At 64.3% G+C, this 56382-nt stretch carries 49 protein-coding genes (1 of these 49 only partly in view); 21 read left to right on the plus strand and 28 right to left on the minus strand.

Annotated elements, in window-relative coordinates; genetic code table 11:
* Nucleotides 1–254: 254 nt before the first annotated feature.
* Nucleotides 255–1160, minus strand: a complete 906-nt coding sequence (locus tag I3253_RS03045) for a DUF7946 domain-containing protein (RefSeq protein WP_197916173.1) — start codon at nucleotides 1158–1160, stop codon at nucleotides 255–257.
* Nucleotides 1161–1229: 69 nt separating this feature from the next.
* Nucleotides 1230–3416 (minus strand): excinuclease ABC subunit UvrB, encoded by a 2187-nt coding sequence (uvrB, locus tag I3253_RS03050; protein ID WP_197916579.1) that lies wholly within the window; start codon nucleotides 3414–3416, stop codon nucleotides 1230–1232.
* Nucleotides 3417–3714: 298 nt separating this feature from the next.
* Here uvrB and I3253_RS03055 point away from each other — a divergent pair, with 298 nt between their 5' ends.
* The 4 genes from I3253_RS03055 to I3253_RS03070 all read left to right on the plus strand — a co-directional run bounded on the left by I3253_RS03055 (nucleotide 3715) and on the right by I3253_RS03070 (nucleotide 7842).
* Nucleotides 3715–5397, plus strand: a complete 1683-nt coding sequence (locus I3253_RS03055) for a calcium-binding protein (protein ID WP_197916174.1) — start codon at nucleotides 3715–3717, stop codon at nucleotides 5395–5397.
* Nucleotides 5398–5965: 568 nt separating this feature from the next.
* The gene (locus I3253_RS03060; protein WP_197916175.1) at nucleotides 5966–6277 is read left to right on the plus strand and encodes an ETC complex I subunit; all 312 of its coding nucleotides are present in this window, start codon (nucleotides 5966–5968) and stop codon (nucleotides 6275–6277) included.
* A 131-nt stretch (nucleotides 6278–6408) separates the two neighbouring features.
* Nucleotides 6409–6897 (plus strand): toxin-activating lysine-acyltransferase, encoded by a 489-nt coding sequence (locus I3253_RS03065; protein WP_197916176.1) that lies wholly within the window; start codon nucleotides 6409–6411, stop codon nucleotides 6895–6897.
* Nucleotides 6898–7842 carry a Hint domain-containing protein gene (locus I3253_RS03070; protein ID WP_197916177.1) on the plus strand — a complete coding sequence of 315 codons (945 nt, stop codon included), beginning with the start codon at nucleotides 6898–6900 and terminating at the stop codon, nucleotides 7840–7842.
* A gap of 112 nt (nucleotides 7843–7954) precedes the next feature.
* Here the strand turns inward: I3253_RS03070 and hutU are convergent, their stop codons facing one another.
* The 4 genes from hutU to hutI are packed head-to-tail and all read right to left on the minus strand — an operon-like array spanning nucleotide 7955 to nucleotide 13141.
* Nucleotides 7955–9625 carry a urocanate hydratase gene (hutU, locus tag I3253_RS03075; RefSeq protein WP_197916178.1) on the minus strand — a complete coding sequence of 557 codons (1671 nt, stop codon included), beginning with the start codon at nucleotides 9623–9625 and terminating at the stop codon, nucleotides 7955–7957.
* Nucleotides 9622–10413 carry an N-formylglutamate deformylase gene (hutG, locus tag I3253_RS03080; RefSeq protein WP_197916179.1) on the minus strand — a complete coding sequence of 264 codons (792 nt, stop codon included), beginning with the start codon at nucleotides 10411–10413 and terminating at the stop codon, nucleotides 9622–9624. The genes hutU and hutG overlap by 4 nt, the downstream gene beginning before the upstream one ends.
* Complete coding sequence (gene hutH, locus I3253_RS03085; RefSeq protein WP_197916180.1) at nucleotides 10413–11942, minus strand: histidine ammonia-lyase; 1530 nt, start codon at nucleotides 11940–11942, stop codon at nucleotides 10413–10415. The genes hutG and hutH overlap by 1 nt, the downstream gene beginning before the upstream one ends.
* Nucleotides 11936–13141 carry an imidazolonepropionase gene (hutI, locus tag I3253_RS03090; protein ID WP_197916181.1) on the minus strand — a complete coding sequence of 402 codons (1206 nt, stop codon included), beginning with the start codon at nucleotides 13139–13141 and terminating at the stop codon, nucleotides 11936–11938. The genes hutH and hutI overlap by 7 nt, the downstream gene beginning before the upstream one ends.
* An 80-nt stretch (nucleotides 13142–13221) precedes the next feature.
* On the opposite strand from hutI, the gene I3253_RS03095 reads away from it, so the two are divergent.
* The 3 genes from I3253_RS03095 to I3253_RS03105 all read left to right on the plus strand — a co-directional run bounded on the left by I3253_RS03095 (nucleotide 13222) and on the right by I3253_RS03105 (nucleotide 16099).
* Nucleotides 13222–14580, plus strand: a complete 1359-nt coding sequence (locus tag I3253_RS03095; RefSeq protein WP_197916182.1) for a formimidoylglutamate deiminase — start codon at nucleotides 13222–13224, stop codon at nucleotides 14578–14580.
* A gap of 55 nt (nucleotides 14581–14635) precedes the next feature.
* Nucleotides 14636–15340 (plus strand): UTRA domain-containing protein, encoded by a 705-nt coding sequence (locus I3253_RS03100; protein WP_197916183.1) that lies wholly within the window; start codon nucleotides 14636–14638, stop codon nucleotides 15338–15340.
* Between the two features lie 63 nt (nucleotides 15341–15403).
* Nucleotides 15404–16099 (plus strand): GntR family transcriptional regulator, encoded by a 696-nt coding sequence (locus I3253_RS03105; RefSeq protein ID WP_197922733.1) that lies wholly within the window; start codon nucleotides 15404–15406, stop codon nucleotides 16097–16099.
* Between the two features lie 12 nt (nucleotides 16100–16111).
* On the opposite strand, the gene I3253_RS03110 is transcribed toward I3253_RS03105, so the two are convergent.
* A complete protein-coding gene (locus I3253_RS03110; protein WP_197916185.1) occupies nucleotides 16112–17140 on the minus strand; it encodes a LacI family DNA-binding transcriptional regulator in 1029 nt (342 codons plus the stop codon).
* A gap of 148 nt (nucleotides 17141–17288) precedes the next feature.
* Between I3253_RS03110 and ltnD the strand changes: the two genes are divergently transcribed.
* From ltnD to I3253_RS03130, 4 genes are read left to right on the plus strand one after another with little or no spacing between them, the layout of a single operon-like run.
* Nucleotides 17289–18188 carry an L-threonate dehydrogenase gene (ltnD, locus tag I3253_RS03115; RefSeq protein WP_197916186.1) on the plus strand — a complete coding sequence of 300 codons (900 nt, stop codon included), beginning with the start codon at nucleotides 17289–17291 and terminating at the stop codon, nucleotides 18186–18188.
* Nucleotides 18185–19456 carry a 3-oxo-tetronate kinase gene (gene otnK, locus I3253_RS03120; RefSeq protein ID WP_197916187.1) on the plus strand — a complete coding sequence of 424 codons (1272 nt, stop codon included), beginning with the start codon at nucleotides 18185–18187 and terminating at the stop codon, nucleotides 19454–19456. Before ltnD ends, otnK begins: the two co-directional genes overlap by 4 nt.
* Nucleotides 19453–20103, plus strand: a complete 651-nt coding sequence (gene otnC, locus I3253_RS03125) for a 3-oxo-tetronate 4-phosphate decarboxylase (RefSeq protein ID WP_197916188.1) — start codon at nucleotides 19453–19455, stop codon at nucleotides 20101–20103. The genes otnK and otnC overlap by 4 nt, the downstream gene beginning before the upstream one ends.
* The gene (locus I3253_RS03130; protein WP_197916189.1) at nucleotides 20100–20870 is read left to right on the plus strand and encodes a hydroxypyruvate isomerase family protein; all 771 of its coding nucleotides are present in this window, start codon (nucleotides 20100–20102) and stop codon (nucleotides 20868–20870) included. Before otnC ends, I3253_RS03130 begins: the two co-directional genes overlap by 4 nt.
* Here I3253_RS03130 and I3253_RS03135 read toward each other — a convergent pair.
* The 4 genes from I3253_RS03135 to xylF all read right to left on the minus strand — a co-directional run bounded on the left by I3253_RS03135 (nucleotide 20854) and on the right by xylF (nucleotide 25011).
* Nucleotides 20854–21780: a glucokinase gene (locus I3253_RS03135; protein WP_197916190.1), complete on the minus strand. Its 927-nt coding sequence runs from the start codon at nucleotides 21778–21780 to the stop codon at nucleotides 20854–20856. The genes I3253_RS03130 and I3253_RS03135 overlap by 17 nt on opposite strands.
* A 22-nt stretch (nucleotides 21781–21802) precedes the next feature.
* Nucleotides 21803–22561, minus strand: a complete 759-nt coding sequence (locus tag I3253_RS03140) for an ATP-binding cassette domain-containing protein (protein WP_197916191.1) — start codon at nucleotides 22559–22561, stop codon at nucleotides 21803–21805.
* Nucleotides 22562–22576: 15 nt separating this feature from the next.
* On the minus strand, nucleotides 22577–23842 hold the full coding sequence (locus I3253_RS03145) for a sugar ABC transporter permease (RefSeq protein ID WP_197916192.1): 1266 nt from the start codon (nucleotides 23840–23842) through the stop codon (nucleotides 22577–22579).
* A gap of 146 nt (nucleotides 23843–23988) precedes the next feature.
* Complete coding sequence (gene xylF / locus I3253_RS03150) at nucleotides 23989–25011, minus strand: D-xylose ABC transporter substrate-binding protein (RefSeq protein WP_197916193.1); 1023 nt, start codon at nucleotides 25009–25011, stop codon at nucleotides 23989–23991.
* Between the two features lie 183 nt (nucleotides 25012–25194).
* Between xylF and I3253_RS03155 the strand changes: the two genes are divergently transcribed.
* Both I3253_RS03155 and I3253_RS03160 read left to right on the plus strand, forming a co-directional pair.
* Nucleotides 25195–26388: an ROK family transcriptional regulator gene (locus tag I3253_RS03155; RefSeq protein ID WP_197916194.1), complete on the plus strand. Its 1194-nt coding sequence runs from the start codon at nucleotides 25195–25197 to the stop codon at nucleotides 26386–26388.
* Nucleotides 26378–27907: a CRTAC1 family protein gene (locus I3253_RS03160; protein ID WP_197916195.1), complete on the plus strand. Its 1530-nt coding sequence runs from the start codon at nucleotides 26378–26380 to the stop codon at nucleotides 27905–27907. Before I3253_RS03155 ends, I3253_RS03160 begins: the two co-directional genes overlap by 11 nt.
* Here the strand turns inward: I3253_RS03160 and I3253_RS03165 are convergent.
* The 4 genes from I3253_RS03165 to xylB are packed head-to-tail and all read right to left on the minus strand — an operon-like array spanning nucleotide 27901 to nucleotide 32942.
* Nucleotides 27901–29214, minus strand: a complete 1314-nt coding sequence (locus tag I3253_RS03165; RefSeq protein WP_197916196.1) for a cytochrome-c peroxidase — start codon at nucleotides 29212–29214, stop codon at nucleotides 27901–27903. The two genes, I3253_RS03160 and I3253_RS03165, sit on opposite strands and share 7 nt — an antisense overlap.
* Nucleotides 29211–30185 carry an aldose epimerase family protein gene (locus I3253_RS03170; RefSeq protein ID WP_197916197.1) on the minus strand — a complete coding sequence of 325 codons (975 nt, stop codon included), beginning with the start codon at nucleotides 30183–30185 and terminating at the stop codon, nucleotides 29211–29213. Before I3253_RS03170 ends, I3253_RS03165 begins: the two co-directional genes overlap by 4 nt.
* Nucleotide 30186: 1 nt before the next feature.
* Nucleotides 30187–31491, minus strand: a complete 1305-nt coding sequence (gene xylA, locus I3253_RS03175) for a xylose isomerase (protein WP_197916198.1) — start codon at nucleotides 31489–31491, stop codon at nucleotides 30187–30189.
* Nucleotides 31488–32942 (minus strand): xylulokinase, encoded by a 1455-nt coding sequence (gene xylB, locus I3253_RS03180; protein WP_197916199.1) that lies wholly within the window; start codon nucleotides 32940–32942, stop codon nucleotides 31488–31490. The genes xylA and xylB overlap by 4 nt, the downstream gene beginning before the upstream one ends.
* 223 nt (nucleotides 32943–33165) lie before the next feature.
* Here xylB and cueR point away from each other — a divergent pair, with 223 nt between their 5' ends.
* The 3 genes from cueR (at nucleotide 33166) to I3253_RS03195 (ending at nucleotide 35656) form a co-directional block, all read left to right on the plus strand.
* Complete coding sequence (cueR, locus tag I3253_RS03185) at nucleotides 33166–33561, plus strand: Cu(I)-responsive transcriptional regulator (RefSeq protein ID WP_197916200.1); 396 nt, start codon at nucleotides 33166–33168, stop codon at nucleotides 33559–33561.
* Between the two features lie 245 nt (nucleotides 33562–33806).
* The gene (locus I3253_RS03190) at nucleotides 33807–34337 is read left to right on the plus strand and encodes a TRAP transporter small permease (RefSeq protein ID WP_332255727.1); all 531 of its coding nucleotides are present in this window, start codon (nucleotides 33807–33809) and stop codon (nucleotides 34335–34337) included.
* Nucleotides 34334–35656 carry a TRAP transporter large permease gene (locus I3253_RS03195; RefSeq protein WP_197916202.1) on the plus strand — a complete coding sequence of 441 codons (1323 nt, stop codon included), beginning with the start codon at nucleotides 34334–34336 and terminating at the stop codon, nucleotides 35654–35656. Before I3253_RS03190 ends, I3253_RS03195 begins: the two co-directional genes overlap by 4 nt.
* Nucleotides 35657–35698: 42 nt before the next feature.
* On the opposite strand, the gene I3253_RS03200 is transcribed toward I3253_RS03195, so the two are convergent.
* Complete coding sequence (locus I3253_RS03200) at nucleotides 35699–36439, minus strand: sulfite exporter TauE/SafE family protein (protein WP_232237200.1); 741 nt, start codon at nucleotides 36437–36439, stop codon at nucleotides 35699–35701.
* 133 nt (nucleotides 36440–36572) lie between these two features.
* Between I3253_RS03200 and I3253_RS03205 the strand changes: the two genes are divergently transcribed.
* Nucleotides 36573–37094 carry an SAM-dependent methyltransferase gene (locus I3253_RS03205; RefSeq protein ID WP_197916204.1) on the plus strand — a complete coding sequence of 174 codons (522 nt, stop codon included), beginning with the start codon at nucleotides 36573–36575 and terminating at the stop codon, nucleotides 37092–37094.
* Between the two features lie 260 nt (nucleotides 37095–37354).
* On the opposite strand, the gene I3253_RS03210 is transcribed toward I3253_RS03205, so the two are convergent.
* Nucleotides 37355–38185: a universal stress protein gene (locus tag I3253_RS03210; RefSeq protein WP_197916205.1), complete on the minus strand. Its 831-nt coding sequence runs from the start codon at nucleotides 38183–38185 to the stop codon at nucleotides 37355–37357.
* A gap of 235 nt (nucleotides 38186–38420) precedes the next feature.
* On the opposite strand from I3253_RS03210, the gene I3253_RS03215 reads away from it, so the two are divergent.
* Entirely contained in the window at nucleotides 38421–39404 is a 984-nt protein-coding gene (locus I3253_RS03215; protein ID WP_197916206.1) for an ATP-grasp fold amidoligase family protein, read from the plus strand.
* On the opposite strand, the gene cysK is transcribed toward I3253_RS03215, so the two are convergent.
* Both cysK and katG read right to left on the minus strand, forming a co-directional pair.
* Nucleotides 39398–40381 carry a cysteine synthase A gene (gene cysK / locus I3253_RS03220; protein ID WP_232237099.1) on the minus strand — a complete coding sequence of 328 codons (984 nt, stop codon included), beginning with the start codon at nucleotides 40379–40381 and terminating at the stop codon, nucleotides 39398–39400. The genes I3253_RS03215 and cysK overlap by 7 nt on opposite strands.
* A gap of 265 nt (nucleotides 40382–40646) precedes the next feature.
* Nucleotides 40647–42863 carry a catalase/peroxidase HPI gene (katG, locus tag I3253_RS03225; RefSeq protein ID WP_197916207.1) on the minus strand — a complete coding sequence of 739 codons (2217 nt, stop codon included), beginning with the start codon at nucleotides 42861–42863 and terminating at the stop codon, nucleotides 40647–40649.
* A gap of 124 nt (nucleotides 42864–42987) precedes the next feature.
* Between katG and I3253_RS03230 the strand changes: the two genes are divergently transcribed.
* A complete protein-coding gene (locus I3253_RS03230) occupies nucleotides 42988–43893 on the plus strand; it encodes a LysR substrate-binding domain-containing protein (protein ID WP_197916208.1) in 906 nt (301 codons plus the stop codon).
* On the opposite strand, the gene eda is transcribed toward I3253_RS03230, so the two are convergent.
* From eda to gap, 4 genes are read right to left on the minus strand one after another with little or no spacing between them, the layout of a single operon-like run.
* On the minus strand, nucleotides 43876–44523 hold the full coding sequence (gene eda / locus I3253_RS03235; protein WP_197916209.1) for a bifunctional 4-hydroxy-2-oxoglutarate aldolase/2-dehydro-3-deoxy-phosphogluconate aldolase: 648 nt from the start codon (nucleotides 44521–44523) through the stop codon (nucleotides 43876–43878). The two genes, I3253_RS03230 and eda, sit on opposite strands and share 18 nt — an antisense overlap.
* A gap of 13 nt (nucleotides 44524–44536) precedes the next feature.
* Nucleotides 44537–46339: a phosphogluconate dehydratase gene (edd, locus tag I3253_RS03240; RefSeq protein WP_197916210.1), complete on the minus strand. Its 1803-nt coding sequence runs from the start codon at nucleotides 46337–46339 to the stop codon at nucleotides 44537–44539.
* A gap of 42 nt (nucleotides 46340–46381) precedes the next feature.
* Nucleotides 46382–47833, minus strand: a complete 1452-nt coding sequence (zwf, locus tag I3253_RS03245; protein ID WP_197916211.1) for a glucose-6-phosphate dehydrogenase — start codon at nucleotides 47831–47833, stop codon at nucleotides 46382–46384.
* Between the two features lie 2 nt (nucleotides 47834–47835).
* Nucleotides 47836–48873 carry a type I glyceraldehyde-3-phosphate dehydrogenase gene (gap, locus tag I3253_RS03250; RefSeq protein WP_197916212.1) on the minus strand — a complete coding sequence of 346 codons (1038 nt, stop codon included), beginning with the start codon at nucleotides 48871–48873 and terminating at the stop codon, nucleotides 47836–47838.
* A 164-nt stretch (nucleotides 48874–49037) separates the two neighbouring features.
* Between gap and I3253_RS03255 the strand changes: the two genes are divergently transcribed.
* Nucleotides 49038–50036, plus strand: a complete 999-nt coding sequence (locus I3253_RS03255; protein ID WP_197916581.1) for a LacI family DNA-binding transcriptional regulator — start codon at nucleotides 49038–49040, stop codon at nucleotides 50034–50036.
* Here I3253_RS03255 and I3253_RS03260 read toward each other — a convergent pair.
* The 5 genes from I3253_RS03260 to I3253_RS03280 form a co-directional block, all read right to left on the minus strand.
* The gene (locus I3253_RS03260) at nucleotides 50033–50749 is read right to left on the minus strand and encodes a sirohydrochlorin chelatase (protein ID WP_197916213.1); all 717 of its coding nucleotides are present in this window, start codon (nucleotides 50747–50749) and stop codon (nucleotides 50033–50035) included. The genes I3253_RS03255 and I3253_RS03260 overlap by 4 nt on opposite strands.
* On the minus strand, nucleotides 50746–51312 hold the full coding sequence (locus tag I3253_RS03265; RefSeq protein ID WP_197916214.1) for a DUF4202 domain-containing protein: 567 nt from the start codon (nucleotides 51310–51312) through the stop codon (nucleotides 50746–50748). Before I3253_RS03265 ends, I3253_RS03260 begins: the two co-directional genes overlap by 4 nt.
* Nucleotides 51313–51428: 116 nt before the next feature.
* Nucleotides 51429–53645 (minus strand): hybrid sensor histidine kinase/response regulator, encoded by a 2217-nt coding sequence (locus I3253_RS03270; protein ID WP_197916215.1) that lies wholly within the window; start codon nucleotides 53643–53645, stop codon nucleotides 51429–51431.
* Nucleotides 53646–53648: 3 nt separating this feature from the next.
* Entirely contained in the window at nucleotides 53649–54836 is a 1188-nt protein-coding gene (locus I3253_RS03275; RefSeq protein ID WP_197916216.1) for an FIST N-terminal domain-containing protein, read from the minus strand.
* 40 nt (nucleotides 54837–54876) lie between these two features.
* Nucleotides 54877–55566, minus strand: coding sequence for a LuxR C-terminal-related transcriptional regulator (locus I3253_RS03280; RefSeq protein WP_197916217.1), 690 nt, complete (start codon nucleotides 55564–55566; stop codon nucleotides 54877–54879).
* Nucleotides 55567–55740: 174 nt separating this feature from the next.
* Between I3253_RS03280 and I3253_RS03285 the strand changes: the two genes are divergently transcribed.
* Nucleotides 55741–56382, plus strand: the 5' portion of a protein-coding gene (locus I3253_RS03285; protein WP_197916218.1) for an META domain-containing protein. The gene runs 99 nt beyond the window's last position; 642 of the gene's 741 nt are visible here — the first part of the coding sequence; it begins with the start codon at nucleotides 55741–55743; its stop codon lies off the right edge, out of view.

Genomic DNA, 56382 nt, shown 5'->3' on the forward strand with positions numbered 1-56382 from the left:
CGTTTCGCCATCTCGTATCCCTCCAAAAAGTTCGGGATACACCTTAGCTAACTGTCCGGATTTCCGGGACCACTTCAGCAGGGCATTTCGCGAGTGGGACGCCCCTGTACCGGGTTTGTGTCGTGAGGTGATCTCTCCATTCTCACCAATGCATGATGCTCTGCATCATGCACGCGCCCGACCCGCCCCCATGGGCGGGCGCGTTCCGCACCCACCCCCGGGTCGGGCGCGTGGATACAACACTTGGCGGAAATTTACGAAAGAAGATCAGCTACGGATACGTCTTTGACAAAAAGACTCTTCAAGCGTCCTGTCGCACTCTCGTTTCTAAATCCTTCAAGAACGACGTCTCCCTCACCTGCGATTTGCCCGGCTCTACGAGCGACCGCGTTGTCTCCGAGGCTTGAAGTCAATATTCTAATCGAACTCACGCTGATTGCCGTATCTGACAATTTGAATGGAATTGTCCTGTTTTCTTGGGGAAGGTACAACCTGCCACCATAGGTGTTGGAGTTGTAGCTTGAAATGTAACCCTGAAACTTGCTCTGGTCATCAGACGTTATTGTTTTGTTCAAATAACTGAATGTATCCGCATTGAAATAACCGTCAAACTGCCCGTTGCGGTCACCGACTTTCCAGTTAATTGCCGCTCTATCAGCAGATTCTGAAAAAGCAATTGGGCGGTGAATGTTCTTAATTCCAGTTTCACATTTCTCGATCACCGCGTCAAATCTGGACTGCGATAGGTCTTTGGCTACGGGTGTCTTGATTTCGCTTTCACGATATTTTTCGATTTGTTTACCAAGGGTTTCATCGAAGTTAGGCGCAAACCCCAATGTCTCCTCAACGACGTATTCCACCGCCGATTTGGCCAACCAGCCAAACATAGTATCTGGCGGTGCTAAGCCGAATGCTCCGACAGTAGAGCCAAGTGCAAGCACAGTCTTCCACTTCCAGCTTCCCGGCTCAGCAGGCGGCACGAGCAGGTAAAAACCTTTTGCGCTGGGAGACTGAGTTATTACTTCGCCATTAAGTAGTAGATGGGTGGTCAGTGAAATTGAGCGTTCCAACCCCCACAAAGCATGCGAAACATCGTAGAATTGAATTAAGTTATCGTCCGTTAGTCTTCCAGAAAAACTTAGTTCGAAAGTGCATTCCATTAGGATCTCCACTTTTTTGGAGAGAAAGTGCACTTTGTAACTGTGCGTGTAAAGCCACTTTTGGAGTGCCTACCGCCCCCTTCTCCTAACATTCCCACCCCTTTGCCCGGCCCGGCCAGCCGTTGAGCGGCCCTTGGACTTGACCGCCTTCTCCGCTGCGGCCTCAACCGCGTACTGACGCGCCATGGGGTCGTCGGCGACGGCCAGATCGACCGCTTCCAGACGTTTGACCTCGTCGCGCAGGCGGGCAGCTTCTTCGAACTCTAAATTCTCGGCGGCCTTGCGCATGTCGCTGCGCAACCCGTCCAGAACGGCCTCCAGATTGCCGCCATGCAGGGGCTTGTCGATCCTGGCGGTGACGCGGGACTGATCCGTGTCGCCTTTGTAAAGCCCGGCCAGCACGTCCTCGACGTTTTTCTTCACGGTCTCGGGCGTGATGCCGTTTTCCTGATTATAGGCGATCTGTTTGGCGCGGCGGCGGTTGGTTTCGCCAAGGGCGCGTTCCATCGAGCCGGTGATGCGGTCGGCATACATGATGACGCGGCCTTCGGCGTTGCGGGCGGCGCGGCCGATGGTTTGCACGAGCGAGGTTTCGGAGCGCAGAAAGCCCTCTTTATCCGCGTCCAGAATAGCGACGAGGCCGCATTCGGGAATATCCAGCCCCTCGCGCAAGAGGTTGATGCCGATCAGCACGTCAAACGCGCCAAGCCGCAGGTCGCGCAGGATTTCGATACGTTCCAGCGTGTCGATGTCGGAATGCATGTAGCGCACCCGGATACCCTGTTCGTGCATGTATTCGGTGAGATCCTCGGCCATGCGTTTGGTGAGCGTGGTGACAAGGGTGCGGAACCCGTCTGCCGAGACCTTGCGCACCTCGTCCAGAAGGTCATCGACCTGCATCTCCACGGGGCGGATTTCGACCTCGGGATCCAGCAGGCCGGTGGGGCGGATCACCTGTTCGGTGAACACGCCGCCGGCCTGATCGATCTCCCAGGAGGCGGGGGTGGCCGAGACAAAGACGGATTGCGGGCGCATGGCGTCCCATTCCTCGAATTTGAGGGGGCGGTTGTCCATGCAGGAGGGCAGGCGAAAGCCGTGTTCGGCCAGGGTGAACTTGCGCCGGTAGTCGCCTTTGTACATGCCGCCGATCTGGGGAACCGAGACATGGGATTCATCGGCAAAGACGATGGCGTTGTCGGGGATGAATTCAAACAGGGTGGGGGGCGGCTCGCCGGGGGCGCGGCCGGTGAGATAGCGGGAATAATTCTCGATACCGTTGCACACGCCGGTGGCCTCGAGCATCTCCAGATCGAAATTGGTGCGCTGTTCAAGGCGCTGCGCCTCGAGCAGCTTGCCGTCGCCGACCAGTTGATCCAGGCGCTGGCGCAGCTCTTTTTTGATGCTGATGATGGCCTGCTGCATGGTGGGTTTGGGCGTGACATAGTGCGAATTGGCGTAGACGCGGATCTGGTCGAACGTGTCGGTCTTTTCGCCGGTCAGGGGATCGAATTCGGTGATGCTTTCCAGTTCCTCGCCAAAGAAAGACAGCCTCCAGGCGCGGTCTTCCAGGTGGGCGGGGAAGATTTCAAGGCTGTCGCCGCGCACCCGGAAGGAACCACGCTGAAACGCCTGGTCGTTGCGTTTGTATTGCTGGGCGACAAGATCGGCCATGACCTTGCGCTGGTCGTAGTCTTCGCCGGTCTTGAGATCGAGCGTCATGGCGCCATAGGTTTCGACCGAGCCGATGCCGTAGATACAGGAGACCGAGGCGACGATGATCACGTCATCGCGTTCCAGAAGCGCGCGGGTGGCCGAATGGCGCATCCGGTCGATCTGTTCGTTGATCTGGGATTCCTTTTCTATGTAGGTATCGCTGCGCGGGACATAGGCCTCGGGCTGGTAGTAGTCATAGAAGCTGACGAAATATTCCACGGCGTTTTCGGGGAAGAAGCCCTTCATCTCGCCGTAAAGCTGTGCCGCCAATGTCTTGTTGGGGGCCAGGATGATGGCGGGGCGCTGGGTTTCCTCGATCACCTTGGCCATGGTGAATGTCTTGCCCGTGCCGGTGGCGCCAAGCAGCACCTGGTTGCGTTCGCCTTCGGTGATCCCTGCGGTCAGTTCGGTGATCGCGGTGGGCTGATCGCCCGCCGGTTGGAAATCGGTGTGCATCACGATGCGCTTGCCGCCTTCCAGCTTGGGGCGGGTTTTCACATCCGGGGCGGGGGTGTTCAGGATCGGGGCGTCGGCGGCGTCCATCATGGGGTTTCCTTTTGCTTGGCCCTAGAGTTGATCACTTTTTGTTCACCTTCAAGAGGCGGGGCGCAAGGAATGCTTGGCAATAGTTACTTCACGTGTATAGCTATTGACCTTGACGCCTGACGATACTGGAATTTTGCTTGAGAAACGCCCAGGCACCTGACGCGTGCCTTGAGTGAAAGATACCGAAAAAGTGAGCGTCAACAGAATGTTCGCGCGGGGCTGTGCGCGATACGTCAGGTATTCGTCGGTAGGGCCGCAGCCGTTTTTCCTTGCCTGACTTGATAAAGGAAAAGCAATGTCGGTCTATACTTCCTCTCCCACAACCTTCGCGTCATCAACGGGTTATTTCATCGAACGGGTCACCAGAATCTTCGGCGATATCGGAGGCGAATACACGTTTGGTGTCAGCAGTGGCACCGCACTCTCCAATGTGAACTTCGTGCATTCGGGGCAAATCTATTCAGCGGCCACGACCGGGATCAAGATGTCGTCTTCCACCGGGACCAGTTCTGGTTCGGCAAACAATACAGTAACCGTGACCCAGGATGGTTTGATCAGCAACTTCGCGACAACCGCGATTAGCTTTCTCGGGTATGGCAACTACCTCAGCAACGCCGGAGAGATCACCGCTGTCACCGATGCCATCGTCTTCACGAGCAGCGGCGCAGGTAGCAACCAAGTTTCCAACACCGGAACGATCAATGCGACAAACGGAGCTGCCCTACAGTTTGTTGGAACGTCGAGTTTGAACACTTACGGTGAACTGTTCAACAGCGGGACGATCACATCCCGCCAGGTCGCGGTTGAGTTCGGCGATCGTGTCTATGCCAACTTCTACAATACCGGCACTATCACCAGCCTGGACAACTGGGCGGTTGTGGCGAACCTTGGATACGGCACCAATAACTACTTTTACAATTCCGGCGAAATCATGGGCCAACGCGGACTCGCCCTTGGTGCCAACAGCACCTATGCCCATGTCGTCAACACCGGAACCATCGCAGTGTGGCGGCCCGCCGACGGATACCAGGCGATCGAAAGTGCATCCGGGTTTGTCAGGCTCACCAATTCCGGCGAGATCATCGGCGACGTCAATCTGAACAGCGCCAGCGATGTCGTGACCAATAGCGGCACGATCCAGGGTATACTTCGCCTTGGCAGCGGCAACGACACCTATGATGGCATCGGCGGTTCGGTCCCGGGCGGGGTTCGTGGCGGCGCCGGTGACGACACATATACGGTGTCCGACTCGTTGACAGAACTGGTCGAAAATGCTGGTGAAGGGACCGATCTCGTGATCGCGCACAGCAACTGGAAGCTTGGGGCGAATTTCGAAAACCTGACACTGGCCGGTGACCAGGATATCCGGGGCATCGGTAATTCGGATGCCAACACCCTGATCGGGAACGAGGGCGACAACCGTCTGGTAGGATGGTCTGGTGATGACGAACTTTACGGGCAAGGGGGCGATGACTTTCTGAAAGGCCAAATCGGCGCCGACACTCTGGACGGCGGATTGGGCAACGACACGTTGTACGGCGGCAAGAATTCGGACAGGCTGTTCGGGGACGATGGAAATGACATTCTGTTTGGCCAGATCGGTTGGGACACCCTAAATGGCATGGACGGAGACGACACCCTGATCGGAGGAAATGGCGCGGATGTAATGAGAGGTGGCAGGGGATCGGATGTGTTCGTGTTTCTTCGTGCGAGCGATAGCCGAATCGGTGCCCAGGCCGACAAGATCGGGGGTTTTGCACCGGGTGACGATCTTGTCGACCTAACAGAAGTCTTCGCGGGAGAGTTGTCCTTCATAGGCAGCTCCGCGTTTGGCGGTGCCGGGCAGGCGGAACTGCGCATCGCCACGGCCGGTCCGAATTCGAACGTTTTCGTGGATATCGACGGAAACGGGACTGCCGATATGCAGATCAAGGTCCTGGGAACGACCGGTCTAACCGAGTTGGATTTCCTGCTCTGACAAAAAGTATCGCGGTGCGGGCGGCGAAAAGCCGCCCGCGTCCTTGGCATGGCACTATTGGTATGGCCGAGCCTGGCCGAAACGATGCCCGGTTCGAAGCAAGCGACTCGGTTGGGGAGGGAGGAAACGCAGGAGTCGTTCCCGCATTTGACCCGCCGATTTCGTATATGCGACATTTCGGCAACATCACACGCCGACGTATGGGGCGGTGCGGACCTAAATTGACGCTGGGTAAGGTCAGTTTGCGCAAAATTGGTCAAGATTTCTGGCAAGTCTTGTACTTTTTGAAAAGAATTGGGTTTCGGCGTGTAATTTATGGCAGGTGGCCTTGCCTCTCCTTTGGGGAAATGGGTAGTCTTGGCCTTGCAAGCAGCGAAACATGATGGCCGGGACAGGCCGCACTTACACCCCTCGCTCCCCGTGGTTTGGCCGACATCATGCGCTGCTTGCAAGCTCTGCCCGAAAACCTGTTCGCCGGATGCCGCCTTGCGGCAATGCGACCCGCAAACTGCCCCTTGCCGGGGCGCGTGGAATCCGGGATAAAGCGCGGGCAGCAAGGAGATTTGCGATGAGAGCGCGTATCTATCAGCCAGCCCGCACCGCCATGTCGTCGGGCACCGCCAAGACCAAAAACTGGGTTCTGGAATATGCGCCCGCCGAGGCGCGCGAGATTGACCCGTTGATGGGCTGGACCGGATCGGGCGATACGCAAAGCCAGGTGCGCATGACATTCGACAGCAAGGATGCCGCGCTGGAATACGCCCGCGAAAAAGGGATTGATGCGCTGGTGGTCGAGCCGCACAAGCGCAAGCCCAATATCCGCGCGGGCGGCTATGGCGAGAATTTTGCCACCAGCCGCAAGGGGCCGTGGACGCACTGAGCCACCGGACGTGTTGCAATCGGGCCTGCCTGGAAGGGCGGGCCTTTTGTCTTTTTGACTTGGGTGCGGGCTTGCCGTAGATTCGGACCATGAGCCCCGGAGCAACCGGGGCCGGCAGGTAGACAGAGCAGATGTCGCACCACGGCGCAGACCAGTCCGTCGGTCCCACCGACGCAGAGCTGCTTTCCATCGGGAAGCTGCATTTTCTGGCGAGCTTTTGCCCGTTGCACCAGCGTATGCCGGAAGCGGCGCTGGCGCGGATTTTCTATCCGGCGCTGAACAACGGCTGTGTGCGGTTTTTCGAGAATGAACAGGGGCGCACGGCGGCGGCGCTGATCTGGGCGCGGCTGAGCGACGAGGTGGCCGGGCGGATGACCCGCGACGGTCGATTGCCCACGCAAGGCGAGTGGACCGGCGGATCGCGGCTGTGGTTTCTGGATTTGCTGGCGCCGTTTGGCCATGGGCGGATCGTGGCGCGTTCGATCGCGCGCAATCCGCCACCCGAGCCATTCTGGTTTGCACGGCTGGATGACAGCGGCGCCCTTCGCAAGGTGGTGCGCGGCGATGCCACGGCGCCTGCCGGGCGGCGGGTGCTGGCGCGGATGGGCGGGGGGCTGTAGATGGGAATTCCCCAGCCCGGCAGTGGATCTGTCACGGAAGATAGTGGCGTTGTCGGTGGCTATCTGAGCACCGGCGGCGATGTGGATTACTGGATTGGCAATGACAGCGGACAATGGACGGCCGAAACCATTGCCGGGGCCTATGGCGGGGCGCTGGTGATCGATGCGGACGGGGTGTGGACCTATACCGCGTTGAACGATCATCCGGCGATTGATGCGCTGGATGACGGGGATACGCTGAACGAAGTGTTCACCGTGACTTCGGCCAATGGCACGACCACGATCACGATCACCATCAACGGCGCAACGGACCCGCCCTGTTTCGTGCGCGGGACGCTGATCGATACCCCGGCCGGGGCGCGGGCGGTGGAAAGCCTGAAGGCGGGGGACTGGGTGTTGACGCGCGATCACGGGCCGCAGCGGATCCGGTGGAGCGGGGCCAGTGCCGTGGATACGCGCGATGCGGCGCGTGCCGCGCAGTTGCGCCCGGTGCGGATCGTTGCGGGCGCGTTCGGGCCGGGTGTGCCCGCGCGGGATTTGCTGGTGTCGCCGCAGCACCGGGTTCTGATCGACGGGCCGGACATGGATTTGCTGTTCGGTCAGGCGGAAGTGCTGGTGGCGGCGCGGCATCTGGTGAACGATTTCAGCATTCTGCAGGAGCCGGGCGGGTTGGTGATCTATTACCATCTGCTGTTTGACGACCATCAGGTGGTGATGGCGCAGGGCTGTGCCAGCGAGAGTTTCTTTCCCGGACATGTGGGGTTGGAGCGGTTTCAGGAGGGGCCGCGCGAGGAGCTTTTTGCGTTGTTCCCGGAATTGCGGGCGATACCGGAAAGTTATGGCCCGCCGGCCCGGCAGGTGTTGCGCGGCTATGAGGCGCGGCTGGTGCGGGACCGGTTGCTGCCCGACCCGTGCGTGACGCCGGAAGGGCGGTTGCGGCGGTAGCACCGAAGCGCGCCCGTGCCGCCCGTGCCGCCCGGCGCGCGCGCGGGAGCCTCCGGCGGGGATATTTGGGGCCAAAAGAAGCCGGGGCGGTGCGCCTGCGCCGCGGGGCGGGTCAGTCGAGGATGGCGGGCAGGTTGAGGCCGTGGCGGCGGGCGCAGTCGCGCGCGCTTTCGTAGCCGGCATCGGCGTGGCGCCAGACACCGGAGGCGGGATCGTTCCAGAGCACGCGTTCGAGCTTTGTGGCCGCCGCGTCGGTGCCGTCGGCGCAGATCACCACCCCGGCATGTTGGGAAAAGCCCATGCCGACGCCGCCGCCATGGTGCAGCGACACCCAGGTGGCGCCCGAGGCGGTGTTGATCAGGGCGTTCAGGAGAGGCCAGTCGCTGACCGCGTCCGAGCCGTCGCGCATGGCTTCGGTTTCGCGGTTTGGCGAGGCGACGGAGCCGGAATCGAGGTGGTCGCGGCCGATCACCACCGGCGCCTTGAGGTCGCCGTTGCGCACCATTTCGTTGAAGGCGAGGCCGAGGCGGTGGCGATCGCCCAGGCCGACCCAGCAGATCCGGGCGGGCAGGCCCTGGAAGGCGATGCGGTCGCGTGCCATGTCGAGCCAGTTGTGCAGGTGGGTGTTGTCGGGCAGCAGTTCCTTGACCTTTGCGTCTGTCTTGTAGATGTCTTCCGGGTCGCCCGAGAGGGCCGCCCAGCGGAAGGGGCCGATGCCCTGGCAGAAGAGCGGGCGGATATAGGCCGGCACGAAGCCGGGGAAGGCAAAGGCGCGCTCCAGCCCTTCTTCGAGCGCCATCTGGCGGATGTTGTTGCCGTAATCCACGGTTGGCACGCCGTCGTCGTGGAAGGCGACCATGGCCGCGACCTGGACTTTCATCGAGGCGCGGGCGGCGCGTTCCACGGCGCCCGGATCGGTCTCGGCGCGGGCGCGCCATTGTGCGACGCTCCAGCCCTGGGGCAGGTAGCCATTGAGCGGGTCATGGGCCGAGGTCTGATCGGTGACGATGTCGGGGCGGATGCCGCGCGCGTGGATCTCGGGGAAGATGTCGGCGGCGTTGCCGATCAGGGCGACGGATTTGGCCTCGCCCGCCCTGGTCCATTTGTCGATCATGGCGAGGGCCTCGTCCAGCGAATGGGTCTTGGCATCGACATAGCGGGTACGCAGGCGGAAATCGGCGCGGGTTTCATCGCATTCGACGGCGAGGCAGCAGGCGCCGGCCATGACGGCGGCGAGCGGCTGGGCGCCGCCCATGCCGCCCAGCCCGCCGGTGAGGATCCAGCGGCCCGCGAGGCTGCCGCCGTAATGCTGGCGCCCGGCTTCCATGAAGGTTTCATAGGTGCCCTGCACGATGCCTTGCGAGCCGATATAGATCCAGGATCCGGCGGTCATCTGGCCGTACATCATCAGGCCCTTGCGATCCAGTTCGTTGAAATGATCCCAGGTGGCCCAGTGCGGCACCAGGTTGGAATTGGCGATCAGGACGCGGGGTGCGTCGGCATGGGTGCGGATCACGGCGACGGGTTTGCCCGACTGCACGATCAGGGTTTCGTCGGTTTCAAGCTGCCGGAGGCTGTCGCAGATCAGATCGAAGTCGCGCCAGGTGCGCGCGGCGCGGCCGATGCCGCCATAGACCACCAGTTCATGCGGGTTTTCGGCCACGTCCGGGTGCAGGTTGTTCATCAGCATCCGCAGCGCGGCTTCGGCCTGCCAGTGTTTGGCGGTCAGCTCGGGGCCAGTGGGCGGGAAGATGTCGCGCTGGTTCTTGCGGGGGTCGGTCATGTCAGGTCTCCGGTGAGGGCGAGGTCGGACAAGGCGTGCAGCATGTCCGAGAGCGTGGTGCGCAGGCGGGCGGCGCGGGTTTGGGCGTAGGTCCAGGGCGGGGATTCCAGCATGTAGGCGGATTGGGCGATCTCCAGCTGGATGGCATGGATGCCGGTGTCCGGCCGGCCATAGTGGCGTGTGGTCCAGCCGCCGCGGAACCGGCCATTGGTGACATGGGTAAAGCCGGAGCCGGCGGCGATACCGGCGATGGCGTGCTCGATGGGCGCGGCGCAGGTGGTGCCCCAGTTGGTGCCGATATTGAGGGTGGGCAGGGTGCCGTCGAAAAGGAACGGGATATGCGCGCGGATCGAGTGGCAATCGAACAGGATGGCAATGCCGTGGCGGGCGCGGGTGCGTTCGAGCGCGGCCTTCAGGGCGGCATGGTAGGGCGCGTGGAACGTCGCGCACCGGTGGTTGATGTCGTGCGGTGTGGGTTGCGTGGTCCAGATCGGCGTGCCGTCGAAATCAGTGAGCGGCACGAGAGAGGTGGTATTCTGGCCGGGATAGAGCGACGCGCCGGAGGGATCGCGATTGGCGTCGATCACGTAGCGGTGGGTCCTGGCGCGCACGGTGGTGGCCTGTGGCAGAAGACCTTCGAACAGACGTGCGATATGCCAGTCGGTGTCGGACAGCGCACGCCCGGTTTCATTGAGATGCGCGCGGATATCCGGGGGCACATATGTGCCGCCATGGGGCTGGCCCAGCACAATGGGGCCGTCGCCGGGAATGGTTTGCACCGGATCCATCAGCCCAGCTCCGGCATGTCGGTCGCGCAGGCCGCGAGCAGGGCGCCGGAGCGCACCAGCGCGCGGGCGGTTTCCAGATCGGGGGCAAGGTAGCGATCCTGGGTCAGCGGGGCGATATCGGCGCGCAGGCGGGCGAGGCCGCGCCGGATCGGGGGGCTGGAGACAAGGGGGGCGCGGAACTCGATCCCCTGGGCGGCACAAAGCAGCTCGACCCCGAGAATGCGTTCGAGATTTTCGATCATGCGCATGAGGCGGCGCGCGCCATGAGCGGCCATGGAAACGTGATCTTCCTGGTTGGCGGAGGTTGGGGTGCTGTCGGTGACGCAGGGATTGGCGAGGTGCTTGTTCTCGCTCATCAGCGCGGCGGTGGTGACTTCGGCGATCATCAGCCCCGAGTTCAGCCCCGGATTGGGGGTGAGGAATGGCGGCAGATCGAAGGACAGGGTGGGATCGACCATCAGGGCAATGCGGCGCTGGGCGATGGCGCCGATCTCGGACGTGGCCAGCGCGATCATGTCGGCGGCAAAGCCGACCGGCTCGGCGTGAAAATTGCCACCCGACACGATCAGGCCGGACCGGGCCAGGACCAGCGGGTTATCCGTGGCGGCGTTGGCCTCGATCAGCAGGGTGTGCGCGGCCTGGCGCAGCACGTCGATGGCGGCGCCCGTCACCTGGGGCTGGCAGCGGATGCAGTATGGGTCCTGGACGCGGGAATCGCCGTCGCGGTGGCTTTCGCGGATTTCGGAGCCGGAGAGGATGGCGCGCATGGCGGCGGCGGCGTCGATCTGGCCGCGATGGCCGCGCAGGGCGTGAATCTCGGGTTGAAGCGGGGCGGTGGAGCCCATGATCGCGTCGGTCGACATGGCCGAGATCACCAGCGTGTTGAGCGCCGCCTGCCAGGCACCGAACAGCCCGGCCAGCGCATAGGCGGTGGAGAATTGCGTGCCGTTGATGCAGGCCAGCCCCTCTTTGGGGCCAAGGGTGATCGGCGCCAGCCCGGCGCGGGACAGGGCCGTGGCGCCGGGCAGGGTTTCACCCTGAAAGCTGGCCTGGCCGGCACCGATCATCACCGCCGTCATATGGGCCAGCGGGGCCAGATCGCCGGAGGCGCCGACAGAGCCCTGGGCCGGGATCACGGGAATCACGCCGCGCGCCAGCATCTGTTCCAGAAGGTCGACCAGTTCCCAGCGCACACCCGAGGCGCCGCGCCCGAAAGACAGCAGTTTGAGTGTCATCATCAGGCGGGTGATGTCGGGTGGGGTGGGCTCGCCCACGCCGCAGCAATGGCTGAGGATCAGGTTGCGTTGCAGGGTGGCGGTATCGGCGGGGGCGATCTTGTGGCTGGCGAGTTTGCCAAAGCCGGTATTGACGCCATAGACAGCCCGGTCCCCGGCGGCGGCCCGGGCCAGCTGGGCGGCGGCGGCTTCGACCGCAGGGCGGCAGGCCGGATCGAGAGCTGCGGGGGATTGCGTGCGGTAGAGGGTTTCAAGCTGGGCCAGGGTGGTGGCGCCGGGCGTGAGTGTCAGCATGGGTGGCCTGCGAATATGCGCTGGTGGAGCGGGTTGAAGCCGATGCGATAGGCAAGTTCGGCCGGATGGGTGACATCCCAGATCGCCAGATCGGCGCGTTGACCGGCGGCAAGGGTGCCGGCATCGGCCAGGCCAAGCGCGCGGGCGGCGTTGGTGGTGGTGGCGTGCAGGGCCTCGGCCGGGGTGAGGCCAAACAGGGTGCAGCCCATGTTCATGGCCAGCAAAAGCGACGTGAGCGGCGAAGAGCCGGGATTGCAATCGGTGGCGAGCGCGATGGGCACATTGTTCTGACGCAGAAGATCGACCGGCGGTTTGCGGGTTTCGTTGAGCGTATAGAAGGCGCCGGGCAACAGCATGGCGACGGTGCCCGCGCGGGCCATGGCCAGGACGCCGGGCGCGTCGAGATATTCGAGGTGATCGGCGGACAGGGCGCCAAAGCCGGCGGCCAGCGCCGCGCCACCAAGATTGGAGAGCTGTTCGGCGTGCAGCTTGACCGGCAGGTTCAGCGCGGCGGCGGTTTCGAAGACGCGGGCGATCTGATCGGGGGAGAAGGCGATGGATTCGCAGAACCCGTCAACCGCGTCGACCAGCCCTTCGGCCCGGGCGGCGCGCAGGGTGGGCAGGCAGATTTCGTCAAGATAGGCGTCGGCGCGGCCGGCATATTCGGGTGGGATGGCGTGGGCGCCAAGATAGGTGGTGCGGATGCGCACCGGGCGTTCGGCCCCGATCCGGCGCGCGGCGCGCAGCATATCGAGTTCGGTCGCGGCCTCCAGCCCGTAGCCGGACTTGATCTCCAGCGTGGTGATGCCCTCGGCCAGAAGCGCGTCAACGCGGGGCAGGGCCTGTGCCACAAGCGCGTCGGGCGTGGCGGCGCGGGTGGCGGTGACGGTCGAGAGGATGCCCCCCCCGGCGCGCGCGATTTCCGCGTAGCTGGCGCCGCCAAGGCGCATTTCGAACTCGCGCGCCCGGTCCCCGGCAAAAACGATATGGGTGTGGGCGTCGATCAGGCCGGGCGTCACCAGCCGGCCGGCCAGATCCCGGACCGGGCCGTCGAAATGCGCGGGCAGTTCGGGGGCGGGGCCGACCCAGGCAATGCGATCGCCCGACAGGACAAGGGCGCCGTTTTCGATCAGGCCATAATCGTCGCCCGTAACCATCGTTGCCAGGCGCGCGCCGGTCAGGATCTTGTGATGTCCCATGGCGAATCTCCGGTCGAGGTTGAATTGACAGATCGTAACGTATACCGGTAAGATTATTAAGTATAGACATAAGGTGCAAGATGCAAATCCATGCGAAGCGGGCGCTGATCGGACATACCTGGCGGGAGGACGTGCGGATCTCGGTGGCCGGGGGCAGGATTTCCCGCGTCATGCCGGGCGCGAACGCGGCGCCGGGGGATGTGGTGGTGGACACGGTTTTGCCCGCGCTTGGCAATGTGCACAGCCACGCCTTTCAGCGCGCCATGGCCGGAATGACCGAGCGGCGCGCGGCGGGGCGGGAAAGCTTCTGGACGTGGCGTGACCTGATGTACCGGTTTCTGGAGCAACTGACGCCCGAGCATGTGCAGGCGATCGCGGCCATGGTGCAGGTCGAGATGCTGGAGGCGGGCTATGCCTCGGTCGGAGAGTTCCACTATCTGCATCATGCGCCCGGCGGCGTGCCGTATGGCGACCCGGCGGAAATGAGTGTGCGGATCATGGCGGCGGCTGAGGAAACCGGGATCGGGCTGTGCCACCTGCCGGTTCTGTACAGCCGGGGCGGGGTGGATGGCAGGGCGCTGGAAGGCGGACAGCGGCGGTTCGGCAATGATCCCGACCGGTTTCTGCGCCTGCTGGACAGTTGCCGCGCGGCGCTGTCTGTCCTGCCGCCGGATGCGCGGCTTGGGGGGGCGCCGCATTCGCTGCGCGCGGTGGACGCGGAAGGGCTGGCGGTGGCTGTATCGGCACAGGACGGCCCGATCCATATCCATATTGCCGAGCAAATGCAGGAGGTTGATGACATTCTGGCCGCCTGCGGCGCGCGGCCTGTCGAGTGGTTGCTGGCGCAGCACGCGGTGGATGCGCGCTGGTGCCTGATCCATGCCACCCATATGAGCGCGACGGAAACGGCGGCGCTTGCGGCCAGCGGCGCGGTGGCGGGGCTATGCCCGATCACCGAGGCCAATCTGGGCGACGGGATATTCAACGCTGCGGCCTATCTGGAGGCTGGCGGGCGGTTTGGCATCGGCTCGGATTCCAACCTGCGGATCGCGCTGGGCGAGGAGCTGCGGCTGCTGGAATACGGGCAGCGGCTGCGCGAGCGGCGGCGCGCGGTGCTGGCGCCCGAGGGGGCTTCGGTCGGGCGCACGCTATATGAAGGGGCGGCGCGGGGCGGCGCGCTGGCGCTGGGGCGTGACGCGGGCGAAATTGCGCCGGGGCGGCTGGCCGATCTGGTGGCGTTGCGCTGCGACGGCCCGGCGCTGTGCGCGCTGGAGGGGGATGCGCTGTTGGACGGGATGGTTTTCGCCGCGCCCGAAACGGTTGTGTCGGATGTCTGGGCCGCGGGGCGGCACGTGGTGCGGGACGGGCGGCATAAGCGCCGAGAGGTGGTTGCGCGGCGCTATTGTGGTGTGATCGCGCAACTGCGGGACAGGTTGTGAGCGGCAGAGCGGCGCGCCGGGTGCCCTGCCCGATATGTACAGGTATAAGAGCGACATGAGCCGACAAAAAGACAACAAGAGCTTTCGCGATATCAAGGCGATCGTGTTGGAGCGCATTCAAAGCGGCACATGGGCGCCGGATGCGATCCTGCCCAGCGAATCCGCGCTTGTCACCGAGTTTGGCAGCACCCGCACCACAGTGAACCGGGCGCTGCGGGAACTGGCCGAGGAAGGCTATCTGGAGCGCAAGCGCAAGGCGGGCACGCGGGTTTTGCGTGCGCCGGTGCGCCATGCCCGGTTCGCGATTCCGTTGACGCGGGTAGAAATCGAGGGCACCGGGGCCAGGTATCGCTATGCGCTGATCGGGGCGGAGATGCGCGACATGCCGGATTGGCTGCGGGCGCGGCTGGACCTGCGAGGCGCGGCCCGCGCGGCGCATGTGCGGGCGCTGCATTATGCGGATGGCAAGCCGTTTCAATATGAGGATCGCTGGATCGTCGAGGCCAGCGTGCCGGAGGTGGCGGAGGCGGATTTCAGCGATACCGGGCCGAATGAATGGCTGATCGAGCGGATCCCGGTGTCCAATGTCGAACTGAGTTTCATGGCGACACGGGCGGATCAGACGGTGGCGGCGCTGATGGATGCGCCGCTGGGTGAACCGATCTTTACCGCCGAGCGGCTGACCTGGCTGCGGGGGCAGCCGGTGACATTTGCGCGGCTGCATTTTGCGCCCGGCTACCGGATGACGACCCGGATCTGAGGACGGCAATTTGGTTTTGATATCTGCGCACGGGTTCCTTATGCAGGGGCAGGCGAAGGCGTGATGATGAACCGAAACAGCGGCAAACCCGAAAATCCGACCAAAGGCACCCTTGTGGATGCGGCCTATCGGCGGCTTAAGGCCGCGATTCTGAGCAACGAACTGTTGCCCGGTTTTCAGGCCACCGAGCCTGAAATGGCCGCGCTGATGGAGATGAGCCGGACTCCCGTGCGCGAGGCGCTGATCCGGCTTCAGGGGGAAGGGCTGGTGGATCTGGTGCCGCGCCGGGGGATGCGGGTGCTGCCGGTGCGGGCCAGCGACATGCGCGAGATTTACGACATCCTGACCGTGCTGGAATCCAGCGCGGCGGAAAATATTGCCCGCATGGCGCCCGGCGACGCCGAGTTGTCGCCGCTGGACGAGGCCACCGCCGAGATGGAAGCGGCGCTTGAGGTCGAAGACCTGGACGCCTGGGCCGCGGCGGATGACCGGTTTCACCGGGCGTTGCTGGAGATCAACGGCAATACACGGTTGATTCGGATTGTGTCGGCGCTGATGGATCAGGCCCACCGGGCGCGGATGGTGACATTGCGTATGCGAGAGAAGCCGGAACGATCGACGCGGGATCATCGCGAGATCCTGATGAGTTTGCGCGCCGGCGATGCCGCGCGTGCCGGGGCGCTATTTCGCGAGCACCGTCGGCGCGCGGCGGAAGAATTGCTGGCGATTCTGGAGAACTACCGGTTGCCGGTGCTGTGATCCGCACCGGTTTCAGGAGCGCGTGCCACCAAGGGGGCGATTGCGCGGAGTCTGGCCGGGAAGGACGATGCGCGGGGTCAGCGAGACGCGCGCCAGGCTGACGGCGGGGGCGGCTGCCGCGATCATCTGTGCCGCGCGGCGTCCGATTTCGTGCCGGGGCGTCACGGTGGTGGCGATGCCGACGGGCAGGCTTTCGACCAGATCGAGGCCGTTGAAACCGGCGATCATCAGCTGCCCCGGCACGTCCAGACCGGCGGACTGGCAGTGGAACAGGCCACCTATCGCCATGTCGTCATTGGAATAGTAGATGCAATCGAGATCGGGGTGGTGTGACAGCAGCGTGGCCGTCAGATCCCGGCCCGAAGCGACGGAAGAGGGTGCGCCGGTAAGGCGGGAGGCCACCAGCGCCGTGCCGGCATCGGCGAGTGCCGCGCGAAACCCGGCGAGGCGTTTGGCGGCGCGGGTGTCATGGGCAAGATGCGCGCCCACATAGCCGATCCGGCGCCGTCCGGCCGCCAGCAGCGCGCGCGCCATGTCCGCCCCGGCCGCGTCATGCGAGATCCCGACACAGCCATCGACCGGGTCTCCGTCGATATCCATGATCTGCACCACCGGCACCCCGGCCTGTCGCAAAAGGGCGCGCGTGGCGTCTGGCTGGTCCAGCCCGGTTACGATCAGCCCGGCGGGGCGCCAGGACAGCATGTCGCGCAAGAGCGCGGCCTCGGTATCGCTGTCATAGCCGGTAATGCCGAACACAGGTTGCAGACCGCTGTCGGCGATGCCGTCCGAAATGCCCGCGAGCACCTGGGCAAAGACGATGTTGGAAAGGCTGGGCACCACAACGCCGATCAGGTTGGTGGTCTTGGCGGACAGCGCGGTGGCGACGCGGTCGCCGACATAGCCCAGCGTTTGCGCCGCCGCCTGAACCTTGTCGCGCGCCGAGGCCGAGACATCGCCCGCGTCGCGCAGCGCGCGCGAGGCGGTCATCTTGCTGACTCCGGCAAGGGCGGCGACCTGGGCAAGCGTGGGTTTGCGGGGCATGGACGTTTCCGGTTGGGTTTGACGGGGCGGGTGTTGGCTTGATGCGTGTCGGGTTGCCGGGTATTGACTGAATGGTACCGATACCGGTATCGATACCAATCATTAGATACATTTGGTGCGGATCACTCAAGAGGGATGTTCGGGCGACATGGAACGAATTGGCGTGATCGGGCTTGGCTCGATGGGATATGGCATGGCGCGGTCGGCCCTGGCGGCGGGGTTCGAGGTGATCGGCGAGGATTTGGACGCGGCGCGGGCGGCGCGGTTCCGCGCAGAGGGCGGCGCGGCGCAAACCCTTTCCGGCGCGGTCGGGAGCCTGGATGCGGTGGTGGTTGTGGTGCTGAACGCGGCGCAGACCGAGGCGGTGCTGTTCGGGCCGGACGGCGTGGTGGCGGGGATGCGCGCGGGCGCGGTGGTGATCGGCTGTGCCACGGTGGCGCCGGATTTCGCGCGCGAGATGGAGGCGCGGTGCCGGGCGCATGGGGTGCTGTATCTTGATGCACCGATTTCCGGCGGTGCGGCCAAAGCGGCGGACGGGCGGCTGACGGTGATGGCGGCGGGAACGCCGGACGCGTTCGCGGCGGCGCGGCCCGTGCTGGAGGCGGTGGCCGAGACCGTGTTCGCGCTGGGCGACGGCGCCGGGGCGGGCAGTGCGATGAAGGCGGTAAACCAGCTCCTGGCGGGGGTGCATATTGCGGCCATGGCCGAGGCGCTGACATTTGGCATGACCCAGGGGATCGCGCCGGAGCGGTTTGTCGAGGTGATCCGCCAATGTGCGGGGACAAGCTGGATGCTGGAAAACCGGGCGCCCCATATCGTTGCGGGCGATTATGCGCCGCGCAGCGCGGTAACGATCTGGCCCAAGGATCTGGGCATCGTTCTGGACATCGCGCGGGGGGCGAACTTCGCCGCCCCGGTCACGGCGGCGGCGTTGCAGCAATTCCTGGCGGCGGCGGGCATGGGGCTGGGACAGGAGGATGACGCCGCGGTGGCCAAGGTATATGCGCGCAATGCCGGGCTGGTATTGCCGGGAGAGGACGCGGCATGACAACGGTACTGGGCTGTATCGCGGATGATTTCACGGGGGCCACGGATATTGCCGGGCTGCTGGCGCGTTCGGGGGTGAAGGTCTCGCTGCGGATCGGGGTGCCGGACTCTGCGCCCGAAGACACGGCGGCGTTCGAGGTGATCGCGCTGAAATCGCGCACCGCGCCGGTGGCCGGGGCGGTGGCCGAGACACGCGCCGCGCTGCGCTGGCTGCGGGACGCGGGGGCCGGGCGGTTCTTCTGGAAATACTGTTCGACGTTCGATTCCACGCCCGAGGGCAATATCGGCCCTGTTGCCGAGGCGCTTATGGCGGATCTGGGGGTGGATCAGACGATCTATTGCCCGGCCTTTCCCGAGAACGGGCGCAGCATTTTCATGGGCAACCTGTTCGTGGGGCGGCAACCGCTGGCGGAAAGCCCGATGAAGGATCATCCGCTGACCCCGATGCGCGACAGCAACCTGATGCGCCTGTTGGCGCCCCAGGTGACGCGGCCGGTGGGGCTGGTGGATCGGCTGACCGTGGCGCAGGGCGCCGGGGCGTTGCGCGCCAGGCTGGCGGGGCTGCGCGGCGAAGGTGTGGCCCATGTGGTGGTGGATGCGGTGGCCAATGAAGACCTGGAGGTGATCGCCGAGGCCTGCCGGGACATGGTGCTGATGACCGGGGGCAGCGCCGTGGCGATGCCGCTGCCGGGCCTTTATCTGCGCGACGGTGTGCTGGCGGCGGATGCCGCACGCGGTGCGGTGCCGGAGTTGGGCGCGGGCGCGGTGGTGTTGTCGGGCAGTTGTTCGGCAATGACGCGGGCGCAGGTGGCGGCCTATCTGGCGCAGGGCGCGCCGGGGTATCGGCTGGATCCTCTGGCACTGGCCAAAGACGGGCCGCAGGGCGCGCTGGACTGGCTGGCGGCGCAGGATCCGGCCCGCGCGCCGCTGATCTATGCCACCGCCGAGCCGGACAATGTGCGGGCGGCGCAGGACCGGCTGGGCGTGGCGGCAGCGGGCGAGATCGTGGAGGCGACGCTGGCCGCCTGTGCGGTGGCGGCGCGGGACGCGGGCGCGCGCCGGTTCGTGGTGGCGGGGGGCGAAAGCTCGGGCGCGGTGACGCAGGCGCTGGGCGTGTCACGGCTTGATATCGGGGCAGAGATCGCGCCGGGTGTGCCCTGGACCTTTTGCCGGTCCGACGGCGCGGATATTGCGCTGGCGCTGAAATCGGGGAATTTTGGAACGGAAGACTTTTTTGCCGATGCGCTGGCAGGACTGGAGGCGATGTGAGTGAGGAAAGCAAGCTGCGCGAGCAGATATGCCTGTTGGCGGGATCGCTGTTTGATCGGGGGCTGACCGGGGGCAGCACGGGCAACATCTCGGCGCGTACCGGTGATGGCGGGCTGCTGGTATCGCCCACGGGGACAAGTTTCGGGCGGCTGGATCCGGCGCGGCTGAGCCGGTTTGACGCGGCGGGGCAATTGATCGGTGGCGACAGGCCGACCAAGGAGATGCCGCTTCACAGCGCGTTCTATGACACGCGCAGCACGGCCGGGGCGGTGGTGCACCTGCATTCCTGCCATTCGGTGGCGCTGTCGATGATGACGGATGTGGACGCGGATAATTTCCTGCCGCCCCTGACGCCTTATGCGATCATGAAGCTGGGCAAGGTCAAGCTGTTGCCATTCTTTCTGCCCGGCGACCCGGCGATGGGCGCGGCGCTGCGCGGGCTGGCGGGCAGGCGCAGCGCGGTGATGCTGGCCAATCACGGCCCGGTGGTGGCGGGCAAGGACGTGGAAGCGGCCTGTAACGCGATCGAGGAACTGGAAGACACGGCGCGGCTGGCGATGATGACACGCGGGATGAACCCGCGCGGTCTGAGCGAAGCGCAGGTGCGCGCCGTGGTCACGACATTCGACGTGGCGTGGGACGCGTGAGGTTTTCCGCAAATCTGGGGTTTTTGTGGGCGGAGCTGCCGTTGCCCGAGGCGATCCGCGCGGCCAGACGCGCCGGGTTTGACGCGGTGGAATGCCATTGGCCCTATGCGGTGCCGCCGGGCGAGGTGGCGGCGGCGCTGGCGGAAACCGGATTGGAGATGCTGGGGCTGAACACCCGGCGCGGCAATGTGGCTGCCGGCGACAATGGCCTGGCGGCGGTGCCGGGGCGCGCCGCCGAGGCGCGGGACGCGATTGACGAGGCGGTGGCGTATGGCGCGGCAATCGGCGCGCGCAGCGTGCATGTGATGGCCGGGGTCGCGGCTGGTGCGGCGGCACATGCGTGTTTCGTGGCCAACCTGGCCTATGCGTGCAAGGTGGCGGCGGCGCGGGGCATGTCGATCCTGATCGAGCCGCTGAACGGGCATGATGCGCCGGGCTATTTCCTGACCCATACCGATCAGGCCGCCGAGATCATTGCCGAGGTTGGCGCGGACAATCTGCGGCTGATGTTTGATTGTTACCATGTTCAGCGCACCGAGGGCGATGTGGACGGACGGATTGAGGCGCTGTTGCCGGTGATCGGGCATGTGCAGTTTGCCGGGGTGCCCGCGCGTGGCGTGCCGGACGAGGGCGATTTGGCGTATGGCCCGCTATTCGCGCTGCTGGACCGGTTGGGCTGGGACGTGCCGTTGGGGGCAGAGTATCGCCCCGGCGGGCCGACCGCGGACAGCCTGGGCTGGATGGCGCGGTTCAGAGCCTTGTCGTGAGATAGCGCAGGCAGCCCAGAAGTGCGGCGGCGTCATCGGTGATCATCGACACGGGGATTTCCGAAGGGCGGACCACGTCCATGCCGGGGGCGAGATAGGTGCGCGTGAATTCGGGCAGCGCGCGTGAAGACAGCACGCCACGCGCGACGCTGCCGGCAAAGATCAGGCCGTCGCGGGGCAGGTATTCACAGATCAGGGTGCGCGCCAACAGGCCCATGCCGCGCGCAAACAGGGTGATCGTGCGGTTGGCGTTGGTATCGGTTCCGGTGTCATAGGCGCTGACGATGGTTTCGCCGGAGGCGGTTTTGCCCGTCAGCGCGAGGTGCAGCTTTTCCAGGCCAAGGCCGCAGAACATGTCTTCGACCGTGGGGAAGGCGTCGGCGGCGTCGCCCAGTTCGCGCACCAGCAACCGGTAGACCGAGGCGGGGATTTCGGCATGTCCCTTTTCGGCTTCGAACACGGCAGAGCCACCGGCGGGCAATTGCCGGGCCGGGCTGACATTGAAGCCCGTGCCCAGACCGGCCACCAGCGCCTGTCCGTTGCTGAGCGCGCCATGCGCGCCGCAGATCGGGTGCAGGTTCTGGCCCGGAAGGGAATAGCCCAGCGCGGACAGATCGTTGATCAGCTCCACCCGGTCGGCGCCGACATGCGCCCCGACCTGGGGGGCGCTGATGGCCCAGTTGCGGTTGGTCAGTTCGCCCTGATCCTGATGGACGGGCCCCGCGATGGCGATGCAGACCGATGACACGTCCGAGCAATCGTGGCGGGCCATGTAGGCGGAAACCACATCGAGAAAGGCGGCATGATCCGCGTTGCGGGCGCGCAATACCGTGTCGGCGCGCAGGTCCGCCCCGTCCGCCAGGGCAAGCCGCGTGTTGGTACCGCCCACATCGCCGACAAGTGAGATCATGATAGTCCCCGTTGAACCAAGGTCAGCACGCTACGCCTTCAGGTTTCTTGCCAAGGATGATCATGCCCAGAAGGTCGTCATCGGTAACGTCGGACACGTCGACCGTGCCCACCAGCTTGCCGTTTTTCATGACGCTGGCCCTGTCGCAAAGCTGCATCACGTCATGGATGTCGTGGCTGATGAGGAAGATGCCGATGCCTTCGGATTTCAGCTGTTGGATCAGTTCGGCCACCATCTGGGTTTCATGCGGGCCAAGCGCGGCGGTGGGTTCGTCCATGATCAGGATGCGGGCGTTGAAATAGACCGCGCGGGCAATGGCCACCGACTGGCGCTGACCGCCCGAGAGGGCGGAAACCGGATCGTTGAACTTCTGGAAGTTCGGGTTCAGGCGGCCCATGATCTTGCGGCATTCGGCCTCCATCGCGTCGTCATCGACAAAGCCGACCGGCGTGACCAGCTCGCGGCCCAGGAACAGGTTGGAGGCGGCGTCGAGATTGTCGGCCAGCGCGAGGGTCTGATAGATGGTTTCGATATTGTAGCGACGCGCATCGCGGGGGTTGTGGATCTCGGCCTTTTCGCCGTTGACGAAAATCTCGCCACCATCGGCGCGATAGGCCCCCGACAGCATCTTGATCAGGGTCGATTTTCCGGCGCCGTTATGGCCCAAAAGGCCCACGACTTCGCCCGGGTAAAGATCGACGGACACGTGATCCACGGCCTTGATCCCGCCAAAGGCGATGTGCATGTCGCGCATTTCCACGAGAGGGGTTTGCGTGTTCATCTGTGTTCTCCTCGCTTAGCTGCCGGTGCGGCGGCGGTAGACGATATCGATATAGACGGCGAGCACCAGCACCATGCCGACGACGATGGATTGCAGGGGTGCGTCGATGCCGACCATGGCCATGCCCGATTGCAGCGACTGCATGATCAGCGCGCCGATCACGGCGCCGTAGATGGTGCCGAATCCGCCCGACAGGGCGGTGCCGCCGATCACGGCCGCGGCGATGACGCGCAGTTCGTCCAGCGTGCCAAGGTCATTGCCGACCGCGCCAAGGCGGGCCGAGGCGATGACCGAGGCGATGGCGGTCAGGCCCCCCATCAGGGCAAATATCTTGACCGTCAGCAGGCGGGTGTTGATGCCCGAAAGCTCTGCCGCTTCGGGGTTGCCGCCGGTGGCATAGACGTAGCGGCCAAAACGGGTGCGCCGCGAGATGATTGTCATGACGATGGCCACGGCGAGCAGGATCACTACGGGAATGGCGATGCCGTGATTCATGGTGAAATCGTCGGGCACATCCCAGCCGCGGGCCTCGGCGATGCGGGCGGCGGCGCGATCGGGCACCTTGTAGGAGTTCATCAGCCAGGTGAAGCCGACGATCAGCGCCACGACCAGGCCGATCAGCGTGCCCTCGGCCCAGCCCGGTTTGACACGGATGCCGTGGCGTTCCTTGGTCCGGCGGCTGAGCACCATGACGGCGACGGCGGCGATAGCGGCCAGGACACCAAGCGCCCAGCTGAGGGTTTCGCCCAGCGTGCCCTCGGCACCACCGCCAAGAAGCTTGTAGGTGGGATCAAGCGGGGCCACGGTTTGACCGGACGTGACCCACCAGGCCGCGCCGCGATAGACAAGGAAGCCGCCCAGCGTGACGATGAAGGCGGGCACCGTGAGATAGCCGATGACCCATCCCTGGAACGCGCCGATCAGAACGCCCAGGCCGATGCCGACAAACACCGTGATGATCCAGATCGACCAATGGCCAAGCCCCAGGTATTCGGGCAGGATCTTGGCCTGAACGGCGCCCATGACCATGCCCAGAAGCCCCAGAAGCGAGCCGACGGAAAGATCGATATGGCGGGTGACGATGATGAACACCATGCCGGTGGCCATGACCGCGACCGAAGCGGTCTGCACAGACAGGTTGAAGAGGTTGCGCGGTGTCAGGAAGCGGCCATCCGTGGTGATATGGAACATGATCCAGATCAGGACGAGGGCGCCGATCATCCCCATGAGGCGGAGATCAATCCCGAGATTGGCAAAGAACCTTTTTGCCGAGTTTTGCATGTGAACCTTCTCCCAAAGTCCATGATTTCGACGCGAACGGGCACGGCGGGGGGAAACGTGATGTCTCGCCCGCAGGAAACCTTAGCGCATTTTCGTGAAAAGTGTTGGTGTGTCCCCCCGCGCAAAGGGGCGGAGGGACAAATTGTTTACTGGCAGTAGGCGATCGTTGCGCCGGCGCACAGCGCCTCTTTGGTGATCCACTTGGCGTCCACGACCGCGTTCAGGTTGTCCTGCGTGACGGGAACCGGTGTCAGGAAACGGGCGTGCATCCGGGTGCCTGCGGGCGATGTCCAGATGGTGCGGCTGTCGACTTCGGACAGGGTTTTGCCATTGGCCAGCTGCACGGCGATTTCAGCCGCGGCCTTGCCCAGATCGCGCGCGTCTTTCCAGACCGAAACAGTTTGCGTGCCCAGCGCGATACGGTTCAGCGCGGCATGGTCGCCGTCCTGACCCGAAACCGGGATACCTTCCATGCCCTGGGCGGTCAGCGCCGCGACAACGCCACCGGCGGTGCCGTCATTGGAGGCCACCACGGCGTCGACCTTGTTGTCGGTCGCGGTCAGGATCTGTTCCATGTTGCGCTGTGCATTGGCCGGAACCCAGCCGTCGGTATAGGCTTCGCCGACGATGGTGATGTCGCCCTTGTCAATCGCCGCTTGCAGCACTTCCTGCTGACCGCCACGCAGGAAATCCGCGTTCGGGTCGGTGGGCGAGCCCTTGATCATGACATAGTTGCCGGTGGGCTGCGCCGCCAGGACGGCACGGGCCTGCATCCGGCCAACTTCAACATTGTCAAAGGTCAGGTAAAAGGCGCGGCTGTCTTCGATCAGGCGGTCATAGGCGACCACGCCGATGCCTTCATCCGCGGCGGCCTGCACGGCCGGACCAACGGCAGAGGCGTCCTGCGCCAGGATGATCAGCGCGTTCGCGCCCTGGGCGATCAGGCTTTCGATATCCGACAGCTGTTTGGCGGACGAGCTTTGTGCATCGGCCGAGATATAGGTGGCGCCGGCCTTGTCCAGAGCGGCCTTGATCGCGGCTTCGTCGGTTTTCCAGCGTTCCTCCTGGAAATTGGACCAGCTGACGCCGACCACGATTTCCTGGGCCAGCGCCGCGGTTCCGATGAATGCACCTGCGACGATGGCTGTCGCGGATTTCAGAATTCTCATTGTTTTCCTCCCAAAGTGTTGACCTGGGGGGCATGATGAGACGACTCCCCCCGGCTCGTGCAACGATCTTAGCCGATTAAATTTGAAAATCAAATTAAATCGGCTAAGGTTGCAAAAATCCCCGTGATCGACGTTTGTGGAACAGGTCGTGGACGGGGGGTTCACGGGAGGGGGATGGCGGAAATGTCGGTGAATCAAAGAGAAATCGGGCGACGCAGGCTTTTGGCCGAGATTCGCGCGCAAAAGAGCATTCCCCGGATCGATCTGGCCGAACGCACGGGAATCAGCCGTGCCACGGTGACGACGATCACTGCCGAACTGCTGCGTGAGGGGCTGATCGAGGAAGAGCAGCGCGACTCGCCCGACAAGGATACGCGGCGCGGGCGCCCGACCGTAAATCTGCGGATTCGTGGCGCGGCGCGGCTGATCGCGGGGGCCAAGATCTCGAACCGGGCGATATCGCTGGTGCTGCTGGACTTCGAGGGCGCGCACCTTGCCGATCACGAGGTCGCGCTGGACAAGAGCGTGTTCGCGCCCGCCGAACTGGCCGCGATCCTGGGCGCGCAGCTTGACGCGTTGGCGCGCAAGGTGGGGTGCGGTCGGGCGGATGTGTCCGGCTTTGGCATCGGAATTGCCGGGATCGTTGATGCGCCGCGCGGGTTCGTGCACTGGTCGCCGTCGCTGGATGCGCGCAATGTGGAATTCGCCGATGTCATCGGGCGCCAGCTGTCGGTGCCGACCTATGTGGACAATGACGCCAACCTTGTGGCCGTGGCGGAAAAGACCTTTGGCCTGGGGCAGGGGCATTCCGATTTCATCGTGGTGACGATTGAAAGCGGGGTGGGCATGGGCATCTATATCGGCGACGAGATCTACCGGGGTACGCGCGGCTGTGGCGCCGAGTTCGGCCACACCAAGGTGCACTTGGACGGCGCCCTGTGCCGCTGTGGGCAACGCGGGTGCCTGGAGGCTTATGTCGCCGATTACGCGCTGTTGCGGGAAGCGATGATCGCGAGCGGGGATCACGCGGGCATGGTGGTGGACAAGGTGCTGTCAGCGGCGGAGGCCGGGGATCCGGTGGCCAAATCCATCGTGGACCGGGCCGGGCGCATGTTCGCGATGGGGCTGGCGAACCTGGTCAATATCTTCGATCCCGAGCTGATTATCCTGGCTGGCGAGCAGATGTTGTCGAGCCATCTTTATGCCGAAGAGGTGATCGAGGCGATGCGCGGCTCGATCGTGCAGATCGACAAGGCGCCGCCCGAGGTTGTGATCCACAAATGGGACAACCTGATGTGGGCGCGCGGTGGGGCGGCCTATGCGCTGGACAAGGTGCAGGAGAGGGCATTGGCGGATATGGTGGATTATGCTGGGTAAGACGATTTTCATGTGGCTGGCGGGAGCGTCGGTGGCGCTGGCGCAGCCGGTATTCACACCGGTCGACATGCCGCGCCATGAATATGGCGGCGGCTGGGAGCATTTCGTGGGCGGGGGCGTGGCCGTGTTCGATTGCAACGGCGACCGCTTGCCCGAAGTTTTCGCCGCCGGTGGCGCGGGGCCGGCGGTGTTGCTGCGCAACCGGGGCGGCATGGTCTTTGACGACGCGACCCCGGAACCGCTGGCGCTGAGTGGCGTGACGGGGGCCTATCCGCTGGATATCGACAGTGATGGCGCGATGGACCTGGCGGTGATGCGGGTGGGGGAGAACGTGCTGTTGCGGGGCGACGGGGCCTGTGGTTTTGCCCGGTTCGATCCGGCGGGGTTCACGGGGGGCGACCGCTGGACCACGGCGTTTTCGGCAACCTGGGAGGCCGGTGCGCGCTGGCCGACGCTGGCCTTTGGCAATTACGTGGACCGGGACGATCCGGCGGGGCCGTTCGAAGCCTGTGACGTGAACGAGTTGTGGCGGCCCGAGGGCGCGGGCGGGGGCTATGCGCTGACGACGCTGGCGCCGGGGTTTTGCCCGTTGTCGATGCTGTTTTCCGATTGGGGCCGGCAGGGGCGCGCCGATCTGCGGATGAGCAATGACCGGCATTACTATGTGCGTGGCGGTGAAGAGCAGATGTGGGCCATGCAGGCGGAGCCGCGCCTTTTTGGCGCGCAGGACGGGTGGCGGTCACACAAGCTGTGGGGCATGGGGATCGCGTCGCGCGATCTGGATCTGGACGGGTTGCCCGAAGTGTATCTGACCTCGATGGGCGATCAGCGGATGCAGCGGCTGGTCGGTCCGGGGCCGGGCTATGAGGATGTTCCCTACGAGATGGGCACCACGGTGCAGCGCCCCTATGTGGGCGGGGACGGGCGGCCGTCGACCGGGTGGCATGTCAGCTTTGGCGATGTCGATCTGGACGGGCGTGACGATATTTTCGTGGCCAAGGGCAATGTGGAACAGATGCCGGTTGCGGCGATGGACGACCCCAACAACCTGTTGATGCAGCAGGCGGACGGCAGGTTTGCCGAGGCCGGTGATGTGGCCGGGGTGGCCAGCCTGGTGCGCAGCCGGGGCGCGGCGCTGGTGGATTTCGATCTGGACGGGCGGCTTGATCTGGTGGTGGTAAACCGGCGCGCGCCGCTGGAAATGTACCGCAACGAGACCGAAACGGCGGGCAATTGGGTGGCGCTGGACTTGCGCCAGGACGGGGCCAACCGCGATGCCGTGGGGGCGTGGATCGAGCTGCGCGCCGGGACGCGTGTTTATGCGCGCGAGATCACCGTGGGCGGCGGCCATGCCGGGGGCGTGGCCGGGCCGCAGCATTTCGGGCTGGGCAAGGTGGCGGCGGCGCAGGCGCGGGTGATCTGGCCGGATGGCACGGTCAGCGGCTGGGTGGAGGTGCCGGTGAACGCCGCCGCGCTGCTGACGCGCGAAGGCGATGCGGCGGTGGTGTCGGCCTACTGATCGACAGGCAGTCCGCTGGGCACGGAGGCCGGAACCCCCAGTCGCGACCCCGTTGCGCCGGGATCGTTCAAGGCGCGCAGGAAGGCCACAAGCTGATCGATCTCGGTGTCGGAGAGCGGGATTGGTTTCAGTTCGTTGGCTGCGGCGATTGCATCGACTTCGGCGGGATCGGACATCAGCGCGAAATCGCTGTCAAAACCGGGCGGCAGCAAAAGCGCCTGGGTGGGATCATAGGCGCGCAGGGCGGCGACCGGATCAAGGTGATGGCGCACCACGCCCTGGATGGTGGCATAGGCGCCGGAATGACCGTAGGGACCGGTCTCGGGCAGGTTGCGCAGGCTGGGGGTGCGGAACCGGTAAAGATCGGCGTCGTCGCCGGTGACACGGGCGCGGCCGGTATCGCGGTTGTGGCGTTCGAACCGGGCCGCCTTGCCCGGACCGATCTGGGGCATGGCGATGGCATAAAACTGGTGGTCGGTCTGGAACTGGCCGGCGTGGCAGCTGGCGCATTGCGCCTTGCCGTAAAACAGTGCCATGCCGGCAGCCGCGCTGGCGGGCAGGGGCGTGCTGTCGCGCAGAAAGCGGTCAAAGGGGCTGTTGTCGGCGCGCCATTCGTAGCGGATGAAATCGGCGATCACGTTGGCGATGTCGTGAAAACGGATTTCGGTACCCGCGCCAAGCACGGCATCGAACCGGCTGCGGTAGCCGGGGATGGCGGCGACGCGTCTGGCCAGAATGTCCCAGGCCCCGCCGGGGCCGGTGAGAAGGCCCTGGCGCACGGCCTGGGCGACATCGTTTTCCGAATAATGCCCGGCCATTTCATCGCCCGAGAGCACCGGAAACATGGCCTGGGCCGCCAGGGCGCTGTCGAACCCGGCCTCCATTTCCGCCCCGAGCGGGGTGCGGATGCCCGACGGGCGTGAGGGATCCTGTTGCAGGCGGCCGTCGTGAAAGAAGCTGGTGAATTCGGACGCGCCAAGATTGAACAGCGCCGGCGCATTGCGGGGGACGCGCTGTTCGGGCGGATTATCCGGATCGACACGGCGGTCGATGCCCAGACCGGTGGCGCCGTCGCCAAAGCCAAGCGACAGCCCGTCCGCCGTGCCCAGGCGCGGATGGTGGCAAGTGGCGCAGGACACGGTTTTGTTGCCCGACAGGATCGGGTCATAAAACAGCAGTTGGCCCAGTTCGACCCGGTTCATGTCGGGCCGGGGAAAGCTGGCGTCGGCCTTTGGCAGGAAGTCTTTGCCGCCCTGCGCGGCGAGCGGCGCGAGCAGCAGGGCAAGGACAAGCGCGGGCCATTTCATGAGGCGGCTCCGATGGTTACGCTCAGGCGCTGGCGATAGGGCGCGTCGGGCGTGGCGATGATGGAGGGGAAATGCGGGTGGTTGACGGCGTCGGGAAAATGTTGTGCCTCCAGGCAGATCGCGCTGTAGGGGGCGTGGGACTGATCCGCGAGCGGGGTGTGGCGCGGCGCCAGGTAGCGGGATGAATAAAGTTGCAGCCCCGGCTGATCGGTATGCAGCTTGAGGGTCAGCCCGTTGGGTGCGGCAAGTGTCGCGGCGTCGCCGGTCAGGACATGGTTTTCGTCATACCCTTCGGCCCGCGGGTCGGCCTCGGACAGGGCGCGGGGGCGGTTGAAGTCGTGGCGTGTGCCGGCCACCGGAAGCAACCGGCCGGTCGGGATCATGTCGGCGTCGACCTCGGTCACATGGTCCGAGGGGATATGCAGCACATGATCGCGCGCCGTGCCGTGCCCCATGAGATTGAAATAGTTGTGATGGGCCAGATTGATCGGGGTGGGGCGGTCGACCGTGGCCTGCATGTCGTGGGTCAGGGTTGTCCCGGACAGGGAGATCGTGACGGTGAAGTCCGCCCTGCCGGGAAAGCCCTGATCCCCGTCCGGGGAGGTCAGGCGCAGCTGTAGGGCGCGGGAGCCGTCGGTTTCCATGGTCCATAGCCGTTTGCCGATCCCGCCCGCCCCGCCATGCAGGACATGCGGCGGCGTATTGGCGGCCAGCCGATGGCTTGTGCCGTTCAGTGTGAAACCCGCCCCGGCGATGCGGTTGGCAACCCGACCGACAAGCGCCCCGAGGTAAAAGGGATTGTCGATATAGGCGGCGGGATCGTCATAGCCCAGAACCACGGGCACGCGCGCGCCCCGGTGGGGGACGCGCCAATCCTGCGTGATGCAGCCGAGATTGAGCACCGCGACCGAAACATCCCCGTCTGCGAGAACCTGACGGCGGATATCGGCGGGGGCAATCTCGTGTGGCATGTCAGACGAACCTGTTGACGTAGTTTTCCAGAATTTCCTGTCGGCCCGATCTGGGCGAAGGCGTGATCGCACCCGCGTTCACCTTGTCGAAGATGGTGTCAAGGTCGCTGTTCAGCATTGCCCGTGCCTCGGGGGTGTCCCAACCGGCGTAACGCTCTTTGAGCGCGTCCTCAAGCCCGCCGTCCTCGAGCATGGCGGCGGCGGCCTTCAGCCCGCGCGCGCAGACATCCATGGCCCCGACATGCGCCGCGATCAGATCGCGGGCGTCCAGCGACTGGCGGCGCAGCTTGGCGTCGAAATTGGTGCCGCCGGTGGCGAGGCCGCCGGCCTTGAGGATGTGGTAATAGGCCAGCGCCACTTCGGGGACGTTGTTGGGGAACTGATCGGTGTCCCAGCCGGATTGGTAATCGTTGCGGTTCATGTCGATCGAGCCGAGCACGCCCAGCGCGGCGGCGGTGGCGATTTCGTGTTCAAAGCTGTGGCCCGCAAGGATGGCGTGGCCCTGTTCCAGGTTCAGCTTGACCTCGTTTTCCAGCCCGTATTTTTGCAGGAAGCCATAGCAGGTGGCGGCGTCGTAATCGTATTGATGCTTGGAGGGTTCCTGGGGCTTGGGCTCTACAAGGATCGTGCCCTGAAAGCCGATCTTGTGCTTGTAATCGACCACCATGTTGAGGAAGCGGCCCATGTGATCCAGTTCGCGGCCCATATCGGTGTTGAGCAGGGTTTCGTACCCCTCGCGCCCGCCCCAGAGCACATAGTTTTCGCCACCCAGCTTCATGGTGGCATCCATGCAGGTTTTCACGGTGGCCGCGGAATAGGCGAACACGTCCGGGTCGGGGTTGGTCGAGGCGCCGCCCATCCAGCGGCGGTGCGAGAACATGTTGGCGGTGCCCCACAGAAGCCTGACCTTGCGGGTGCTCATCTTCTCTTCGAAACAGGCGATGATCTCTTCGAAATTCCTGAGGCTTTCGGCGAAAGTGTCGCCTTCGGGGCGGATATCGGCATCGTGCCAGCAGAAATAGGGCTGGCCAAGGATGTCGAACATCTCAAAGGCCGCGTCCGCCTTGATACGGGCGGTGGTCATCCGGTCCTGCGGATGCCAGGGGCGTTCGAAGGTCTGCCCGCCGAAGGGATCGTTGCCTTCCCAGGCAAAGGAATGCCAATAGGCCACGGCAAAGCGCAGGTGGTCTTCCATGCGTTTGCCCATGACGATTTCGTCGGGGTTGTAGTGATGGAAGGCCAGCGGGTTGGTGCTGTCTGGGCCTTCATGGGCGATGGGGGCGATACCTTGGAAGAACTCGGTCATGATTGCAGGGCCTTTATAGCGGGGTAGGATTGGGAAAAGGCGGCGTGGGCCGCCATGTAGGCGTCGCGCAGATCGCCGCGCGGGTGGATCGTGTGGGCGATGGCGGGGCGGGTCATTACCGTGTCCGGGTGCGCGCCTGTTGCGGCGCACAGGCCGAGGCGGGCGGCGCCAAGCGCGGCGCCGAACTCGCCCCTGGCCGGAAGCGAAACGGGGATGTCCAGCAAGGTGGCAATCAGTTCGACCCAATAGGGCGATTGCGCCCCGCCGCCGATGGCGATCAGGCTTTGCAGATCCGCCCCGGCGGAGTTGAGCGCATCGAGATTGTCGCGCAAGGCAAAGGACACGCCCTCGATCACGGCCTGGACGAGATCGCGCGGGCCGTGGGCGATATCCAGCCCGATCAGCGCGCCGCGCAAATCCGCATCATTGTGGGGCGTGCGTTCACCGGAGAGGTAGGGGAGGAAACGCAAGCGCCCCGGCCCGCCGATCGCGGGGCCGAGCGTGGCGGCCAGTTCGGCGGGCGATTGGTCAAGAGTACGGGCCAGCCAGTTGAGGCTGTCGGTGGCGGACAGGATCACGCCCATCTGGTACCAGCGCCCCGGAACGGCGTGACAGAACGTGTGCACGGCGCTGGCGGCGTTGGGGGTGTAGCTGTCGCGCCCGGTCAGAAGAACGCCCGAGGTGCCGAGGCTGACAAAGCCCTGCCCCTGGGACAGGGCGCCAATGCCACAGGCGGCGGCGGCGTTGTCACCGGCGCCGGCCGCGACGATCACGCCGGGCGACAGGCCAAGCCGGGCGGCGATGTCCGGGCGCAGCGTACCGATGGGGGCGGTGCCTTCGAACAGGTCCGGCATCTGGTCGCGGCGCATCCCGCTGGCATCCAGCAGGGCCGGCGACCAGTCGCGCGCGCCCACATCCAGCCAGCTTGTTCCGGCGCTGTCGGACATGTCCGAGGCATGGATGCCGGTCAGCCAGAAGTTCAGATAGTCCTTGGGCAAATGAACATGGGCGGTGCGGGCAAAGATGTCCGGCTCGTTTTCAGCCACCCAAAGCAGCTTGGGCGCGGTGAAGCCCGGAAACACGATATTGCCGGATATGTCGCGAAAGCCGGGGGTGGCATCCAGCCGCGCGGCCTGATCGGCGCTGCGGGTGTCGTTCCACATCATGCAGGGGCGCAGCACGGCGCCGGATTTGTCCAGCAGGGTTGCGCCGTGCATGTGGCCGGACACGCCGATGCCGCGGATGGCGGCGGCGAGATCGGGCCGGCCGGCGCGAAGCTGATCGAAGACCGCAATACAGGCGGCTGTCCAGTCCGCAGGGGCCTGTTCGCTCCACCCCGGATGCGGGCGGGCGGTATCATAGCTGGCTTCATAGGCGCAGATGACCTGTTGTGCGTCGTCGATGACGAGCGCGCGCAGGCCCGATGTGCCAAGGTCGAGTCCGACGAACATGGCAGTCCTCCCTGATGTCCTCCAATTTAGTTTGTGCCTCAAATTAATTGGAAGATCAAACAGGAAATTGCCGGATGTCCAAAGTTTGGCGCCGCGCGGTGCCTTGCCGACGGGCGGCGCGGCGGCTTGTATCGCGGGTTTTCCGGTCCAGAATGCCCTTGCAGAGCGGTTCCGGTTGGGAAAGTCTGGTGACTGGCCGGGGAATGGCGACAGGAGAGTCCGGATGAATATTGGCGAAGTGTCGAAACGGTCGGGTCTGCCGGCAAAAACCATCCGCTATTACGAGGATATCGGATTTATCACACCCCGGCGCAGCGAGAATGGCTATCGCGACTTTGACGAGAAAGACCTGCATCGGCTGGCCTTTATCGGGCGGTCGCGGTCGCTTGGGTTTACCATCGAGAATTGCCGGCAGCTGCTGGAGCTATATGGCGACCAGAGCCGCGCCAGCGCCGATGTAAAGCGGGTGGCCGAAGAGAACCTGCGCGAGATCGATGCCAAGATCGCGGATTTGCAGGCCATGCGGGGGACGCTGTCGCACCTGATTGGCACCTGTGCGGGCGATCAGAGGCCCGATTGTCCGATCCTGGAGGATCTGGGACGCACCCGCGCGACGTAAACGGCCCGCAATAGCATTTTTCAATACAGCTCCCGGTGATTTTATTTGCGGTTCCCCCCGTGGTTCCCGACACTGGGGCAGGAACGGAAGGCTGTGTCCGGTGTCGGGCGGCTGCGCGGGCACAAGGCCCGGACAAAGCCATTTTCGGGCCGGTATGTGACGAAATTCTTGACAGCTTCGCAGGATACTGTCGCAGTGGGGCCGGGCGCAACGCGCCGGGGCAGGACCGAAACCAGGGGGATGGAGTGCCGTTTGTCATGTATCAGGCATTGAACAGGGGCATAGGGTGGCTGGCCCGTGGCATCGCCACACTGGGCGGGCTGGTATTGATCGTTCTTATCGTGATGACGAGCCTTTCGATCACCGGGCGCGCCCTGATCTTTCTGGGGCTGGGGCCGGTAAAGGGCGATTTCGAGCTGGTCGAGGCCGGCGTGGCCTTTGCGGTCTTCGCCTTCATGCCCTGGTGCCAGTATAACCGGGGCCATGCCCGCGTGGACCTGTTCCAGCCGGTTTTCGGCGCATTCCTCAACAAGCTGATCGACCTGATTGCGGATGTCATGATGTTCGTGGCGGCCTATGTCATCGCGTGGCGGCTGTATCTGGGCATGATCGACAAGCTGAATTACCGCGAGACCACGTTCATCCTGCAATTCGAGATCTGGTGGTCCTATGCCGCCAGCTTTGTCGGCGCGGCGGCTTTTGTGCTGGTCTCGGCCTTCTGTATCCTGCGCAGCCTGCGCGCCCTTCTTGGCAAACCGACGGACGTGACCGCATGAGTAATATCGAAATCGGCCTTTGGTCCTTTCCTGTCCTGCTGTTGCTGATCTTTATCCGCATCCCGATCGGCCTTGCGATGATGGCGGTGGGCTTTGGCGGGACATGGATGGTGTTCGGATCGACCCTGATGACGATGGGGCAGCTGAAACACCTGACCTATGGCACATTTTCCAACTATTCGCTGTCAATCGTGCCGCTGTTCCTGTTGATGGGGCAGTTCGCGACGCTGTCGGGCATGTCCAAGGGGCTGTTCAAGGCGGCAGAGGCGTGGCTGGGCCACCGCAAGGGCGGGGTTGCGATGTCGGCGATCGGGGCCTGCGCCGGGTTCGGGGCGATTTGCGGTTCGTCGCTGGCCACGGCGGCCACGATGGGGCAGGTCGCGCTGCCGGAACTGCGCCGCTATGGGTATTCCGGGCCGCTGGCCACGGGGACGCTGGCGGCGGGGGGCACGCTGGGCATTTTGATCCCGCCAAGTGTGATCCTGGTGATCTATGCGATCCTGACGGAGCAGAATATCGCCAAGCTGTTCGTGGCGGCCTTTATCCCGGGCATTCTGGCGGCGATTGCCTATATGCTGGTGATCGCCATTTATGTGCGGGTGGTGCCCGGATCGGGCGACGCGCTGGAACCGGTGCCTTATCGCGAGCGGTTCAAGGCGCTGTTCCATGTGTGGCCGGTGATCCTGATCTTTCTGGCCGTGGTGGGCGGGATCTATGCCGGGATATTCACGCCGACCGAAGCCGCCGCCGTGGGCGCGGCGGGGACCGGGCTGGTGGCGCTGGCGTCGGGCGGGCTGAACTGGCACAAGATCGTCAACTCGGTGCTGACCACCGCCAATTCCACGGCGATGATTTTTCTGATCGTGTTGGGCGCGGGCATGTTCAACAGCTTTCTGGCGTTGACCCAGTTGCCGCAGACGGCGGCAGCCTGGGTGACGGAACAGGGATTTTCGCCGTGGTCCGTGCTGTTTTTCGTGCTGGTGCTGTACCTGGTGTTCGGCTGTGTGATGGACAGCCTGTCGATGGTTCTGCTGACGGTGCCGATCTTTTTCCCGATCATGACATCGCTGGATTTCGGCATGGGCACCGAGGAATTCGCGCTATGGTTCGGGATTATCGTGCTGATCGTTGTGGAGGTGGGGCTGATCACGCCACCGGTGGGGATGAATCTGTTCGTCATCAACACGATGGCGCGCGATATCCCGATCAGCCAGACATTCCGGGGCACGGCGCCTTTCGTGCTGGCCGATATCATCCGGGTGGCGATACTGGCCATGTTCCCGTCAATCACGCTGGCGCTGGTCTGGGCGATCTATTGACGCCTGTTTGCAAATCCTGCCGCTGAGCACGGCGGGAGTGCGTCAGGTGAACAGGACTTCGGCGATCAGCTTGAACGACACCAGCGCAAGGGCGATCTCGACAAGCAGGAAGAACACCTTTTCGGGCAGCATCCGCGACACGGTGGCCCCGCTCCATGCGCCAAGCAGGGCAAAGGGGGCCAGCCAGAGACCCCGGGACAGGGTGGCCGCGTTGATCTGGTCGGCCAGGACATAGGGCGGCACCTTGAGCAGGTTGACGATGGTGAAAAAGATCGTGGTGGTGCCCAGATAGACCAGTTTGTCGAGTTTTTGCGGCAGGACATAGGCCTGGTAGGGTGCCCCTCCGGCGTGGCTGATATAGCTGGTCAGCCCGGCCAGCGTGCCCCAGACGAGACCACGCGGCACGTCCGCCGGGCGCGCCGGCACCGGGGTTTTCGAGAGCCGGGTGCGCAGGGCGGTGGCAAGGTAGGACAGGCCGATCCCGGCCACCAGCAGTTTGATCAGATCGCCCGACACATAGGACACAGCGAAAAAGCCGGCGAGGATGCCGGCCACCGCGCCGGGCAGCAGGATCGCAAGGTTGCGCCGCGAGAACGCCTTGCGAAACAGGTAGACGGCATAGGCGTCGGCCACGAGATACATCGGCAGCAAGAGACCGGCGGCGAGGGCGGGATCCATGTAAAGCGACATCAGCGGCACGGCCAGCAGGGCGATCATCGGCAGGCCGCCCTTGGACAGGCCCATCAAGAACGTGGCCAGGCTTGCGACGATCCAGAAATCCAATGAAATGCTCCCTTGTTTCGTGTGGCATAGGGGTTGGATGCCGGGAAGGCAACGGGAATGGCCTGCGGCGACGGGGCGCTGGCGCCGACGCGGAAAATGGCGATGATGGTGGGGCCAGCGAAAGGACATACCGATGACACAAGCGCGCGAAGAGCCGTATCCAGGCATTCGTCATGGCGAAACCACGCTGGCATTCGATCCGGCAGAGCGGGTTGATGCGGGTGTGCGGTTCATTGGCCGTATTCGCACACCCTGGGCGCGGGGCGATTGCCCCAGGAACGTGACCTCGGCGCGCGAACGGGCCGCCGCGGAAGGGGGGCGATTCCGGGTGGAACTGGAAGACGGGTTTGCGCCCGGTCTGACCGGGCTGGATGTGGGGCGGGGCGTGTTCCTGATCTACTGGATGCATCAGGCGCGGCGCGATCTGATCACACAGGCGCCCCGGCATGTCGAGGGAACACGGGGCACGTTTGCGCTGCGTTCGCCCAACCGGCCCAACCCGCTGGCGATGTGTGCTGTCACTATTACCGCGATCGACCCTTTGGCGGGGTGGTTCGAGGTGGACGCGGTGGATTGTTTCGACGGCACACCGCTGGTGGATATCAAGCCGTGGACGGCGGCCGTTGATACGCCCGCCGAAGCCTTGAAACCCTAGGGTCAGGACCCGTTAATCCTGCGCCACTGGTTTAGCAGATTTGCTGCCTGACTACGTGCAATGCCGCAGGAATAGTGGTTCTATTTCAAGGCATTAAAAGGACGTCAGGCGGCAAATCCGTCAAATCCGCAGGACGCCAAATCCACTTCATCTCAGCGGCTTGGCACGCTTGGAAATAGAGCCACTATGTCCGGCGCGCGCCAAACCCCCGATATTTCGTGGATTTGGCGCCAGTGGTGCAGGATTAACGGGTCCTGACCCTAGCGCGCCAGAGGCGGTGACACCAGAAGATCGGCGGGCGGATCGCGCAGAAGATCGGCGGCAAAGCTGCCCAGTTTGTGAACCGCCATGCCGCGTTCATGGGTGCCGCAGACAATCAGGTCGGGCGAGACCTGGGTGATCTTGCTGGCCAATGTCTGGGGCACGCTGCCGACGATGATTTCCGGGCTGACATATCCGGCTGGCAGGTTGCCCGACTGCATCCAGATGTCTCGTTTGCGTTCGGTCTCGGCGCGCACCGCGCGCGACATTTCCGTTCCGTGGGTGCCGCCGGTCAGCCCGGCAAACGGAACGTGCAGCGCGTGAAAGGATGTGGTCTCAGCCTCGGGCGCGATGATCGCCGCGCTGCGCAGCGCGGCGGCACAGGCCAGTGAAAAACTGACCGGGGCGAGGATGCGCTCGTAGTCGCCATCCGCGAAGTCCTTGACGATCAGCACCGGGACAAGGCTGGCCGCGACAATGCGCTCCGAGGTGGATTCGCGCAGGCGATCCAGGAAGCCGCGTTTGCGGTGCACGCCCAGAACCAGCAGGCTGGCCTCCCTGGCGACGGCGAACTCGCTGACCAGTTCGACCGGATCGCCGGACAATACGCTGACCGACGCGCCCTGATCGGCGTCAAGCGCCGCCAGACGGGAGGTCAGGCGTTCGGTGACGCTTTCGCTGAGCTGGGCGACCATGTCTTCGGGCATGGCGTCATCCACGATGGAAATGACATGGGCATGGGCCCCCAGTTTGGCCGCAAGGCGCAGCCCGCGGCGCAGCGCCCGATCCGAGCGCGGGGACAAATCGGTGGCGATGACAATCGTTTTCAATGAAACCTCCTGAATTCTGATGAGCAATGGGAAAACCGCCCGTTGCGCTCAAGATAGGATAATCGCGCCAATTCGCAACGCGTACAGGGCAAATGATGCAGAAAAATCACCTGGCCGTCGCGCGCCCGGCCGAGCGCGGGCGACAGGCATACCGATCATGCGACATCGAACCGGTTGGCCTTTGTTGCGGGCAACGATAGGGTGCGCCACGAAGCCGGCTGCGCAGAGGTGGACCATGGAAGATCGGGGTGTTTTGGGATCACTGGTTGACCGGGCTGTCATTCGGATCGGGGCGCTGATCATCCTGATCTGGAAATGGCGGGCCAGCCTGTGGTTCCGGCGCGAGCATGGCCGGTTGCCGCAGCTATGCCCGCCCAAGGGTTTCAACGACAAGATTTTCTGGCGCAAGATCGTAGACCGCAATCCGCTGTTCGTTGTCTTGAATGACAAGATTGCCGTGCGCGACTGGGTGAGCCGTCAGGCACCTGGTTTGCAACTGACCAGGCTGCTTTGGACGGGTGCTGACCCGGAGGCGCTTCCTGCGTCGCTGTTGGACCAGCCGGTGATGATCAAGCACAACGCCTCGTCCGGGTTCAATATTCACTATGACGGGCAGACGCCGCGCCGCGACGACATGGTGGCCACGCTGAAGGCCTGGATGGCGCGTACCTATGGGACGCGGTTGTCGGAATGGGCCTATGGGCAGGTGACGCCGGCGATACTTGTCGAAGAGATGCTGGGTTATGACGATGGCAGCGCGCCGGACAATATCAACGTACATGCCAGCCGGGGCGCGGTGCTGTTTGCGTCGGTCTATCGTGGTGACAAACGGGGACGGCGCGAAATCGGGTTTTTCGATGACAGCGGCGCGCGGCTGGCGATGCAGATGATGGACGAAGTGGACCCGTTGCCGCAGGATTGGGTGCCTTCGGAGACGTTGTTCAAGGCGCTCGAAGGGGCCAGGGCGCTGTCGCGCGACGTGGATTACGCGCGCTGCGATTTCATGGCCACCGAGGCGGGTATCTGGTTCAACGAGATGACAACCTACACGGCAAGCGGTCATCTGAAGCTGGACAATCCGACACTGGTGGATCGGCTGACGGAAGGCTGGGACCTGCGGCAATCATGGTTCCTGACGACGCCGCAGACCGGGCTGCGCGAAATCTACCGCAAGGCGCTGGTGCGGGTGATGGACCGCCGCCAGGCGGTGTCTCAGTAACCTTCGAACAGCTCGGTCGACAGGTAGCGTTCGGCAAAGGAGGGCACGATCACCACGATCTGTTTGCCTGCCATGTCGGGGCGCCGGGCCAGTTGGGCACTTGCCCAGATGGCCGCGCCCGAGGAAATGCCCGCCGCGATCCCATCGACCCGCGCCAGGTGACGCGAGGTTTCCAGCGCGTCGTCTTCGCCGACGGCGATCACCTCGTCAACCAGGGTAACATCAAGGTTGTCGGGGACGAACCCGCCGCCGATGCCCTGGATCTTGTGCACTTCGTAATGCCCGCCCTTGATGGATTGCGCCTTTTCCGGTTCCACCGCGACCATTTTCAGGCCGGGCTTGAGCGGCTTGAGCGTGCGCGCCGTGCCGGTGAAGGTGCCGCCGGTGCCAATTCCGGCGACCACCACATCCACGCCGCCCCGGGTATCGTTCCAGATTTCGCGGGCGGTGGTGCGTTCATGCACCAGCGGATTGGCGGGATTGTCGAACTGGCTGGGCCAATAGGAATTGGGTATCTCTTCAAGCAATTGCCGGGTTTTTTCGATACTGGCGGAAATGCCCGGCGCCTTGGGTGTCAGCACCACTTCGGCCCCCAGAAACCGCAGCATCCGCTGACGCTCGACGGAAAAATGTTCGGGCATCACCAGGATCAGGCGATACCCGCGCGCCGCCGCGACAAAGGCAAGGCCGATCCCGGTATTGCCCGAGGTGGGTTCGATCAGCGTCATGCCGGGGCGGATCTCGCCGCGCCGCTCCAGATCGAGGATCATGTTGACGGCGGTGCGGTCCTTGACGCTGCAAAGCGGGTTGAAATATTCGAGTTTGAGCAGCAAATCGCCCACAAGCCCCTGTTCGCGCGTGAAATTCGGCGCGCGCACCAGCGGCGTGTTTCCAATGGCGTCCAGCAAGCTGTCATATATGCGTCCGCGTCCCTGGGTGGATGGCAGCATGTCGAGGTCGGAATCGTGCGAATTCATCAATGTCTCCGATCGGCGCGGCAGGGCCGGGCACGGTGCGTGAAAATGGACTGCGACGAGTGGAGCGGAGTTTCACGGGAGGGTCAAGGCAGACAACGCCGCAGGCCCTGGCCGCGTCGGACCCGTGCACGGGAATGTCACGGGGGAAGCGTGCCGAAAAGCGCCAAAAGCATTCGACCTTTGGCCTGCTTCTGGTGACCGGATGCCCCGGTTCAGCGGACAAAAATGGCGCGGGGCGGTCGGATGAACGCCCCGCGCGGATGGGTTACACCAGATCGAAGCGGTCCGCGTTCATGACCTTGGTCCAGGCGGCCACGAAGTCTGTGACAAACCGGCCCTCACCATCATTTGCACCATAGACTTCCCCAAGGGCGCGCAACTGAGAGTTGGAGCCGAAGACCAGATCGACCCGCGTGCCGGTCCAGACCTGATCGCCGGTTGCGCGATCATGCGCGGCGTAGACGCCGGGCTGATCCGGCAGGGGCTTCCACGCATTGTCCATGCTCAGCAGGTTGACGAAGAAATCGTTGCTCAGCGCGCCGACGCGATCGGTCAGAACCCCGTGCGACGATCCGCCGTGGTTGGCGCCGATCACCCGCAGCCCGCCAACAAGAACCGTCATTTCCGGCGCCGTCAGGGCCAAAAGCTGGGCGCGGTCCACGAGCAATTCTTCGGGCGAGACCGAGTATTGCGCCTTTTGGAAGTTGCGGAACCCGTCGGCCAAAGGTTCGAGCGGCGCGAAGCTGTCGACATCCGTCTGCGCGTCGGTGGCATCCGTGCGGCCCGGTGCGAAAGGCACCGTGACATCATGTCCTGCGGCCCTGGCGGCCATTTCCACGCCAACATTGCCCGCCAGAACGATCAGATCGGCCAGCGACACTTTCTTGCCGCCGGAAGTATCGGCGTTGAAGGCATTCCGGATGCTGTCCAGCACGTGGAGAACGCGGGCCAGCTTTTCTGGCTCGTTGGCTTCCCAGTCCTTTTGCGGGGCCAGCCGGATGCGCGCGCCATTCGCGCCGCCGCGTTTGTCCGAGCCACGGAAGGTAGAGGCCGATGCCCAGGCGGTTGACACCATCTCTGCCACCGACAGTCCGGATTGCGCGATGCGCGTCCTGAGGTTGGCGATATCCGCCTCGTCGACCAGCGGGTGATCGACAGCGGGCACATTGTCCTGCCAGATCAGTTCTTCCTCGGGCGCTTCCGGGCCAAGATAAAGGGCACGGGGGCCAAGATCGCGATGCAAGAGCTTGAACCAGGCGCGCGCAAAGGCGTCTGCAAAGGCATCCGGGTTTTCAAGGAAATGGCGCGAGATCGGTTCCAGTGTCGGGTGCATCCGCAGCGACAGGTCCGCCGTTGTCATCATCGGGGCGTGGCGCTTGTCCGGGTCGTGCGCATCGACAACCATGTGTTCCGGTTTCACGTCTTTTGCGACCCACTGATGCGCGCCTGCCGGGCTTTTGGTCAGTTCCCATTCATAGCCGAACAGCACTTTGAAATAGCCGTGATCCCATTGTGTCGGGTTCGGTTTCCACGCGCCTTCGATGCCCGAAGTGGTGGTGTCGCCACCCTTGCCCGAGCCGTAGGCGTTGATCCAGCCCAGCCCCATATGTTCGATCTCGGCAGCTTCCGGTTCGGCGCCAACAAGGTCCGGGTCGCCCGCGCCGTGGGCCTTGCCGAAAGTGTGGCCCCCCGCCACCAGTGCGACGGTTTCTTCCGGGCTCATCGCCATGCGGCCGAACGTATCGATCACGTCATCGCCCGAGGCAACCGGATCGGGATTGCCATCGGGGCCTTCGGGGTTCACGTAGATCAGGCCCATCTGGACGGCGGCCAGCGGATTGTCCAGATCGCGATCGCCCGAATAGCGGCTGTTGGGCTTGTCACTGGTGGCCAGCCATTCGGTTTCGGCCCCCCAATAGATATCTTCCTCGGGTTCCCAGACATCCGCACGGCCCCCGGCAAAGCCAAAGGTTTGGCCGCCCATGGATTCAATGGCGACATTGCCGGCCAGAAGCATCAGATCGGCCCAGGAGATATTGTCGCCGTATTTCTGCTTGATCGGCCAGAGCAGGCGGCGGGCCTTGTCAAGGTTGCCGTTGTCGGGCCAGCTGTTGAGCGGCGCGAAGCGCTGAGTGCCGGTCGAGCCGCCGCCGCGCCCGTCGCTGATACGGTAGGTGCCGGCGCTGTGCCAGGCCATGCGGATGAACAGGCCGCCATAGTGGCCATAATCCGCTGGCCACCAATCCTGGCTGTCGGTCATCAGCGCGTGCAGGTCTTTTTTCAGGGCGTCATAGTCCAGCGCTTTGAACGCCTCGCGGTAATCAAAATCCGGCCCCATCGGATCGGACAGCGCGGAATGCTGGTGCAGGATCCGAAGGTTGAGCTGATTGGGCCACCAGTCTCGGTTGGAATTCACGCCAAGCGTGGCCTGTGCGTGCATCACGGGGCATTTGCCCCCGCCGTTCATGTCATTTCCGTCCATGTGGTCCTCCTGTCGTGTTTCAGCATTGATTCGGACGGCGTGTTCCGTCCGTTCGGGCAGAGCCTAGCAAGGATTTAGGATTATTCTAAGTTGCATTTTTTCATCGTGATGATAGTTTTTTCTTATGATCAATATCACCCTGCGTCAGCTGCGCTATTTCGAGGCGCTCGCGCGGCATGGCCATTTCGGCCACGCCGCCGAGGCCTGTGCCATATCCCAGCCGGCCTTGTCCGTGCAGATCAGGGAACTGGAGGACACGCTGGGTATGCAGCTTTTCGAACGGTCCGCGCGCAAGGTGCGGCTGACCGGGTTTGGCGAAGAGTTTCACGGCCGGGCGCAGAACGTGCTGCGATCGGTCGAGGAACTGGGTGACATGGCCCGTGCGGCACGGGGCGGATTCACCGGGCGTCTGCGGCTGGGGGTGATCCCCACGATTGCGCCCTATCTCTTGCCCGACATCGTTGGCCGGCTGGCGCAGCGGTGGCCGGAACTGGATGTACATGTGCGCGAAACGCTTACGTCAACGCTTTTGCGGGAACTGGCGGGCGGGCGGCTGGACGCGGCGATCCTGGCGCTGCCGATCGACGATCCGGGGCTGAGCGAAGTCGAGTTGTTTTCGGAGGAATTCGTTCTTGTGCGGCCCGAAACGGACCGCGCCAAGCCGATGCCCGGCGCGGATGCGCTGCGCGAGATGCGGCTGTTGTTGCTGGAAGAGGGGCATTGTTTTCGCGATCAGGCGCTGGCCTTCTGCAATATCCGCCCGTCCGTCACCGGTGACGGGCTGGACGGCAGCAGCCTGTCGACGCTGGTACAGATGGTTGGCGCGGGGCTGGGTGTGACATTGATCCCGCAAATGGCGGTGCCGGTGGAAACCCGTTCGGCGCCGGTGGCGGTGGCGCGGTTCGCACCACCCGCGCCGCAGCGCCGGATTGGCATGGTCTGGCGCCGCACCAGCCCGCTGACCGCGCAACTCGGAGAAATCGCGGAGGTGGTGCGCCAGTCGGCGGAAAAATCAGCGCCCCAGCTTTGACGCGTCGCGCGCCAGGTCTTCGATCCGCGCCCAGTCACCTGAAATGAGCGCATCCGACGGCGCGACCCAGCTGCCTCCCGCGCAGATCACGTTGGGCAGGGACAGGTAGTCATTGGCGTTGCCGGGGTTCACGCCGCCGGTGGGGCAAAAGGTGATCCGGGACAGGGGGCTGGCCAGTGACCCCAGTGCCCGGGCGCCGCCCGCGGCCTCTGCCGGGAAGAACTTCAACATGTCATAGCCGCGTTCCAGAAGCCGCATCGCCTCGCTGGCGGTGGCCGCGCCGGGCAGGAGCGGCAGGCCTTCGGCCTCGCAGGCCGCAAGCAGCGTGTCGGTGGCGCCAGGCGAGACCCCAAAGGTCGCTCCGGCGGCCTTGGCGGCCTTGACATCATCCGGCGTCAGCAACGTGCCCGCACCCACCATGCCGCCGGGCACCTGGGCCATGCGGGCAATCACATCAAGCGCGGACGGGGTGCGCAGGGTGACTTCGAGCGCGGGAAGCCCCCCGGCGATCAACGCCTGCGCCAGCGGTACGGCATGATCGGCGTCGTGCACGACCAGTACCGGAACGATTGGCGCGGCCTGGCAGATGCGCCGCGCTTCGCGGCTGGCGTCCTGGGGGGTGATCGGCATCGGGTGGTGTCTCCTAAAAGATCGAGGCGCCGTCACTGGCGGCGCCCACGGCGTTGCGGAATGCGGTGAACAATTCACGCCCGGTTCCGGCCTGCGTGTCGCTGAGATCGGCGGTCGCAAGCGGGCGGGTATCGAGATCGTCCACCAGGATGTCAAGCGTTCCGGTACTGGCATCGACGCGCACCAGATCGCCGTCCCGTACCCTGGCGATCGGGCCACCATCCAGCGCCTCGGGGCTGACATGGATGGCCGCGGGCACCTTGCCGGATGCGCCGGACATGCGCCCGTCGGTGACAAGCGCCACTTTCTGGCCGCGCCCTTGCAGGATCGACAGGATGGGCGTGAGGCTGTGCAACTCTGGCATCCCGTTGGCGCGCGGGCCCTGAAAACGGACCACGACGATCACGTCGCCGGCCAGTTCACCGGCCTTGAACGCGTCCTTGACCGATTGCTGATCGTGGAACACGCGCGCCGGGGCCTCGATCACGTGATGTTCGGGCGCCACGGCGGACACTTTCATGACGGCGGTACCCATGCGGCCGGTCAGCCGCTTCAATCCGCCGGTGGGTTGGAACGGATCGTTGGCCGGGCGCAAAATTGCGGTGTTCAGGCTTTGGCCGCTGCCCGGTTCCCACGTCAGAACCCCGTCGATCAGCTTGGGTTCTGCGGTGTAATTGTGCAGCCCTTCACCGGCGACGGTCCTGGTGTCGGGGTGCAGCAACCCGGCGTCCAGCAGCTGACCGATCATGTAGCCAAGTCCGCCGGCGGCATGGAAATGGTTCACATCCGCAAGGCCGTTGGGATAGACCCGCGCCAGAAGTGGCGTGACCTCGGACAGTTCCGAAAAATCCTGCCAATCGAGGATGATCCCGCCCGCGCGCGCCATGGCGACAAGGTGAATGAGCAGGTTTGTCGATCCGCCCGTGGCGTTCAGGCCGACGATACCGTTTACAAACGCCTTTTCGTCCAGGATGTCGCATACCGGGGTATAGGTGTTGCCCAGGGCGCTGAGCGACAGGGCGCGGCGCGCGCCTTCGCGGGTCAGGGCCTCGCGCAGGTCGGTGTTTGGGGTGACAAAGCTGGCGCCCGGCAGGTGCAGGCCCATGAACTCCATCAGCATCTGGTTGGTGTTGGCGGTGCCGTAGAACGTGCAGGTGCCCGGCCCGTGATAGGCGGCCATTTCCGCCGCCATCAGGGCATCGCGCCCCACTTCGCCAGCGGCGAATTTCTGGCGCACCTTGGCCTTTTCGTCGTTTGGCAGGCCGCTGGTCATCGGTCCGGCGGGCAGGAACACGGCCGGAAGGTGGCCAAAGGCCTGGGCGCCGATCACCAGGCCCGGCACGATCTTGTCGCAGACCCCCAGAAACACGGCGGCGTCAAACGTGTTGTGGCTGAGCGCAACCCCGGTGGCCAGCGCGATCACGTCTCGCGAAAACAGGCTCAGCTCCATGCCGGCCTCGCCCTGAGTCACCCCGTCACACATCGCCGGAACCCCACCCGCAACCTGCGCGGTGCCCCCGGCGGCGCGCACGGCATCGCGGATCAGGGCGGGGTAGGTTTCAAACGGCTGATGGGCCGAGAGCATGTCGTTATAGGCGGTGACGATGCCCAGATTGCCGGCGCTTTGAGTGGCCAGTCTGGATTGATCCACCCCGGCCCCGGCATAGGCATGGGCCTGGTTGGAACAGCTCAGATGCGCGCGCGCCGGTCCTTTTGAGCGGGCGGTCGCCATCCTGTCGAGATGGGCGCGCCGGGTTGGTGCGCTGCGTTCGATGATCCGTTCAGTGACAGTCGCAATGGTTTGGTGGAGCGTCATTTTGCGCACCCTTTCCGATTGGTACAGTGTGCAGACCGGCGCCTAGGCGCCGATGGCCCGCCAACGTCTTCCATCCTGATGCATCAGCATCAGGGCTTCTTCCGGCCCCGATCCGCCCGAGTCATACGCCGCGGGCTGTTGATTGCCGTCTTCCCACGCGGCAATGATCGGATCGGCCCAGGCCCAGGCGGCCTCGACCTCGTCTCCGCGCATGAACAGGGTCTGGTCGCCCCGGATCACATCCATGATCAATCGTTCATATGCGTCCTGGGAATGCAAGTCGCTTCCCAGCGCGTCGGCAAAGGTCATGTCCATGGCCACCTCGGTCAGGCGCATCCCGCCGGGGCCGGGTTCCTTGATCGTGGTGCGCAGGGTGATGCCTTCGTCCGGTTGCAGCCGGATCACAAGCGCGTTGCCCTTGCGCCCTTCCATCTTGGGAAAGATCATGTGCGGTGGATCGCGGAACACAACCGCGATTTCCGAGGCCCGCGCCCGCAGGCGTTTGCCGGTGCGCAGATAAAACGGGGTGCCCGCCCACCGCCAGTTGGCGACGGCCAGTTTCATGGCGACGAAGCTTTCGGTCCGGCTGGCCGGGTTTCCGGCGTCGCCGCGATAGTCGTTCTTTCCGTTCCATGCGCGGTATTGCCCGCGCACGATGTTTTCCGGCGCCACCGTTTCAAGCGCCTCGATCACCTTGACCTTTTCGTCGCGCACCGCGTTCGGCTCGAACCGCGAGGGCGGTTCCATCGCGATCAGGCACAGCAATTGCATCAGGTGGTTCTGCACCATGTCCCGCATGGCGCCGGACTGGTCGTAATATTCACCCCGCCCCTGGACGCCGATGCTCTCGGCCACGGTGATCTGGACATGGTCGATATGTGTGGAATTCCACAGCGGTTCGAACAGCGAATTGGCAAAGCGCAGCGCCATCAGGTTCTGCACGGTTTCCTTGCCCAGATAATGATCGATCCGGTAAATTTGTGTTTCGTCGAAAGCCTGCAACAGGTCGGCGTTCAGCGCTTTGGCCGTTTCAAGATCGTGGCCAAAAGGTTTTTCCACGACAATCCGGCTTTCGGCTGTTGCGATGCCGCGGGTGCTGAGCTGTTTCGAGATCGAACCGAACAGGCTTGGGGAAACCGAGAGATAGAAGGCCCGCGTGGTATCCGCGCGCAGGGCCGCCCCGAGTTCGTCCCAGCCCGCATCACCCTTGGCGTCGACATGCACATAGGTGAGGCGGCTCAGAAAGGCGGCGATCGTTTCCGGCGTGCGGTCGGGTTCCGCGACGAACTCTTCAAGCGCGGCGCCGACCAGAGCCCGGAATTCCCCTGAATCCATCTGCGAGCGCGCGGCGCCAATGATGGCTGCGTCCTCGGGCATCTGCCCCACGCGGAAACGGTGGAACAGACCGGGAAGGATCTTTCTGCGGGCAAGATCTCCGGTGGCCCCGAAGATCACCAGATCGAACGGAGAGACCGGAATAACGCGGGCAACCATGTCTAGCCAACCATCTTGAGCGGCGCGCCGTTGCTGTCACGCAGCAGGGCGCCCATGCGGCGTGCATTGTCCAGCATGCGGTTGGAAAAGCCCCATTCATTGTCATACCAGCTGACCACACGCACCAGACCGTCACGGGTGACGTTTGTTTGCGGCGCGGCAAAGACGGACGAATGAGGATCGTGGTTGAAATCGATCGAAACGCAGGGATCCTCTTCGTATCCCAGCACACCGGCAAGCGGACCTTCGGCGGCGGCCTTGATCGCGGCGTTCACCGCGTCGCGCGTGGCGGGGCGTTCCGGCGTGAATACCAGATCGACCATCGACACGTTGGGCGTGGGAACGCGCACGGCCGAGCCTTCAAGCCGGCCTTCCAGTTGCGGCAGCACCAGCGAAATGGCGCGCGCCGCCCCTGTGGAGGTGGGGATCATCGACATCGATGCGGCGCGGGCGCGGTAAAGATCCTTGTGATCCGTGTCATGGCTGGGCTGGTCGCCGGTAAAGGCATGGATCGTGGTCATGTACCCGGTCTTGATGCCAAAGGCGTCGTCCAGAACCTTGGCCACCGGCGCGAGGCAGTTGGTGGTGCAGGAGGCGTTGGACACGATCAGGTCGTCGGCGGTCAGCTCGTCGTGGTTGACGCCGTAGACCACTGTCCGGTCCACATCCTTGCCCGGGGCCGAGATCAGCACGCGGCGCGCGCCGTTTTCGAGGTGCTTGCCGGCGCTTTCACGGGTCGTGAACAACCCTGTGCATTCCATCGCAATGTCGACATCGCCCCAGGGCAGATCCTGAGGGGCACGGATGGCGGTGAGCCGGATTTCCTGACCCGCGACGCGCAACGTGTCGCCGTCGAGCGTGACGGGGGCGTTCAGGCGGCCATGCACGCTGTCGTATTTCAGCAGATGCGCCAGACGCTCTGGCGGGGCCAGGTCATTGATGGCCACGACTTCGATATCCGTGGCCTTGCTTTCGATCAGGGCCCGCAGAACACCGCGGCCAATGCGGCCAAATCCGTTGATGGCGATTTTTGTGGTCATTCCAGCTTTCTCCTGTCATCCACCAGCGCCATAAGGATATCGGTGGCGCTACCGTTAGCGCTATCGGTAGTCGGAATACACCCAAAAATCAACCAAAATATGCGTGTGAAGTGCCGCAGCTATTCAGGCTTGCGGATCGGCGCGATCTGGCCGACCATCGCGCCATGGGAAAAAGGCTTTTGCTGAAAGACATTGCCCGGCTGGCCGGTGTCAGTGAAATGACGGCCTCGCGGGCCTTGCGCGGGGCGCCGGATGTGTCCGAGGCGACGCGGCGCAAGGTGGAAGAGATCGCGCGGCGGGTGGGATATGTGCCGAATCGCATTGCGGGCGCGCTGGCTTCAAACAAGGTCAATCTTGTCGGGGTCGTGGTGCCCAGCCTGAGTTCGTCCGTATTCCCGGAGGTGCTTTCGGGTATTTCGGCCACACTGAAAACGACGCCGCTCAAGCCGGTGATCGGCGTCACGGGCTATGATCTTCTGGAAGAGGAGGAGGTCATTCGCGAAATGCTGAGCTGGCGCCCGACCGGTCTGGTGGTGGCGGGGCTGGAACATTCCGAGGCCGGACGCCGCATGTTGGCGGCCGCGGATTGCCCGGTTGTCGAAATCATGGATGTTGACGGCGATCCGGTGGCGCATTGCGTGGGAATTTCGCATCTGGAGGCGGGTCGGGCCATGGCGCGGCTGATGCTGGAACGCGGCTATCGGCGGATCGGTTTCATCGGGACCAAGATGCCCCAGGATTTCCGGGCCGAAAAACGTCTGCGCGGGTTTCTGGAGGCGTTGAGCGAAGAGGGAGTGGCGTTGTATGACAAGGAGTTGTACGCGGGCGGGTCGTCGATCGAGAACGGGCGGCTGCTGACCGCCAAAGTTCTGGAGCGAACTCCCGATATCGAGTGTCTCTACTTCTCCAGCGATACCATGTCGGTTGGTGCCTACATGCATTGTTTGGCCAATGGTTTGGCGGTTCCCGGTGATCTGGCCATTGCGGGGTTCAACAATCTCGATCTGTTGCGGGGACTCCCAATGGCGTTGGCGACAACCGATGCGCACCGTTTCGAGATCGGAGAGCATGCCGCCCGGATCGTCCTTGAGGCGGGAACGACAGCGGACAGGCGACGAAAGATCAGGCTGGACCCGCAGATCACCACGGGGCAATCGCTTTAGCCGGGCTGGGCGCGGGACCGTTCCAGCGCGCGGGCGATCAGGGCCGGGATCGCGCCAGTCTCGCCTAACGGCGGAAGGGTTTCCCCTTGAAATCCTGCTTTTTCAAGCGCTTCGGGGATGTCTTTGCGGCAATGGTCGCCCTCGAGCGCGAAATACGGCAGGCAGACCGCCCGAGGCCCAAGCCCGCGCGCGGCGTCTTGGACAAAGGGGGCCTCTTCAACGAAGCCTGTCACGATGGCGAGGCCGGGCATCAGGGTGGACAATTGGTCCGCGAATGCGCGGGCGGATTGTGCGGCGCGGGGGCCGCGGGCCGATCCATGGGCGGCCAGCAGCAGTGTGGAGCCGGCCTCGGGCCAGCTCGCGCTGGCAAGATGCGTGCGCACAAGCCCGGCCGCCAATGCGGGCAAGTCAGGGTCAAATCCCAGCGGCGGCAGAATCTCGACGCGGGCATCCCCAAGCCGTTTTGGCAGGACGCGGCCAACGAACCAGCCATCGGCCATGAACATCGGAAACAGGGCGGAGCCCGGTGGCAAGGCGGCAACCTCTTTTTCCAGGCGACCGGGCGCGGCAATGGTCGCCGAGCGGAGTTCCCACCCCTCCAGATGCGTGGCGACCTGCCGGGCCAAAGCGGCCAGCCTGATTTCGGGCGGCTGTGGGTCCGAGGGCTGGCCGTGGGCGACGATCAGGGCCGATTTCGGTGTGGCAATGCTCACGCGGCGGTCTCGACGGCGGCGCGCAGGTCGTCGGGCAAGTCAAACTCTTCCAAGGCGCGCGCCCGGGCGTTGGAAGACATTTTCCGCGCTGTTTTATGAACGATATCAATAACTTTTTCGTGTGTATGCTTGGCGGCAAAAGGGGCGAAATACCACTTGAGAAACACGAAGCAGATCACATCTTCGAGCGCCTGCACATCGGCGTTGCGCTTGATGCCCTCCTTGCGCAGCATTTGCCCGACCGTGGCGATGTCTTCTGCGCCATATCCCGCATCGGCCATGATCTCGCCGGTTCTTGCGGCGTGATGCGCTGCCAGATCGCGGCGCCATGTCAGATAGCCGACGCGGCCCTGGGGATAGTCGGCCCGTTTCAGCACCCAGCGCTCGATATGCTGGCCGCGCGCGGCGATGCGCAGCGTGTCCGGCGCGTTGGGGAAAAGCCGATCGAGTTCGGCGCTCATCCGATGGCCGTAAAGCTGTGCCTCGGGCTGGCCGTCATCCTGTCGCGGGTCTTGCGCGTTGGCGGCATCGATGGCGGCAAGGACGGTATCGAGTTGTCTCATGTCTGTCTGGCTCCACGGGCTGGATCGGGGTGCGGCAAATCTATGGGCGGCGCGGGAGCGGGGCAAGGCGAACCGCCCCGATGGGGCAAAAAACCGGCATCGGCGGCACGTCGGTATCACGTCGGTATTGTGTCGGCGTGATTTTCGACAAAACGGCGCAGGTTTTCCGTGTCGAGCGGTTTGGTCAGGAGATGGACGCCGGCCCGGGCGCAGGTCTCTGGCAGGGCGGCATCGCGGGTGGCGGTGATCACACAGGCGGGTATGGTGCCGTGGCGCGCGCGCAACGCGGCAATGGCCTCAAGCCCGGTGGCGCCGCCGTCCAGCTGATAATCGGCGAGAATCGCGTCCGGGGCGATGTCGATTTCGTCGAGCAGCGCCAGCGCCTCGCCGCCGTCGGCGCAGGCCAGCACATCCGCGCCCCAGCCTTCGAGAGTCAGCGTCAAGGCTCCGCGCAGATCGGTATCGTTTTCGATCAGCAGCACGATTCTTTGGGCAAGGTGTTGCGGCGTGGCAGGTGGTGCGGCGACGGGCGGGCGCGAAAAGGAGTCGGGCGCCAGGGCCATCGGCAGTTCTATCGTGAACCCGGTGCCCTGTCCCGGGGTGCTTTGCATGTTCAGCGGGTGGTTCAGCAGGCGGCAGGCGCGATCGACAATGGCCAGGCCCAATCCAAGCCCTTCGGCCGCGCTGGCACCGGCCTCGACCCGATGGAATTCGTCAAACACTTTCTCTTGCTGGTCCTCGGCGATGCCCGGCCCGGAATCGCGGATCTCGACGATCACGCGGCCAGATTGCAGATGCGTCGATACCGCGACGTGGCCGCGATCGGTATAGCGCAGTGCGTTGGATATCAGGTTTTGCAGGATGCGCCGCAGATAGGTGGCATCGCTTTGAACCGTGACGGGCGCGGTATCCACGGTGAAATTCAGACTCTTGTCGCGGGCCAGCGGGGCCATTTCGTCCTGCAACTGGTGCAGCATGTCCGCCAGCGCGATATCGGACACATCCACCGCCGCGGCGCCGCTGTCCAGGCGCGAGATGTCCAGCAGCGCGCCAAGGATGTTTTCCACGCTTTGCAGAGCGCCGCCGGTCTTGGCCATGCGTGCGCGCAGTGCGGGATCCGTCAGGTCGCTTTCCAGAGAGGCCACGTAAAGCTTGGCGGCGGACAGGGGTTGCAAAAGGTCGTGGCTGGCGGCGGCGACAAAACGGGATTTGGACGCATTGGCCCGTTCGGCCTCGGCCAGGGCGTCTTCCAGTTCCAGAGTGCGTTCCGTCACCCGGCGTTCCAGGGTTTCGTTGGCCTCGGAAATGGCGCGCACGGCAGCGCGTTCGGCGGAAATGTCCGTAAAGCTGATAACAAAGCCGCCATCCGGCATCTGTTGGGCAAAAACGGCCAGCGTACGGTCAGAACCCACGCCGATTTCAAAGCTGAGCGGTGCGCGCCGGGTCTGGCTGGCCGCCCAGTCTGCCAGGGTTGTGGCGCCGACATCGGGTGGGAAGCGCATATCGCGGGCCAGCCTGTCGTGGATCGCGCCGAAGGGCGCTCCGATGCGGAACCTGCCCAGCGGAATCGACAGCAATTCGCCCACGCGCCGGTTCCAGCCCACCAGGCGCGCGGCGCCGTCGAAGATGCAAACCCCCTGGTTGAGATGCTCCAGAGTTGCCTTGATCAGCCGGGCCTGATCATCCAGCAACCGCTCGCGCTCCTGGCGTTCCAGCATCACCATGTCCGTGACATCGGTTTGCAGCACCACGGTACCGCCATCGGGCGTGCGGTGTTCGCTGACCTGCAACCAGCGGCTGCCGGCCATGCGGGCATTGAATACCACGTGATCGTCCTTGTGGCGGGCCATGCGCCGCGCCGCCCAGTTCAGGGGTGTCATGCCCTCCGGAAGCGACAGATAGGGGCTTTGCGACACGAGTGCGACGTAGTCGCGAAACGGCAGGCCCGGTCTGAACAGGTGGTGGATATCGCGCATGTGCTTGCCAAACCGGCTGTTGCACATGACCAGCATTTCGTCGGCATCGAACAGGGCAAAGCCTTCCTGCACGGTTTCGATCGCGTTGGCGAGATTGGCGCGGGCGGATTCGGCGGCGGCATTTGCCTGTGCCAGCTGGGCATTCGATTCGTTGAGAAGATCCAGCGCGCGTTCCAGTTCACGGGTGCGGCTGCGCACCTCGTCCTCAAGCATCACGGCGCGTTCGAACTGTGCGTAGGCCATGCCGGCGGAATCCGTGCTTTGTTCGGCCCGGCGCATCAGGGTGCCGACAATCCTGAGCAATTTGGCGTTCTGCCGCTCGATGCTGTCGGTCGGGTTGATCAGGCTATGGGGCATCGGTCAGCGTGTTTTCGGCGGGTAGATCGCCATGCCGGTCAGGGTTTGGTTGACATGCATCGAGTTGACCTGTTCGCCATAGGTGGAAAAGCCAACCGCGCGATGCCGGGACAGCAGGCGCGAAATGTCGCCGGTAAGTTGTTTCTGTTCTGCCTCGACCCGGCGCAACAGGCAATCGCAGGCCAGGATCATGTCGGGCGGGCCGTCATCGGAAAGCGCGCGCAATTCGCGATCAAGATGGGCGACCATGTCTTCGGGTTCGGCAAGCCGCAATACCACGCCTTCGTCGATGGCCGAAAAGAACACGAGGTCGCCGTTTTCGGCAACTCTCTGGATGGCGCGCACATGGGTCTGGTCGCCGATGCGCACGACCACGGGATGTGCGGCGAAGGTGAAGGTCGAGAGATGCTCGGGGTCTTTGCCGAGCAGGCGGGCATATTCGCGCGCGGCGGGTTCGGCGTTGATCTCGTGCACAAGCCGGCGCGCCGGATCGGCGCCGGTGACGACCATGCGTCGGTCGGTGGGTTGCAGGTGGTCGGTCTTGAACACGCGGATCGGGCAATCCGACCGCATCTGGATCAGCACGGCGGCATTGGTGTGGCGTTGTCCGTCATGCAAGATCCACGTTGTGCCAAATGTTTCGCCATCCCCGGCGGAACCGCCAAACAGCGGCACCGGACCAAGCCCCAGCGCCAGTTCCGAGGCCAGTGCATCCTCGCGCGTTGACAGCCCGTCGACCAGCAGAAAGGCACATTCCGACGACCAGTCGGGATGGGTGCTGGCCAGCGCATTGCGGTTGCGGATCATCGCGGCGGTCAGATCCTGGGGGTGAAGTGTGGTCAGATCGTCTATCAGCATTGTCGCGGCCGCAAAATGCGCGTCGGGCAGGCCGATGGCGACGATCTGGCCTTCGGTGTAGCCTGACTGGCCGATCTCGCCAGCCGTGGTACAGCCGACCACGCGGGCCGGGGCAAGTGCCGAAGTGGCGTCTGGCAGGAAGCGGTCGAGATCGGTGGCAGGCGAGACAAACAGGATGACCATCGCCAGATCGGCGGGGCGCAGGGTATTGGCCAGGCGCAGGGCGGCATCGGGTGCGTGGCAATCGACAAAAGCGGTGCGCAGTATTCCGCCATCCCTGTCGTTTGCCGGGCGGATGGTGTCCGCGCCGGGCAGGTCGCCGATGCGGCTCATTCCCATTTCCTCCCTGTATGCGGGTGCCAGGATAGAGGCACTATCCGCCGCCGCGCAAGACTTGCTCGAAGCTGGCCTGCTGGGCGATAAGCACCGCTTGCGTGCGGCTGTGAACCCCCAGCTTGCGCATGATCGCGGTGACGTGGGCCTTGACCGTGGTTTCGGCGATCGACAGGTCAAAGGCGATCTGTTTGTTCAGCTTGCCTTCGCAGATCAGGTGAAGGATACGCGCCTGCTGGTTGGTCAGAGAAGCCAGCCGCGCCACCGCGTCATCCCGTGATGCGGCCTCGGGATTTTCCAGAAGGACACATCCGTCCGGCAGGTAGGTTTTGCCGCGTTCCAGTGTTTCGAAGGCGCGCCGGAAAATTTCGCGCTGTGAATGTTTGGGGACAAATCCGTTGGCCCCGGCGTGGATCGCGGAGCTGACCACCCGGTTATCGGCCATCGACGAGACGACGACGATCCGGGCGGTGGTGGCGTTGCGCAGCCGCACCAGCCCGTCAAGACCGCTGACATCCGGCAGGTTGAGATCCAGCACGACGATATCGGGCGCGGGTCCGTTTTCCAGCAATGCCAGCGCATCCCGGAGGCATGCTGCCGTTGTGATGTCGCGCACATCGGATACGGCCTGAAGTGTCATCGACAGGGCGTCGCAGAACAGCGGGTGATCATCAATCACCAGCGCAGAGCGCAGCGGAACGGGAGGAGGGGCGGGTTGCGATGTGATCATCGGGAAAGTCTGCACTTTTCTCGCAGCCTAGCAAAGCATGCGCAGGTGACAAATGCGCCAAAGGTCGTAGCGCTTGCGGGCGGCGGAGGTTTGCCCGGACCGCGCCTTGTCCCTTGAAAGGTGCCAGAGCCGGGTTAGGTTCTGTGGGCAGTGATCAGCCATGAAGGACAAACCATGCCCAAGTTTCCATGTCGCACCGCGCTGGCGGGGGTCTTGTGCCTTGTGGCCTTGCCCGTCTTGGCCGATTTTCAGACGCTGGACGGTACTGTTGCCTATCGCGCGCGGATCGCGTTGCCGCCCGAGGCGATGGTCGCGGTCAGGCTGGTGGATATCTCGCGGGCGGATGCGCCATCGATCACGCTGGGCGCGGTGACGGTGCGCCCCGGCGGGCAGGTGCCGATCCCCTGGCGGCTGACATATGACGATGCGATGATCGCGCCGGGGCATCGGTTTGCGGTACAGGCGGAGATCACGTTGAAGGACGAGACCCTGTTCCGCACAACCCGTGTCTTTTCGGCACTGGGCGAAGGGGATCCGGACAAGGTGGATGTCGTGGTTGAAATGATGCCGCAGGCCGTGCCCGCGCCATTGGCGGGAACGTCGTGGATCGCGACCGAGGTGCCCGGTGCCACGCTGGACGGCGCGCGCCCGGCGCAGGTGCGGTTCGGACCGGAGGGTCAGGTCAGCGGGACCAGCGGGTGCAACCGGTTTACCGGTGCCTTCGAGACCGGACAGGGCGGGCTGAAGCTGGGGCCGCTGGCCAGCACGCGCATGGCCTGTATCGGAGAGCTGGACGCGCAGGAGCGGGCGGTATTT

Origin of the sequence: Thiosulfatihalobacter marinus, from assembly GCF_016019955.1 — a bacterium.
Taxonomy (GTDB): Bacteria; Pseudomonadota; Alphaproteobacteria; order Rhodobacterales; family Rhodobacteraceae; genus Shimia; species Shimia marinus_A.

What these genes read in the sequence shown, in the direction of transcription:
- I3253_RS03105 (WP_197922733.1), top strand. Translation starts at nt 15,404, where the DNA reads ATGATGAACCGAAACAGCGGCAAACCCGAAAATCCGACCAAAGGCACC.
- otnK (WP_197916187.1), top strand. Translation starts at nt 18,185, where the DNA reads ATGACAACGGTACTGGGCTGTATCGCGGATGATTTCACGGGGGCCACG.
- xylA (WP_197916198.1), bottom strand. Translation starts at nt 31,491, where the DNA reads ATGACCGAGTTCTTCCAAGGTATCGCCCCCATCGCCCATGAAGGCCCA.
- hutG (WP_197916179.1), bottom strand. Translation starts at nt 10,413, where the DNA reads ATGGATCCGGTGCAAACCATTCCCGGCGACGGCCCCATTGTGCTGGGC.
- xylB (WP_197916199.1), bottom strand. Translation starts at nt 32,942, where the DNA reads ATGTTCGTCGGACTCGACCTTGGCACATCGGGCCTGCGCGCGCTCGTC.
- uvrB (WP_197916579.1), bottom strand. Translation starts at nt 3,416, where the DNA reads ATGGACGCCGCCGACGCCCCGATCCTGAACACCCCCGCCCCGGATGTG.
- ltnD (WP_197916186.1), top strand. Translation starts at nt 17,289, where the DNA reads ATGGAACGAATTGGCGTGATCGGGCTTGGCTCGATGGGATATGGCATG.
- cueR (WP_197916200.1), top strand. Translation starts at nt 33,166, where the DNA reads ATGAATATTGGCGAAGTGTCGAAACGGTCGGGTCTGCCGGCAAAAACC.
- I3253_RS03135 (WP_197916190.1), bottom strand. Translation starts at nt 21,780, where the DNA reads ATGATCTCACTTGTCGGCGATGTGGGCGGTACCAACACGCGGCTTGCC.
- I3253_RS03095 (WP_197916182.1), top strand. Translation starts at nt 13,222, where the DNA reads ATGCAAATCCATGCGAAGCGGGCGCTGATCGGACATACCTGGCGGGAG.
- eda (WP_197916209.1), bottom strand. Translation starts at nt 44,523, where the DNA reads ATGCCGATCACCCCCCAGGACGCCAGCCGCGAAGCGCGGCGCATCTGC.
- I3253_RS03265 (WP_197916214.1), bottom strand. Translation starts at nt 51,312, where the DNA reads ATGAGACAACTCGATACCGTCCTTGCCGCCATCGATGCCGCCAACGCG.
- I3253_RS03155 (WP_197916194.1), top strand. Translation starts at nt 25,195, where the DNA reads ATGTCGGTGAATCAAAGAGAAATCGGGCGACGCAGGCTTTTGGCCGAG.
- I3253_RS03275 (WP_197916216.1), bottom strand. Translation starts at nt 54,836, where the DNA reads ATGAGCCGCATCGGCGACCTGCCCGGCGCGGACACCATCCGCCCGGCA.
- I3253_RS03215 (WP_197916206.1), top strand. Translation starts at nt 38,421, where the DNA reads ATGGAAGATCGGGGTGTTTTGGGATCACTGGTTGACCGGGCTGTCATT.
- zwf (WP_197916211.1), bottom strand. Translation starts at nt 47,833, where the DNA reads ATGGTTGCCCGCGTTATTCCGGTCTCTCCGTTCGATCTGGTGATCTTC.
- I3253_RS03110 (WP_197916185.1), bottom strand. Translation starts at nt 17,140, where the DNA reads ATGCCCCGCAAACCCACGCTTGCCCAGGTCGCCGCCCTTGCCGGAGTC.
- I3253_RS03230 (WP_197916208.1), top strand. Translation starts at nt 42,988, where the DNA reads ATGATCAATATCACCCTGCGTCAGCTGCGCTATTTCGAGGCGCTCGCG.
- I3253_RS03165 (WP_197916196.1), bottom strand. Translation starts at nt 29,214, where the DNA reads ATGAAATGGCCCGCGCTTGTCCTTGCCCTGCTGCTCGCGCCGCTCGCC.
- katG (WP_197916207.1), bottom strand. Translation starts at nt 42,863, where the DNA reads ATGGACGGAAATGACATGAACGGCGGGGGCAAATGCCCCGTGATGCAC.
- I3253_RS03140 (WP_197916191.1), bottom strand. Translation starts at nt 22,561, where the DNA reads ATGAACACGCAAACCCCTCTCGTGGAAATGCGCGACATGCACATCGCC.
- I3253_RS03060 (WP_197916175.1), top strand. Translation starts at nt 5,966, where the DNA reads ATGAGAGCGCGTATCTATCAGCCAGCCCGCACCGCCATGTCGTCGGGC.
- hutH (WP_197916180.1), bottom strand. Translation starts at nt 11,942, where the DNA reads ATGCTGACACTCACGCCCGGCGCCACCACCCTGGCCCAGCTTGAAACC.
- cysK (WP_232237099.1), bottom strand. Translation starts at nt 40,381, where the DNA reads ATGAATTCGCACGATTCCGACCTCGACATGCTGCCATCCACCCAGGGA.
- hutU (WP_197916178.1), bottom strand. Translation starts at nt 9,625, where the DNA reads ATGACCGACCCCCGCAAGAACCAGCGCGACATCTTCCCGCCCACTGGC.
- I3253_RS03145 (WP_197916192.1), bottom strand. Translation starts at nt 23,842, where the DNA reads ATGCAAAACTCGGCAAAAAGGTTCTTTGCCAATCTCGGGATTGATCTC.
- I3253_RS03205 (WP_197916204.1), top strand. Translation starts at nt 36,573, where the DNA reads ATGACACAAGCGCGCGAAGAGCCGTATCCAGGCATTCGTCATGGCGAA.
- hutI (WP_197916181.1), bottom strand. Translation starts at nt 13,141, where the DNA reads ATGGGACATCACAAGATCCTGACCGGCGCGCGCCTGGCAACGATGGTT.
- I3253_RS03070 (WP_197916177.1), top strand. Translation starts at nt 6,898, where the DNA reads ATGGGAATTCCCCAGCCCGGCAGTGGATCTGTCACGGAAGATAGTGGC.
- I3253_RS03270 (WP_197916215.1), bottom strand. Translation starts at nt 53,645, where the DNA reads ATGCCCCATAGCCTGATCAACCCGACCGACAGCATCGAGCGGCAGAAC.
- I3253_RS03280 (WP_197916217.1), bottom strand. Translation starts at nt 55,566, where the DNA reads ATGATCACATCGCAACCCGCCCCTCCTCCCGTTCCGCTGCGCTCTGCG.
- I3253_RS03045 (WP_197916173.1), bottom strand. Translation starts at nt 1,160, where the DNA reads ATGGAATGCACTTTCGAACTAAGTTTTTCTGGAAGACTAACGGACGAT.
- I3253_RS03065 (WP_197916176.1), top strand. Translation starts at nt 6,409, where the DNA reads ATGTCGCACCACGGCGCAGACCAGTCCGTCGGTCCCACCGACGCAGAG.
- I3253_RS03100 (WP_197916183.1), top strand. Translation starts at nt 14,636, where the DNA reads ATGAGCCGACAAAAAGACAACAAGAGCTTTCGCGATATCAAGGCGATC.
- I3253_RS03160 (WP_197916195.1), top strand. Translation starts at nt 26,378, where the DNA reads ATGCTGGGTAAGACGATTTTCATGTGGCTGGCGGGAGCGTCGGTGGCG.
- edd (WP_197916210.1), bottom strand. Translation starts at nt 46,339, where the DNA reads ATGACGCTCCACCAAACCATTGCGACTGTCACTGAACGGATCATCGAA.
- I3253_RS03255 (WP_197916581.1), top strand. Translation starts at nt 49,038, where the DNA reads ATGGGAAAAAGGCTTTTGCTGAAAGACATTGCCCGGCTGGCCGGTGTC.
- I3253_RS03170 (WP_197916197.1), bottom strand. Translation starts at nt 30,185, where the DNA reads ATGCCACACGAGATTGCCCCCGCCGATATCCGCCGTCAGGTTCTCGCA.
- I3253_RS03195 (WP_197916202.1), top strand. Translation starts at nt 34,334, where the DNA reads ATGAGTAATATCGAAATCGGCCTTTGGTCCTTTCCTGTCCTGCTGTTG.
- I3253_RS03055 (WP_197916174.1), top strand. Translation starts at nt 3,715, where the DNA reads ATGTCGGTCTATACTTCCTCTCCCACAACCTTCGCGTCATCAACGGGT.
- xylF (WP_197916193.1), bottom strand. Translation starts at nt 25,011, where the DNA reads ATGAGAATTCTGAAATCCGCGACAGCCATCGTCGCAGGTGCATTCATC.
- gap (WP_197916212.1), bottom strand. Translation starts at nt 48,873, where the DNA reads ATGACCACAAAAATCGCCATCAACGGATTTGGCCGCATTGGCCGCGGT.